This window comes from Neobacillus niacini, from assembly GCF_031456445.1.
Taxonomy (GTDB): Bacteria; Bacillota; Bacilli; order Bacillales; family Cytobacillaceae; genus Neobacillus; species Neobacillus niacini_I.
This window is the reverse complement of the sequence record NZ_JAVDUQ010000043.1, coordinates 1-46,900: the sequence shown is the minus strand read 5'-3', so window position 1 is coordinate 46,900 and position 46,900 is coordinate 1. Positions and strand designations below refer to the sequence as shown.

58 protein-coding genes, 1 rRNA gene and 2 other annotated features are annotated in these 46,900 nt (G+C 40.8%); all 59 genes read right to left on the bottom strand.

Going from position 1 to position 46,900, the window contains the following annotated elements; genetic code table 11:
- Positions 1 to 272 precede the first annotated feature (272 nt).
- Complete coding sequence (gene rpsK / locus J2Y67_RS24685) at positions 273 to 662, bottom strand: 30S ribosomal protein S11 (protein WP_024027886.1); 390 nt, start codon at positions 660 to 662, stop codon at positions 273 to 275.
- Positions 663 to 683: 21 nt separating this feature from the next.
- Positions 684 to 1,049 (bottom strand): 30S ribosomal protein S13, encoded by a 366-nt coding sequence (gene rpsM, locus J2Y67_RS24680; RefSeq protein ID WP_026574108.1) that lies wholly within the window; start codon positions 1,047 to 1,049, stop codon positions 684 to 686.
- A gap of 23 nt (positions 1,050 to 1,072) precedes the next feature.
- Positions 1,073 to 1,186, bottom strand: coding sequence for a 50S ribosomal protein L36 (gene rpmJ, locus J2Y67_RS24675; protein ID WP_000868344.1), 114 nt, complete (start codon positions 1,184 to 1,186; stop codon positions 1,073 to 1,075).
- Positions 1,187 to 1,223: 37 nt separating this feature from the next.
- Positions 1,224 to 1,442, bottom strand: a complete 219-nt coding sequence (gene infA / locus J2Y67_RS24670; protein WP_007085268.1) for a translation initiation factor IF-1 — start codon at positions 1,440 to 1,442, stop codon at positions 1,224 to 1,226.
- Between the two features lie 304 nt (positions 1,443 to 1,746).
- Positions 1,747 to 2,397: an adenylate kinase gene (locus J2Y67_RS24665; RefSeq protein ID WP_310178318.1), complete on the bottom strand. Its 651-nt coding sequence runs from the start codon at positions 2,395 to 2,397 to the stop codon at positions 1,747 to 1,749.
- Positions 2,398 to 2,453: 56 nt separating this feature from the next.
- Positions 2,454 to 3,749: a preprotein translocase subunit SecY gene (secY, locus tag J2Y67_RS24660; RefSeq protein ID WP_310178317.1), complete on the bottom strand. Its 1,296-nt coding sequence runs from the start codon at positions 3,747 to 3,749 to the stop codon at positions 2,454 to 2,456.
- Complete coding sequence (gene rplO, locus J2Y67_RS24655) at positions 3,749 to 4,189, bottom strand: 50S ribosomal protein L15 (protein ID WP_026574105.1); 441 nt, start codon at positions 4,187 to 4,189, stop codon at positions 3,749 to 3,751. The genes secY and rplO overlap by 1 nt, the downstream gene beginning before the upstream one ends.
- 32 nt (positions 4,190 to 4,221) lie before the next feature.
- Positions 4,222 to 4,401 carry a 50S ribosomal protein L30 gene (gene rpmD / locus J2Y67_RS24650; RefSeq protein ID WP_310178313.1) on the bottom strand — a complete coding sequence of 60 codons (180 nt, stop codon included), beginning with the start codon at positions 4,399 to 4,401 and terminating at the stop codon, positions 4,222 to 4,224.
- Between the two features lie 13 nt (positions 4,402 to 4,414).
- Entirely contained in the window at positions 4,415 to 4,915 is a 501-nt protein-coding gene (gene rpsE / locus J2Y67_RS24645; RefSeq protein ID WP_026574103.1) for a 30S ribosomal protein S5, read from the bottom strand.
- 24 nt (positions 4,916 to 4,939) lie between these two features.
- Positions 4,940 to 5,302, bottom strand: coding sequence for a 50S ribosomal protein L18 (gene rplR / locus J2Y67_RS24640; protein WP_310178311.1), 363 nt, complete (start codon positions 5,300 to 5,302; stop codon positions 4,940 to 4,942).
- Positions 5,303 to 5,335: 33 nt separating this feature from the next.
- On the bottom strand, positions 5,336 to 5,872 hold the full coding sequence (gene rplF / locus J2Y67_RS24635; protein ID WP_310178309.1) for a 50S ribosomal protein L6: 537 nt from the start codon (positions 5,870 to 5,872) through the stop codon (positions 5,336 to 5,338).
- A 31-nt stretch (positions 5,873 to 5,903) separates the two neighbouring features.
- Positions 5,904 to 6,302: a 30S ribosomal protein S8 gene (gene rpsH, locus J2Y67_RS24630; protein WP_310178307.1), complete on the bottom strand. Its 399-nt coding sequence runs from the start codon at positions 6,300 to 6,302 to the stop codon at positions 5,904 to 5,906.
- A 30-nt stretch (positions 6,303 to 6,332) separates the two neighbouring features.
- Positions 6,333 to 6,518 (bottom strand): 30S ribosomal protein S14, encoded by a 186-nt coding sequence (rpsN, locus tag J2Y67_RS24625; RefSeq protein WP_009499044.1) that lies wholly within the window; start codon positions 6,516 to 6,518, stop codon positions 6,333 to 6,335.
- A 24-nt stretch (positions 6,519 to 6,542) separates the two neighbouring features.
- The gene (gene rplE, locus J2Y67_RS24620; RefSeq protein WP_310178288.1) at positions 6,543 to 7,082 is read right to left on the bottom strand and encodes a 50S ribosomal protein L5; all 540 of its coding nucleotides are present in this window, start codon (positions 7,080 to 7,082) and stop codon (positions 6,543 to 6,545) included.
- A 27-nt stretch (positions 7,083 to 7,109) separates the two neighbouring features.
- The gene (rplX, locus tag J2Y67_RS24615) at positions 7,110 to 7,418 is read right to left on the bottom strand and encodes a 50S ribosomal protein L24 (RefSeq protein ID WP_198313633.1); all 309 of its coding nucleotides are present in this window, start codon (positions 7,416 to 7,418) and stop codon (positions 7,110 to 7,112) included.
- Between the two features lie 36 nt (positions 7,419 to 7,454).
- The gene (gene rplN / locus J2Y67_RS24610; protein WP_026574097.1) at positions 7,455 to 7,823 is read right to left on the bottom strand and encodes a 50S ribosomal protein L14; all 369 of its coding nucleotides are present in this window, start codon (positions 7,821 to 7,823) and stop codon (positions 7,455 to 7,457) included.
- A gap of 39 nt (positions 7,824 to 7,862) precedes the next feature.
- Positions 7,863 to 8,126 carry a 30S ribosomal protein S17 gene (rpsQ, locus tag J2Y67_RS24605; RefSeq protein ID WP_026574096.1) on the bottom strand — a complete coding sequence of 88 codons (264 nt, stop codon included), beginning with the start codon at positions 8,124 to 8,126 and terminating at the stop codon, positions 7,863 to 7,865.
- Positions 8,127 to 8,147: 21 nt separating this feature from the next.
- On the bottom strand, positions 8,148 to 8,348 hold the full coding sequence (gene rpmC / locus J2Y67_RS24600; protein WP_026574095.1) for a 50S ribosomal protein L29: 201 nt from the start codon (positions 8,346 to 8,348) through the stop codon (positions 8,148 to 8,150).
- Positions 8,338 to 8,772 (bottom strand): 50S ribosomal protein L16, encoded by a 435-nt coding sequence (gene rplP, locus J2Y67_RS24595; RefSeq protein ID WP_026574094.1) that lies wholly within the window; start codon positions 8,770 to 8,772, stop codon positions 8,338 to 8,340. Before rplP ends, rpmC begins: the two co-directional genes overlap by 11 nt.
- A gap of 1 nt (position 8,773) precedes the next feature.
- Positions 8,774 to 9,430 (bottom strand): 30S ribosomal protein S3, encoded by a 657-nt coding sequence (rpsC, locus tag J2Y67_RS24590; RefSeq protein ID WP_026574093.1) that lies wholly within the window; start codon positions 9,428 to 9,430, stop codon positions 8,774 to 8,776.
- A gap of 3 nt (positions 9,431 to 9,433) precedes the next feature.
- Positions 9,434 to 9,775, bottom strand: a complete 342-nt coding sequence (gene rplV / locus J2Y67_RS24585) for a 50S ribosomal protein L22 (protein ID WP_310178283.1) — start codon at positions 9,773 to 9,775, stop codon at positions 9,434 to 9,436.
- Between the two features lie 17 nt (positions 9,776 to 9,792).
- The gene (rpsS, locus tag J2Y67_RS24580; protein ID WP_310178281.1) at positions 9,793 to 10,071 is read right to left on the bottom strand and encodes a 30S ribosomal protein S19; all 279 of its coding nucleotides are present in this window, start codon (positions 10,069 to 10,071) and stop codon (positions 9,793 to 9,795) included.
- Positions 10,072 to 10,131: 60 nt separating this feature from the next.
- Complete coding sequence (gene rplB, locus J2Y67_RS24575) at positions 10,132 to 10,962, bottom strand: 50S ribosomal protein L2 (protein WP_310178280.1); 831 nt, start codon at positions 10,960 to 10,962, stop codon at positions 10,132 to 10,134.
- A 29-nt stretch (positions 10,963 to 10,991) separates the two neighbouring features.
- Positions 10,992 to 11,276: a 50S ribosomal protein L23 gene (gene rplW, locus J2Y67_RS24570; protein ID WP_133339218.1), complete on the bottom strand. Its 285-nt coding sequence runs from the start codon at positions 11,274 to 11,276 to the stop codon at positions 10,992 to 10,994.
- Entirely contained in the window at positions 11,276 to 11,899 is a 624-nt protein-coding gene (gene rplD / locus J2Y67_RS24565; RefSeq protein ID WP_310178277.1) for a 50S ribosomal protein L4, read from the bottom strand. Before rplD ends, rplW begins: the two co-directional genes overlap by 1 nt.
- 29 nt (positions 11,900 to 11,928) lie before the next feature.
- The gene (gene rplC, locus J2Y67_RS24560) at positions 11,929 to 12,555 is read right to left on the bottom strand and encodes a 50S ribosomal protein L3 (RefSeq protein WP_310178275.1); all 627 of its coding nucleotides are present in this window, start codon (positions 12,553 to 12,555) and stop codon (positions 11,929 to 11,931) included.
- Positions 12,556 to 12,594: 39 nt separating this feature from the next.
- Positions 12,595 to 12,903, bottom strand: a complete 309-nt coding sequence (gene rpsJ, locus J2Y67_RS24555; protein WP_007085291.1) for a 30S ribosomal protein S10 — start codon at positions 12,901 to 12,903, stop codon at positions 12,595 to 12,597.
- A 438-nt stretch (positions 12,904 to 13,341) separates the two neighbouring features.
- A complete protein-coding gene (gene tuf, locus J2Y67_RS24550) occupies positions 13,342 to 14,529 on the bottom strand; it encodes an elongation factor Tu (RefSeq protein WP_310178269.1) in 1,188 nt (395 codons plus the stop codon).
- A 128-nt stretch (positions 14,530 to 14,657) separates the two neighbouring features.
- Positions 14,658 to 16,739, bottom strand: coding sequence for an elongation factor G (gene fusA / locus J2Y67_RS24545; protein WP_310178267.1), 2,082 nt, complete (start codon positions 16,737 to 16,739; stop codon positions 14,658 to 14,660).
- Between the two features lie 48 nt (positions 16,740 to 16,787).
- Positions 16,788 to 17,258: a 30S ribosomal protein S7 gene (rpsG, locus tag J2Y67_RS24540; RefSeq protein ID WP_026574084.1), complete on the bottom strand. Its 471-nt coding sequence runs from the start codon at positions 17,256 to 17,258 to the stop codon at positions 16,788 to 16,790.
- Positions 17,259 to 17,297: 39 nt separating this feature from the next.
- On the bottom strand, positions 17,298 to 17,720 hold the full coding sequence (gene rpsL / locus J2Y67_RS24535) for a 30S ribosomal protein S12 (RefSeq protein ID WP_310178265.1): 423 nt from the start codon (positions 17,718 to 17,720) through the stop codon (positions 17,298 to 17,300).
- A gap of 104 nt (positions 17,721 to 17,824) precedes the next feature.
- A complete protein-coding gene (locus J2Y67_RS24530) occupies positions 17,825 to 18,073 on the bottom strand; it encodes a 50S ribosomal protein L7ae-like protein (RefSeq protein ID WP_310178263.1) in 249 nt (82 codons plus the stop codon).
- Between the two features lie 146 nt (positions 18,074 to 18,219).
- On the bottom strand, positions 18,220 to 21,819 hold the full coding sequence (gene rpoC, locus J2Y67_RS24525; RefSeq protein WP_310178261.1) for a DNA-directed RNA polymerase subunit beta': 3,600 nt from the start codon (positions 21,817 to 21,819) through the stop codon (positions 18,220 to 18,222).
- A 126-nt stretch (positions 21,820 to 21,945) separates the two neighbouring features.
- On the bottom strand, positions 21,946 to 25,506 hold the full coding sequence (gene rpoB / locus J2Y67_RS24520) for a DNA-directed RNA polymerase subunit beta (protein WP_310178259.1): 3,561 nt from the start codon (positions 25,504 to 25,506) through the stop codon (positions 21,946 to 21,948).
- 254 nt (positions 25,507 to 25,760) lie between these two features.
- The gene (locus J2Y67_RS24515; RefSeq protein WP_310178256.1) at positions 25,761 to 26,360 is read right to left on the bottom strand and encodes a class I SAM-dependent methyltransferase; all 600 of its coding nucleotides are present in this window, start codon (positions 26,358 to 26,360) and stop codon (positions 25,761 to 25,763) included.
- A 99-nt stretch (positions 26,361 to 26,459) separates the two neighbouring features.
- Entirely contained in the window at positions 26,460 to 26,822 is a 363-nt protein-coding gene (gene rplL, locus J2Y67_RS24510) for a 50S ribosomal protein L7/L12 (protein ID WP_310178255.1), read from the bottom strand.
- 55 nt (positions 26,823 to 26,877) lie between these two features.
- Entirely contained in the window at positions 26,878 to 27,378 is a 501-nt protein-coding gene (gene rplJ, locus J2Y67_RS24505) for a 50S ribosomal protein L10 (protein ID WP_310178252.1), read from the bottom strand.
- Between the two features lie 32 nt (positions 27,379 to 27,410).
- Positions 27,411 to 27,553: a sequence feature (ribosomal protein L10 leader region), on the bottom strand.
- 49 nt (positions 27,554 to 27,602) lie between these two features.
- Positions 27,603 to 28,301: a 50S ribosomal protein L1 gene (gene rplA, locus J2Y67_RS24500; RefSeq protein WP_310178249.1), complete on the bottom strand. Its 699-nt coding sequence runs from the start codon at positions 28,299 to 28,301 to the stop codon at positions 27,603 to 27,605.
- Positions 28,302 to 28,414: 113 nt separating this feature from the next.
- Positions 28,415 to 28,840, bottom strand: a complete 426-nt coding sequence (rplK, locus tag J2Y67_RS24495) for a 50S ribosomal protein L11 (RefSeq protein WP_026565509.1) — start codon at positions 28,838 to 28,840, stop codon at positions 28,415 to 28,417.
- 193 nt (positions 28,841 to 29,033) lie between these two features.
- The gene (gene nusG / locus J2Y67_RS24490) at positions 29,034 to 29,567 is read right to left on the bottom strand and encodes a transcription termination/antitermination protein NusG (RefSeq protein WP_310178246.1); all 534 of its coding nucleotides are present in this window, start codon (positions 29,565 to 29,567) and stop codon (positions 29,034 to 29,036) included.
- Between the two features lie 273 nt (positions 29,568 to 29,840).
- Positions 29,841 to 30,023: a preprotein translocase subunit SecE gene (secE, locus tag J2Y67_RS24485; RefSeq protein WP_310178244.1), complete on the bottom strand. Its 183-nt coding sequence runs from the start codon at positions 30,021 to 30,023 to the stop codon at positions 29,841 to 29,843.
- Positions 30,024 to 30,068: 45 nt separating this feature from the next.
- A complete protein-coding gene (rpmG, locus tag J2Y67_RS24480; protein ID WP_310178241.1) occupies positions 30,069 to 30,215 on the bottom strand; it encodes a 50S ribosomal protein L33 in 147 nt (48 codons plus the stop codon).
- Between the two features lie 121 nt (positions 30,216 to 30,336).
- Positions 30,337 to 30,942, bottom strand: a complete 606-nt coding sequence (gene sigH, locus J2Y67_RS24475) for an RNA polymerase sporulation sigma factor SigH (RefSeq protein WP_396954138.1) — start codon at positions 30,940 to 30,942, stop codon at positions 30,337 to 30,339.
- 113 nt (positions 30,943 to 31,055) lie between these two features.
- On the bottom strand, positions 31,056 to 31,565 hold the full coding sequence (locus tag J2Y67_RS24470) for an NYN domain-containing protein (protein WP_310178236.1): 510 nt from the start codon (positions 31,563 to 31,565) through the stop codon (positions 31,056 to 31,058).
- A gap of 2 nt (positions 31,566 to 31,567) precedes the next feature.
- On the bottom strand, positions 31,568 to 32,311 hold the full coding sequence (gene rlmB / locus J2Y67_RS24465; RefSeq protein WP_310178233.1) for a 23S rRNA (guanosine(2251)-2'-O)-methyltransferase RlmB: 744 nt from the start codon (positions 32,309 to 32,311) through the stop codon (positions 31,568 to 31,570).
- Positions 32,308 to 32,733: a Mini-ribonuclease 3 gene (locus tag J2Y67_RS24460; protein WP_310178230.1), complete on the bottom strand. Its 426-nt coding sequence runs from the start codon at positions 32,731 to 32,733 to the stop codon at positions 32,308 to 32,310. Before J2Y67_RS24460 ends, rlmB begins: the two co-directional genes overlap by 4 nt.
- Before the next feature lie 3 nt (positions 32,734 to 32,736).
- Positions 32,737 to 34,134, bottom strand: coding sequence for a cysteine--tRNA ligase (gene cysS / locus J2Y67_RS24455; RefSeq protein ID WP_310178227.1), 1,398 nt, complete (start codon positions 34,132 to 34,134; stop codon positions 32,737 to 32,739).
- Entirely contained in the window at positions 34,115 to 34,783 is a 669-nt protein-coding gene (gene cysE, locus J2Y67_RS24450; RefSeq protein ID WP_310178224.1) for a serine O-acetyltransferase, read from the bottom strand. The genes cysS and cysE overlap by 20 nt, the downstream gene beginning before the upstream one ends.
- Positions 34,784 to 35,014: 231 nt before the next feature.
- Positions 35,015 to 35,242 (bottom strand) — a binding site (T-box leader).
- A 49-nt stretch (positions 35,243 to 35,291) separates the two neighbouring features.
- Positions 35,292 to 36,749, bottom strand: coding sequence for a glutamate--tRNA ligase (gltX, locus tag J2Y67_RS24445; protein ID WP_310178221.1), 1,458 nt, complete (start codon positions 36,747 to 36,749; stop codon positions 35,292 to 35,294).
- A gap of 63 nt (positions 36,750 to 36,812) precedes the next feature.
- Positions 36,813 to 37,295, bottom strand: coding sequence for a 2-C-methyl-D-erythritol 2,4-cyclodiphosphate synthase (gene ispF / locus J2Y67_RS24440; RefSeq protein WP_310178217.1), 483 nt, complete (start codon positions 37,293 to 37,295; stop codon positions 36,813 to 36,815).
- A gap of 2 nt (positions 37,296 to 37,297) precedes the next feature.
- A complete protein-coding gene (gene ispD / locus J2Y67_RS24435; protein ID WP_310178213.1) occupies positions 37,298 to 37,987 on the bottom strand; it encodes a 2-C-methyl-D-erythritol 4-phosphate cytidylyltransferase in 690 nt (229 codons plus the stop codon).
- A gap of 32 nt (positions 37,988 to 38,019) precedes the next feature.
- Positions 38,020 to 39,108: a PIN/TRAM domain-containing protein gene (locus J2Y67_RS24430; RefSeq protein WP_310178212.1), complete on the bottom strand. Its 1,089-nt coding sequence runs from the start codon at positions 39,106 to 39,108 to the stop codon at positions 38,020 to 38,022.
- A 101-nt stretch (positions 39,109 to 39,209) separates the two neighbouring features.
- Positions 39,210 to 40,283: a DNA integrity scanning diadenylate cyclase DisA gene (gene disA / locus J2Y67_RS24425; protein WP_310178210.1), complete on the bottom strand. Its 1,074-nt coding sequence runs from the start codon at positions 40,281 to 40,283 to the stop codon at positions 39,210 to 39,212.
- A gap of 3 nt (positions 40,284 to 40,286) precedes the next feature.
- Positions 40,287 to 41,669 carry a DNA repair protein RadA gene (gene radA, locus J2Y67_RS24420; RefSeq protein ID WP_310178208.1) on the bottom strand — a complete coding sequence of 461 codons (1,383 nt, stop codon included), beginning with the start codon at positions 41,667 to 41,669 and terminating at the stop codon, positions 40,287 to 40,289.
- Positions 41,670 to 41,818: 149 nt separating this feature from the next.
- On the bottom strand, positions 41,819 to 44,260 hold the full coding sequence (gene clpC / locus J2Y67_RS24415) for an ATP-dependent protease ATP-binding subunit ClpC (RefSeq protein ID WP_310178205.1): 2,442 nt from the start codon (positions 44,258 to 44,260) through the stop codon (positions 41,819 to 41,821).
- A gap of 13 nt (positions 44,261 to 44,273) precedes the next feature.
- Positions 44,274 to 45,347, bottom strand: coding sequence for a protein arginine kinase (locus J2Y67_RS24410; RefSeq protein WP_310178203.1), 1,074 nt, complete (start codon positions 45,345 to 45,347; stop codon positions 44,274 to 44,276).
- A 1-nt stretch (position 45,348) separates the two neighbouring features.
- The gene (locus J2Y67_RS24405; RefSeq protein ID WP_310178323.1) at positions 45,349 to 45,897 is read right to left on the bottom strand and encodes a UvrB/UvrC motif-containing protein; all 549 of its coding nucleotides are present in this window, start codon (positions 45,895 to 45,897) and stop codon (positions 45,349 to 45,351) included.
- A gap of 26 nt (positions 45,898 to 45,923) precedes the next feature.
- On the bottom strand, positions 45,924 to 46,385 hold the full coding sequence (locus J2Y67_RS24400) for a CtsR family transcriptional regulator (protein WP_310178201.1): 462 nt from the start codon (positions 46,383 to 46,385) through the stop codon (positions 45,924 to 45,926).
- A 372-nt stretch (positions 46,386 to 46,757) separates the two neighbouring features.
- Positions 46,758 to 46,874, bottom strand: a 5S ribosomal RNA gene (gene rrf / locus J2Y67_RS24395).
- Positions 46,875 to 46,900: the final 26 nt, after the last annotated feature.

Here is a 46,900-nt window from a genome sequence, read left to right as displayed (position 1 = left end):
TAAACACGCTCAAGTGGCTCTACGACGAACTTCCCGTACTAGGCATCATCGTTGATCTCAACCGTTTCGATTTTTGGTTTTTCTATTTCGATCATCAAATAACCCTCCTTCAAAACGTCGAAAACCTCAATTAGCTAAGATGACTAATCGAAATTCCCCCATGTATACGTTCCCGTTTTGTGCACAACAACTGGAATTAATCTTCTGTATGAACGGAAAAATTAGTATCATATCCCATTATAGACAGGGATAGGAAAGTCTATACAGAAAAATTAAACACGACGACGTTTTGGTGGACGGCATCCATTATGAGGAACAGGAGTAACATCTTTAATTGCTGTTACTTCAAGACCAGCAGCCTGAAGAGCACGAATTGCAGCTTCACGTCCTGCACCAGGTCCTTTAACCGTTACTTCTAACGTTTTCATCCCGTGTTCGATAGAAGTTTTGGCTGCTGTTTCAGCTGCCATTTGCGCTGCGAATGGAGTAGATTTACGAGAACCTCTAAATCCAAGTGCACCTGCACTTGACCATGAAATTGCATTACCATGGACATCAGTGATTGTTACAATTGTGTTGTTAAATGTTGAACGGATATGTGCAATACCTGATTCAATATTCTTTTTAACACGACGCTTACGTGTATTCGTTTTACGTGCCATTTAAATAACCTCCTTTGCCGATTACTTCTTCTTGTTCGCAACAGTCTTACGAGGACCTTTGCGTGTACGAGCGTTGTTTTTAGTATTTTGTCCACGAACCGGTAAACCACGACGATGACGTAATCCGCGGTAACAGCCGATTTCCATTAAACGCTTAATGTTAAGAGAAATTTCACGGCGAAGATCACCTTCAACTTTTAATTTGTCGATGATATCACGGATTTTGTTTAATTCGTCTTCAGTTAAATCACGCACACGAGTATCTTCAGAAACACCAGCTTCTGCTAAGATTTTTTGTGCTGTATTTTTACCAATACCATAAATGTAAGTTAATGAGATAACTACACGTTTTTCACGTGGAATATCCACACCAGCAATACGTGCCATTAAGTGCGCACCTCCTTCAAAAATTAACCTTGTTTTTGTTTATGTTTAGGGTTTTCACAGATAACCATGACTTTACCGCGTCTACGGATAACTTTGCACTTTTCGCAGATCGGTTTAACAGATGGTCTTACTTTCATTATCCTAACCTCCTTAGTAGTACGGAGTGCAAGCAGATTATTTAAAGCGGTAAGTAATTCTTCCGCGTGTCAAGTCATATGGAGAAAGCTCAACAGTCACTTTGTCACCCGGAAGGATTCGAATGAAGTGCATTCGAATTTTACCAGAAACATGAGCTAGCACAGTATGACCATTTTCTAATTCTACCTTAAACATTGCATTTGGCAAAGTTTCAATGACTTTACCTTCAATTTCAATAACATCATCTTTGGCCATTGGACACGTCTCCCTTCTCTTTTCAGATTGTCATTTATTTAAAAACTTTTGTAAGTGCAAATCTAAGTCCAACTTTACAATTATAGCACATGACTCGCACCACGTCTGCTAGTAACAATTAGAAATTGCAATTTCTATGCCAGGCTGTAGACGCGGTCTTGTTAACGATTTGTATCATCATGTAAGTTTTGCCAAACACAGAGTCCGGCATACTCATGTACAATTGAAAACCACTTGCATCCACAAAAGTTAGAATCTTATCGGAGATGTTCGAGAGACATTAGCCTGGTTTTGCATTGGATCATTAAATTAAATCCCTTAATAATTGTTCAATGTCAGCAAATACAACATTAATGTCCTGCTGGCCATTGATCGTCCGCAAATATCCCTTTGTTTCATAGAAATCCAATAATGGCTGGGATTGTTTAATATTTACATCTAAACGATTTTGTACGGTTTCTGCATTATCATCTGCTCGTTGGTACAATTCTCCGCCGCAGCGATCGCATTTCCCCTCATGAACTGGCGGGTTAAACACAAGATGATAAGTTGCGCCACAATCTTTACAAATGCGGCGGCCAGTTAAGCGCTCCATTAGGATATTCTTGTCAACATCAATGTTAATGACATAATCAATTGACCTGTTAAGTTCAACAAGAAGAGTTTCCAATGCTTCTGCTTGAGGTACTGTTCTAGGAAAGCCGTCTAGTAAGAATCCTTTTTGACAGTCTTCTTTACTTAATCGCTCACGAACAATTCCGATCGTTACTTCGTCCGGAACAAGCGCACCTTTGTCCATGAAGGATTTAGCTTTTAAACCTAGTTCTGTTCCTTCTTTCATCGCTGCACGGAACATATCTCCAGTAGAGATATGAGGGATGCCGTATTTTTCGACTATTCTTTCGGCCTGTGTGCCTTTACCGGCACCTGGAAGCCCCATTAATACTAAATTCACACGTATTCCCCCTCGTGCTATTGATAGGTTTTAAGGGGACTTAGCCCCCAAACCCTTTACTTAATAAAGCCTTTATAATGACGTTTAACCAATTGAGCTTCAAGCTGTTTCATCGTATCAAGGGCAACCCCGACAACGATCAGTAAGCTTGTTCCTCCTATTTGAGCTGATTGCGGTAGATTCCCTATCTTAATAAAGATAACAGGTAGTACCGAAATCGCTGCTAAGAAGAGTGCACCAACAAATGTTAAACGATATAATACGCGCGTCAAGTATTCTTGTGTGCTTTTTCCAGGACGAATACCTGGAATATAGCCACTTTGCTTTTGTAAGTTTTCCGCAGCTTGTTCAGGGTTCACTTGGATAAAAGCATAGAAATAAGTAAACGCAATAATTAATGCGGCATATATGATCATCCCAATTGGATGAGAATAATCAAATATTTTATTAACCCAAATGGTTACGTTATTTTGTGGGAAGAAAGAAGCAACCGTCCTCGGCGTTACAATAAAGGAAATCGCAAAGATAACAGGGATAACCCCTGCAGCGTTAACCTTTAATGGCATATGAGTGGATTGTCCTCCTACAGGATTTCGGCCTGCCACAACACGTTTAGCATACTGGATTGGAATTTTACGATTTGCTTGTTGAATAAAAATAACACCTACAACAATAGCAATGACCGCAATCGCAATAATTACAACAGTAACAATTCGTAAAAATAACGCTTCTCCGGCATTTTCAAACTGTTGTACAAAAATTTGTTTAACCGTAGTTGGGATCCCAGCAACAATTCCTGCAAAGATGATGATGGAAATTCCATTTCCAACACCTTTTTCAGTAATTTGCTCACCAAGCCACATTAGGAATGATGTACCAGCAGTTAGAACAACCGCAATTAATAGATACGTACCAATTCCCGGGTTTTCAATCAATTGGCCACTTGCAAGGTTATTGAAACCGTAGGACATACCTAATGCTTGGATAAATCCAAGCACAACAGTAAAGTAGCGGGTAAACTGAGCAGTTTTCCGCCGTCCGGCTTCTCCCTGTTTAGACCATTCCGTGAATTTTGGTACAACATCCATTTGTAAAAGCTGGATTATAATTGATGCAGTGATATACGGCATAATACCCATTGCAAAGATGGAGAATTGTTTTAATGCTCCACCTCCAAAAGTATTTAAAACACCGAATACACTAAGTTTATCCTGGGCACTAAGTACATCAGCATTTACATTAGGCACAGGAATAAATGTACCTAGACGAAAGACTATTAACATTAAAAGGGTAAATAGAATCTTTCGTCTTATATCACCAACGCGCATAAAATTGGAGATTGTTCGGAACATTAGATCACCTCAACGCTTCCACCGGCAGCTTCAATTGCTTCTTTGGCGGCAGAGGAGAATTTATGAGCTTTAACAGTCAATTTTTTCTCTACGTTCCCTTTAGCAAGAATTTTAATTCCTGCTCTTTCGTTCTTAACTACGCCTGATTCGATAAGAAGTTCTGGAGTAACTTCAGTACCTTCTTCAAAGCGATTAAGAGCATCAAGGTTCACAACTGCAAATTCTTTACGGCTGAAATTCGTAAAACCACGTTTTGGTAAACGACGGAATAATGGTGTTTGACCACCTTCGAATCCTAGACGAACACCGCCGCCGGAACGAGCATTTTGTCCTTTATGACCTTTACCAGCAGTTTTACCTTGACCAGAACCGATACCACGTCCAAGACGCTTACGTTCTTTACGGGAACCTTCCGCAGGTTTTAATTCATGAAGTTTCATATTGGCACCTCCTTATGAAAGAAAACAATCTCTTATTGTTCTTTTACTGTTACAAGGTGAGCAACTTTGGTAATCATGCCGCGAATAGCAGCGTTATCTTGATGCTCAACTGTTTGATTTAATTTACGTAATCCAAGCGCAGTAACTGTCGCACGTTGGTCTTCAGGGCGACCAATCAGGCTACGGTTGAGGGTAATTAATAGTTTCGCCATTTGAATTCCCCCCTTATCCTAACAGTTCTTCTACTGATTTACCACGTAACTTTGCTACGTCCTCAGCACGTTTTAATTGTTTTAAACCATCTACAGTTGCACGAACCATATTAATTGGTGTATTTGTTCCTAAAGATTTTGAAAGGATATCAGCAACACCAGCTAATTCAAGAACCGCACGAACTGGTCCACCAGCGATAACTCCTGTACCTTCAGAAGCAGGTTTTAAAAGGATTTCGCCAGCACCGAAACGACCAATTACTTGGTGAGGAACAGTAGTTCCAACCATAGGTACTTCGACTAAGTTTTTCTTCGCATCTTCGATAGCTTTACGAATCGCATCCGGTACCTCTTGAGCTTTACCAGTACCGAATCCGACATGACCGTTTTTATCTCCAACTACTACAAGAGCAGTGAAACGGAAACGACGTCCACCTTTAACAACTTTCGCAACACGGTTAACCGTAACTACGCGTTCTTCTAGTTCAAGTTTGTTTGGATCAATACGACGCATCTTTTTGTGTCCCTCCTTTGTCTATTAAAATTGTAAGCCGTTTTCGCGAGCAGCATCAGCTAATGCTTGAATACGTCCATGATAAAGGTATCCTCCACGGTCAAAGACAACATTTGAAATACCTTTTTCAGCTGCACGTTTCGCAACTAATTCTCCGACCTTTTGTGCAGCACCAACATTGCTTGAAGACTCAAGATTTAATTCTTTATCTAAAGTTGAAGCACTTGCTAAAGTAACTCCATTCATGTCATCGATAATTTGAGCATAAATATGTTTATTAGAACGAAACACATTTAGACGTGGACGAGCTGAAGTTCCGCTAAGTTTCGCACGGACACGAGCGTGTCTTTTACGGCGAACAGCGTTTTTATCAAGCTTCGTAATCATTTACGTCACTCCTTTCGTTTACCCATAAGGCTATTACTTACCTGTTTTACCTTCTTTACGACGGACGAATTCACCTTCGTAACGAATACCTTTGCCTTTATAAGGCTCCGGTGGACGAACGTCACGGATGTTAGCAGCTAGTGCGCCAACGCGCTCCTTGCTAGTACCTTTAACGATAATTTTTGTGTTTGCAGGGACTTCAATTTCGATACCTGCTTCAGGTTCGATTTCAACTGGATGAGAATAACCTACGTTTAAAACAAGCTTGTTACCTTGTTTTTGCGCACGGTATCCAACACCGATAAGTTCAAGTCCTCTTTCAAATCCTTTAGATACACCCTCTACCATGTTTGAAAGCAACGCACGAGTAGTTCCGTGCAATGCGCGGTGTTCTTTTGAATCAGACGGACGAGACACATTGATAATATTCTCTTCAATTTTAATTTCAATATCAGGATTAAAAGAGCGAGATAATTCGCCTTTAGGTCCTTTCACAGTAACAGCATTATTGTTTAAAGTAACTGTAACTCCAGTTGGAATTTCAATTGGTTTTTTTCCTACGCGAGACATTTAGTGCACCTCCATTCTTTCAGAAACTCTATTACCAAACGTAAGCTAATACTTCTCCGCCAACTTGTTTTGCACGAGCTTCTTTATCAGTAATAACACCTGTTGATGTTGAAACTAGTGCAATACCAAGACCATTAAGTACGCGAGGTACCTCATTGGATTTAGCGTAAACGCGAAGACCAGGCTTACTAATACGTTTAAGACCAGTAATAACACGTTCGTTATTTGTACCGTACTTAAGGAAGATACGGATAATACCTTGTTTGTTGTCATCGATAAATTCAACGTCACGTACGAAACCTTCGCGCTTTAGAATTTCAGCGATTTCTTTTTTGATATTAGAAGCAGGTACTTCTAACTTTTCGTGACGTACCATATTCGCATTTCGAATGCGAGTAAGCATATCAGCAATTGGATCTGTCATGACCATTATTTTTACCTCCTTCCCAAACCTTTAGTTTTACCAGCTGGCTTTTTTAACACCAGGAATTTGTCCTTTGTATGCTAATTCACGGAAACAAATACGGCAAAGCTTAAATTTACGATATACAGAGTGTGGACGTCCGCAACGTTCGCAACGTGTGTACTCTTGTACTTTGTATTTAGGCGTGCGCTTTTGTTTCGCAATCATTGACTTTTTAGCCACGTTTTCGCCTCCCTTATTTAGCGATTACTTTTGGAATGGCATTCCAACTTGAGTTAACAACTCACGAGCTTCTTCATCGGTGTTAGCAGTGGTAACGATAACGATATCCATACCACGAACCTTACTTACTTTATCGTAATCAATTTCTGGGAAGATTAATTGTTCCTTAATACCCAAAGTATAGTTACCACGACCATCGAATGCCTTCTTAGAAACACCACGGAAGTCACGTACACGAGGTAATGATACAGAAACTAATTTATCCATGAATTGGTACATGCGCTCTCCACGAAGAGTAACCTTTGCACCGATTGGCATACCTTCACGAAGGCGGAAACCAGCGATTGATTTTTTCGCACGAGTTACGACAGGCTTTTGACCAGTAATTGTAGCAAGTTCTTCTACAGCATTATCAAGTGCTTTAGCATTTTGAACTGCGTCACCAACACCCATGTTAATAACGATCTTCTCAATTTTTGGTACTTGCATTACTGATTTATAATTAAATTTGCTCATTAGAGCAGGAGAAATTTCTTTTACAAATTTATCTTTTAGGCGGTTCACTTATTGTACCTCCCTTCTTAATTTAAACTATTTATCTAAAACTTCACCGGATTTTGCTACGCGTACTTTTTTGCCATCAACCGTTTTGTAACCTACACGAGTTGGGTTACCTGATTTAGGATCGATAGGCATAACGTTTGATACATGAATTGGAGCTTCTTGGCTGATGATTCCACCTTGTGGATTCACTTGAGAAGGCTTAGTGTGTTTTTTCACGATGTTTACACCTTCTACAAGCACACGGGCTTCTTTAGGGTAAGCAGCTAGAATCACACCAGTTTTGCCTTTATCCTTACCAGAGAGAACTCTTACTTTGTCACCTTTTTTCACATGCATCATTAAGCACCTCCTTAAAGGCATATTAATTTAAAATTATAATACTTCTGGAGCTAAAGAAACGATTTTCATGAAGTTGTTTTCGCGAAGTTCGCGGGCAACTGGTCCGAAGATACGCGTACCGCGTGGGCTCTTATCATCTTTGATAATTACACATGCGTTTTCGTCGAATTTAATGTAGGTACCATCAGTGCGACGTGCACCGCTTTTTGTACGTACAATAACAGCTTTAACCACATCACCTTTTTTAACAACGCCACCTGGTGTTGCTTGTTTAACTGTACATACGATAACATCGCCGATACCAGCAGTTTTGCGACCAGAACCACCGAGAACTTTAATAGTAAGTACTTCACGAGCACCAGAGTTGTCAGCAACTTTTAAACGTGATTCTTGTTGAATCATGCGTGTAACCTCCCTTCGGAATGAACATAATCCGAACAATTAAATAATAACTGCTTTTTCTACTACTTCTACTAGACGGAAGCGCTTTGTAGCTGAAAGCGGGCGAGTTTCCATGATACGTACGATGTCGCCAACTTTTGCCTGATTTTGCTCATCATGAGCTTTATACTTTTTAGAGTACTTAACGCGTTTACCGTATAATGGATGCTTTTTGTATGTTTCGACTAAAACAGTAATAGTTTTATCCATTTTGTCAGAAACAACGCGTCCAGTGTAAACTTTGCGTTGGTTACGTTCACTCATTGTGTGAACCTCCTCTCACTATTACTTGTTTACGCTGATTTCTCTTTCACGAATCACTGTCTTCATGCGAGCAATCGCTTTGCGTACTTCACGGATACGAGCCGTATTTTCAAGTTGTCCTGTCGCCAATTGAAAGCGAAGGTTGAAAAGCTCTTCTTTTAATGATTTAACTTTTTGTTCAATTTCAGCAGTGGTAAGGTCACGAAGTTCATTAGCTTTCATTTGATTCACCACCAATTTCTTCACGTTTTACAAACTTACATTTTACTGGAAGTTTGTGCATTGCAAGACGAAGTGCTTCACGAGCGATTTCTTCTGAAACGCCAGCGATTTCAAACATAATTTTTCCTGGTTTAACAACGGCTACCCATCCTTCAGGCGCCCCTTTACCAGAACCCATCCGCACCTCTAGAGGCTTAGCAGTATAAGGTTTGTGTGGGAAAATTTTAATCCAAACTTTACCGCCACGTTTCATGTAACGAGTCATTGCAATACGAGCCGCTTCGATTTGACGGTTTGTGATCCAAGATGCTTCTAATGCTTGAAGACCGTATTCACCGAAAGTTACTTCAGTGCCGCCTTTTGCGTTTCCACGCATTTTTCCGCGGTGTTGACGGCGATATTTTACGCGTTTTGGCAATAACATATTATTTGCCTCCTTCCTCAGTTTTCTTCTTAGTAGGAAGGACTTCTCCACGATAGATCCATACTTTTACGCCAAGCTTACCATAAGTAGTGTCTGCTTCAGCTGTTGCATAGTCGATGTCGGCGCGAAGTGTATGAAGTGGAACTGTTCCTTCGCTGTAGTGTTCTGAACGAGCAATATCTGCACCGCCTAAACGACCGGATACCATTGTTTTAATACCTTTCGCTCCAGCACGCATAGCACGTTGGATTGCTTGCTTTTGTGCACGACGGAAAGATACACGGTTTTCTAATTGACGAGCAATATTTTCAGCAACTAATTTAGCGTCAACATCTGCTTTCTTGATTTCAAGAATGTTGATGTGTACACGTTTGCCAGTTAATGCATTTAATGCTTTACGAAGTGCTTCAACTTCTGTACCGCCTTTACCGATAACCATACCTGGCTTTGCAGTATGAACAGTTACGTTTACACGGTTTGCAGCACGTTCGATTTCTACTTTAGAAACAGAAGCATCTTTTAAACGTTTCGTGATGTACTCACGAACCTTAAGGTCTTCGTGTAAAAGATCAGCAAAGTCTTTACCTGCGTACCACTTAGATTCCCAATCACGGATGATCCCGATACGCAAACCGACTGGATTTACTTTTTGACCCACTGATTATCCCTCCTTCTTTTCTGATAGAACGATTGTAATATGGCTAGTACGTTTGTTAATTTGGCTTGCACGACCCATTGCGCGAGGACGGAAACGTTTTAAAGTTGGTCCTTCGTCAACAAATGCTTGTGCAACTACCAAGTTATTTACGTCCATTTCATAGTTGTGCTCGGCATTTGCCATAGCAGATTTTAAAACTTTCTCAACGATTGGAGAAGCAGCCTTAGGAGTGAGATTTAAAATCGCCACCGCTTCACCAACTTGCTTACCTCGAATTAAATCGACGACTAAACGTGCTTTACGAGGAGCAATACGAACTGTTCTTGCAACAGCTTTAGATTGCATTTGGATGCCCTCCTCTCTTAACGTCTGGTTTTCTTATCATCATTACCATGGCCTTTGTAAGCACGAGTTGGAGCGAATTCTCCAAGCTTGTGTCCAACCATGTCTTCAGTTACATATACAGGCACATGTTTGCGACCATCATAAACTGCGATCGTGTGACCGATAAATTGTGGGAAGATCGTAGAACGGCGTGACCAAGTTTTAATAACTTGTTTACCTTCAGTTTCATTTAACTTTTCGATCTTAACCATTAAATGATCATCAACGAATGGTCCTTTTTTTAAGCTGCGACCCATGAATGAACCTCCCTTCGTGACAGTTCTACGGTTCTTCCTTTGAACCGTAGGCGCGTCACGTTATTTTTTACGACGACGAACGATAAATTTGTCCGATTTATTTTTCTTCTTACGAGTTTTGTATCCAAGAGTTGGTTTGCCCCATGGAGTCATTGGTGATTTACGTCCGATAGGAGCGCGACCTTCACCACCACCGTGTGGGTGATCGTTAGGGTTCATAACAGATCCACGAACAGTTGGGCGCTTGCCTAACCAGCGAGAACGTCCAGCTTTACCAATGTTAATTAGTTCGTGCTGTTCGTTTCCGACTTGACCGATTGACGCGCGGCATTCAGAAAGAATCATACGAACTTCACCGGAATTTAAACGTACTAGTACGTATTTTCCTTCTTTACCAAGTACTTGTGCGGATGTTCCGGCAGCACGTACCAATTGTCCACCTTTACCTGGTTTTAATTCAATGTTGTGTACCACAGTACCAACTGGAACGTTAGCTAATGGAAGAGCATTACCTACTTTAATATCTGCCTCAGGACCAGACATTACTTCCATGCCAACTTGTAGGTTTTTAGGAGCCAAGATATAACGCTTTTCTCCATCTACATAGTTGATTAATGCAATATTTGCAGAACGGTTTGGATCATACTCAATTGTGGCAACGCGTCCAGGAATGCCATCTTTTGTACGTTTAAAGTCAATTAAACGATATTGACGCTTATGGCCGCCACCTTGATGACGAACAGTTAACTTACCTTGGTTATTACGGCCGCCTTTTCTCTTTAACGGAGCTAATAGAGATTTTTCTGGTGTGCTAGTTGTGATTTCTGCGAAATCAGAAGTAGTCATACCGCGACGACCATTGGAGGTAGGTTTGTACTTTTTAATCGCCATTTTGTTTCCCTCCTCTTCTTGATAGATTCTTAAGCTTCAAAGAATTCGATTTCTTTGCTGTCAGCTGTTAATTTAACAATTGCCTTACGACGTTTATTTGTGTAACCACCGAATTTACCCATACGCTTGAATTTACCTTTGTAGTTCATGATGTTTACTTTTTCAACATCAACGCCAAAGATTGTTTCAACAGCATCTTTAACTTGAGTTTTATTCGCTCTAACATCAACTTCAAATGTATATTTCTTTTCAGCCATTAAGTCAGTAGAACGTTCAGTGATAACGGGGCGCTTAATGATATCGCGTGCATCCATTATGCAAGCACCTCCTCTACTTTTTCAACCGCTGCTTTAGTCATGATCAACTTATCATGATTTACAACGTCTAGTACGTTGATTCCATCAGCTGTTACAACCGTTACACCAGGGATGTTTCGAGCAGATAATGCTACGTTCTCATCTAGGTCAGCAGTAACGATAAGTGCTTTCTTCTCAACAGAAAGACCACCTAATACTGATTTGAAATCTTTTGTTTTTGGTGCATCGAAAGCTAAACTTTCAAGAACCAAGATGTTTTCTTCTACCACTTTAGATGAAAGTGCAGATTTGATCGCTAAGCGACGCACTTTTTTAGGTAATTTATAGCTATAGCTGCGTGGTGTTGGACCGAATACAGTACCACCTCCGCGCCATTGTGGAGAACGGATAGACCCTTGACGAGCACGACCAGTTCCTTTTTGACGCCATGGTTTACGTCCACCACCGCGTACTTCAGAACGACCTTTTACTTTATGAGTTCCTTGACGTAAAGAAGCGCGCTGCATAACAAGTGCTTCAAATAATACGTGTTGGTTTGGCTCAATACCAAATACTGATTCATTAAGTTCGATTTCACCAACTTGAGATCCAGTTTGGTTTAATAATGCTACTTTAGGCATGCTTTTGTTCCTCCTTTCTTATGAAGTAATTATGCTTTTACCGCACGTTGAATTTTTAGTAATGATTTTTTAGCTCCTGGAACATTACCTTTGATCAATAATAAGTTACGCTCAGCATCAACTTTTACAATCTCAAGGTTTTGTACTGTAACTTGTTCTCCACCCATACGTCCAGGTAATGCTTTACCTTTAAATACACGGTTTGGAGCAACAGGTCCCATTGAACCAGGACGACGATGATAACGGGAACCGTGAGCCATAGGGCCGCGGGATTGTCCATGGCGTTTAATTGAACCTTGGAAACCTTTACCTTTTGAAATTCCTGTTACATCTACAGTTTCACCTGCAGCGAAAATATCAACCTTGACTTCTTGACCAACTTCATACCCTGCTACATCAACTCCGCGAATTTCGCGAACGAAGCGCTTAGGAGCAGTATTTGCTTTCGCAACGTGGCCCTTTTCTGGTTTATTAGCTAATTTTTCACGTTTATCATCAAAACCGATTTGAATTGCTTCATATCCATCAGTTTCAACTGATTTCTTTTGAAGAACAACGTTTGCAGCAGCTTCAACAACAGTAACTGGGATTAAATTGCCGTTTTCAGCGAATACTTGAGTCATACCAATCTTTCTTCCTAAGATTCCTTTGGTCATTTAGTCACACCTCCTATAATTTATGTTCATTTATTTTTATTAAAGTTTAATTTCGATATCAACACCAGATGGTAAATCTAAACGCATTAATGCATCAACTGTTTGTGGAGTCGGATTAACGATGTCGATTAGACGCTTATGTGTCCGCATTTCGAATTGCTCACGAGAATCTTTGTACTTATGAACCGCACGAAGAATTGTGTAAACAGATTTTTCAGTTGGTAATGGAATCGGACCAGATACTGCCGCACCAGAACGTTTTGCTGTTTCTACGATTTTCTCTGCAGATTGATCAAGAATTCTGTGATCATACGCTTTTAAACGGATACGAATTTTTTGTTTTGCCATTATTTTCCCTCCTTTATCGCCTATTTTATAAATAGACATACTCAGTGAAAATTTCCCACACACTCGCCATGGCAAAGCGGCCGGGTGTGTCAGCAACCTTTCACTTCATCGCAGTCAAAGACCAACATTGTCTATTATACATAAAACATAATTCAAACGCAACAATTATTACGATTTTCTTTTATGTTTCTTGTGCCTAGCACACTTTTACTATTATAACGGCACATATAGTCAATTTCAATAGTAAAGATTAATCTCCAAAAATATCCTAATAGAAATTTAGGTTATTTCAGAAGACGCAAAATTCTAAAAAGAAATGACATAAGATAATAGAAGAAACTCGTTTTTTAAATAAAAATTGCTTAACGGAGCTCCATCTCTTTTTTTCACAAAAAAAAGCAGATGGATCGTCACCCATCTGCTTTTACTATTATTTTATTACGCTTGAATTGAAGTAATAGTACCAGATCCTACAGTACGTCCGCCTTCACGGATAGAGAATTTAGTTCCTTCTTCAACCGCAACTGGAGCGATAAGTTCAACAGTCATTTCGATGTGGTCCCCAGGCATAACCATTTCTGTTCCTTCTGGAAGATTACAAATACCAGTAATATCAGAAGTACGGAAATAGAATTGTGGACGGTAGTTTGTGAAGAATGGAGTATGACGTCCACCTTCTTCTTTTGTTAAAACATAAACTTGAGCAGTAAATTTAGTGTGTGGAGTGATTGACTTTGGTTTAGCCAATACTTGTCCACGTTCGATTTCTTCACGTGCTACACCACGAAGAAGAGCACCGATGTTGTCTCCAGCTTCTGCGAAGTCAAGAAGCTTACGGAACATTTCTACACCTGTTACAGTAGTAGATTTTGGTTCTTCAGTGAAACCAACGATTTCAACTACATCACCAACTTTTACTACACCACGCTCAACACGTCCTGTAGCAACAGTACCACGACCAGTGATTGAGAATACATCCTCAACTGGCATCATGAATGGCTTATCAGTATCACGAGTTGGAGTTGGGATGAACTCATCAACAGCGTTCATAAGTTCAAAGATTTTTTCTTCCCATGCAGCATCGCCTTCTAATGCTTTAAGAGCAGAACCTTTGATAACTGGAGTGTCATCGCCAGGGAAATCGTATTCAGAAAGAAGATCACGAATTTCCATTTCTACTAATTCAAGAAGTTCTTCGTCGTCAACCATGTCACACTTGTTCATGAAAACAACAAGGTAAGGTACACCGACCTGACGAGATAATAGAATGTGCTCACGAGTTTGTGGCATTGGACCATCAGTTGCAGATACAACTAGGATACCGCCGTCCATTTGTGCAGCGCCAGTGATCATGTTTTTAACATAGTCAGCGTGTCCTGGGCAGTCAACGTGTGCGTAGTGACGAGCATCAGTTTCATACTCAACGTGTGCAGTAGAGATTGTGATTCCACGTTCTTTTTCTTCAGGAGCACCATCGATTTGATCATATGCACGTGCTTCTGCTTTACCGGACTTAGCAAGAACAGAAGTGATTGCAGCAGTTAAAGTAGTTTTACCATGGTCAACGTGTCCGATTGTACCAATGTTAACGTGTGGCTTTGAACGGTCGAATTTAGCTTTTGCCATTTGGAAAATCCTCCTTTGGATTATAAAAGTTTAAGTATATTTGAGCGGAAACTGTAAACGGGTTGTCCCAAAAATACAGTTTCCAATCTTCCATAAATAGTTATACTTTAAAGAATGGTGAAAATCAATTATTCACCTTTATTTTTTTTGATGATTTCTTCAGAAACTGATTTTGGTACTTCTTCATAGTGATCAAAGTGCATAGAGAATACTCCACGACCTTGTGTACTAGAACGAAGTGCTGTTGCATATCCAAACATTTCAGAAAGTGGAACCATTGAACGAACCACTTGCGCATTACCGCGTGCTTCCATACCTTCAACACGACCGCGACGAGCAGTGATTTGACCCATGATATCTCCTAAATATTCTTCAGGAATTACCACTTCTACTCTCATCATAGGTTCAAGGATGACTGGGCTACATTTGGATGCAGCATTCTTAAGTGCCATAGATGCAGCAATTTTAAACGCCATTTCAGAAGAGTCAACATCATGGTATGAACCATCGAACAATCTTGCTTTAATATCAACTAAAGGATAGCCAGCAAGAACGCCTCGATTAAGTGAATCTTCAAGTCCAGCTTGAACAGCAGGGATGTATTCACGAGGAACAACACCACCGACAATACCGTTTACAAACTCGAAACCTTTACCTTCATCATTTGGTGAGAACTCAATCCAAACGTGACCGTATTGTCCACGTCCACCAGATTGACGAGCGAATTTACCTTCAACTTGTGCAGAAGCACGGAAAGTTTCACGATAGGCAACCTGAGGAGCACCTACATTTGCTTCAACCTTAAATTCACGACGCATACGGTCTACTAGAATATCAAGGTGAAGTTCACCCATACCAGCAATGATAACTTGACCAGTTTCCTGATCAGTATGTGCACGGAATGTTGGGTCTTCTTCTTGAAGCTTTTGTAAAGCAGTGGTCATTTTGTCTTGGTCTGCTTTTGATTTAGGTTCAACAGAAAGTTGGATTACTGGTTCAGGGAATTGCATAGACTCTAGGATAACAAGGTTTTTATCGTCACATAGAGTGTCCCCAGTTGTTGTATCCTTAAGTCCAACTGCAGCAGCAATATCACCGGCATAAACCTTAGAGATTTCTTGACGGCTATTGGCATGCATTTGAAGAATACGTCCTACACGTTCACGCTTACCTTTAGTAGAGTTCTGTACATAGGACCCGGAATCTAAAGTACCAGAATAAACGCGGAAGAATGTCAATTTACCAACATAAGGGTCGGTCATAACTTTAAACGCTAGAGCAGAGAATGGCTCTTCATCGCTTGAGTGACGTTCAACGATTTCCTCTTCATCATCAATTGCATGACCTTTAATTGCAGGTACATCTAACGGTGATGGAAGATAGTCGATAACAGCATCCAACATCAGTTGGACACCTTTGTTTTTGAAAGCTGATCCACAGATTACAGGATAGAATTCAACATTAACGGTACCTTTACGAATTCCAGCTTTAAGCTCTTCTTTGGTGATTTCTTCGCCACCGAGGTATTTTTCCATTAATTCTTCATCTAGTTCTGCTACTGCTTCAACTAATTTTTCATGATACTCTTCAGCTTGAGCACGGTATTCTTCAGGGATTTCACGAACTTCAATATCAGTTCCTAAATCGTTCCCGTAGAATACAGCATTCATTTCCACAAGGTCAATAATTGCCTCAAACTGATCTTCAGCACCGATTGGTAACTGAATTGGATGTGCGTTCGCTTGTAAGCGGTCATGGATTGTTCCTACAGAATATAGGAAGTCAGCTCCGATTTTGTCCATCTTATTAACGAATACTACACGTGGTACTCCGTAGGTTGTTGCTTGACGCCAAACTGTTTCGGTTTGCGGTTCAACACCTGATTGTGCATCAAGGACGGCTACTGCACCATCAAGTACACGAAGAGAACGTTCAACTTCAACAGTGAAGTCTACGTGTCCTGGTGTGTCAATGATGTTTACGCGGTGACCGTGCCATTGCGCAGTTGTTGCAGCGGATGTTATAGTAATTCCGCGCTCCTGTTCTTGCTCCATCCAGTCCATCTGTGACGCGCCTTCATGTGTTTCACCAATTTTATGAATCTTACCAGTGTAATAAAGTACACGCTCAGTGGTGGTTGTTTTACCGGCATCGATGTGAGCCATGATGCCGATATTGCGAGTGTTTTCTAAGGAGAACTCTCTTGCCATTGGGTCTTTCTCCTTCCTAGTATGAAAGTTTTTATATTGAAGGTTAAATTACCAACGATAGTGAGCAAACGCTTTGTTTGCTTCAGCCATTTTGTGTGTATCTTCACGCTTCTTAACAGATGCACCAGTGTTGTTAGCTGCATCCATGATTTCGTTAGCTAAACGCTCTTCCATCGTTTTTTCACCGCGAAGACGTGAATAGTTAACTAACCAACGAAGACCTAAAGTTGTACGGCGATCAGGGCGCACCTCAACTGGTACTTGGTAGTTCGCACCACCTACACGGCGTGCTCTAACTTCAAGTACAGGCATGATGTTTTTCATCGCTGCATCGAAAATTTCCATTGGTTCCTTACCAGTACGTTCACGAATCGTATCAAACGCAGAGTAAAGAATTTCTTGGGATTTACCTCTTTTACCGTCAACCATCATTTTGTTGATTAGACGAGTAACTAATTTAGAATTGTAAAGTGGATCTGGTAACACGTCTCTTTTTGCTACAGGACCTTTACGTGGCATTTTATTTCCTCCTTTCGAAGAAGCTGTTATTTAATGTGATTATTTTTTAGCTGCTTTTGGTCTCTTAGTACCATATTTAGAACGACTTTGCATACGGTTGTTTACACCAGCAGTATCAAGCGCTCCACGTACGATGTGATAACGTACCCCTGGTAAGTCTTTTACACGTCCTCCACGGATAAGAACAACGCTGTGTTCTTGAAGGTTGTGACCAATACCAGGAATGTATGCAGTCACCTCAATACCGTTTGTCAAGCGTACACGAGCATATTTACGTAACGCTGAGTTCGGTTTCTTTGGAGTCATTGTACCAACACGAGTACATACTCCGCGTTTTTGTGGTGAAGATACATTTGTTTGTGATTTTTTGAAGCTATTGTAACCTTTGTTTAGCGCAGGAGATTTTGACTTCTCAGTAATAGCCTGACGTGGCTTGCGCACTAATTGGTTAATAGTAGGCATGTTATGTTTCCTCCCTTCATTATTTGTAAGCCCACACATCCAGGTGGTTCATTTTTTTGCAAAAACAAAGTTTTTGCAGACTACTCTATCTACAAAAACAGTTTTTAACGGATAATTGCAACAGCTGAGGCCCCCACTTCAACCCTGCATGCTTTTCCCAGCTTTTTAGCTGAATCAACATAAAGAATTGGTACGTTCATTTGCAAGGCTTGATTAACAACAGATTGCGTTACTCTTGGGTCAGCATCCTGTGCTATAACCAGTTCTTGTACTTGATCGTTTTTAAGTGCTTTCGCTGTTTGTTTTGTTCCTATAACAATTTTGTTAGCACGTAATACTTTTTCATAAGACATTTCCATATCCTCCAAAGTACTAGGTGAATAGGAGCACCTTTGATATAATAACATCTTCATAATGGGATGTCAACAAATCTTCTAAAAAAGTATTTTTCTTTAAAATGCGGTACCTGCATTTAGCAAGTACCGCGAACAAACTTAGGTTAATCAATTGCAACGGTTTCGTCAGCGTCTGTTTCCGTAAATACTGGTTCTGCCTTGCGGTATCGCTGCATTCCTGTACCAGCAGGAACAAGCTTACCAATGATAACATTCTCTTTAAGACCCAGTAACTCATCGCGCTTGCCTTTAATAGCAGCATCTGTAAGAACTCTTGTTGTTTCTTGGAAAGATGCAGCGGACAAGAATGAATCTGTTTCAAGAGATGCCTTCGTAATACCAAGTAATACAGGTCGTCCAGTCGCAGGTAATTTACCTGATAACAAGGCCTTTTCATTAGCATCAGTAAACTGATGAATATCGAGTAATGTGCCTGGGAGTACTTCTGTTTCACCGGCATCTACTACGCGAACCTTGCGAAGCATTTGTCGAACCATTACTTCAACGTGTTTATCACCGATTTCTACCCCTTGCATACGGTAAACCTTCTGAACCTCACGCAATAAGTATTCTTGAACAGCGTTCACGTCTTTTACTTTGATTAATTCTTTAGGATCGATTGAACCTTCGGTTAATTCTTCACCACGTTCTACACGATCATCGATTGCAACCTTTAAGCGGGCAGTATACGGTGCATTGTAGGTACGTGATTCAACTTCACCTTGAACAACAATTTCATGTTGACGGTCTCGTCCCTCATTAATGCCGACAACAACACCATCAATTTCCGAAATAACGGCTTGACCTTTAGGGTTACGTGCTTCAAAAATCTCTTGAATACGTGGAAGACCCTGTGTGATATCGTCTCCGGCAACGCCGCCTGTATGGAATGTACGCATGGTTAACTGTGTACCCGGCTCACCAATGGATTGGGCTGCGATAATACCAACTGCTTCACCCACTTCCACTTCCTGGCCTGTAGCCAAGTTACGGCCATAACACTTTTTACATACACCGTGGCGGGTATTACATGTAAATACAGAACGAATTTTTACTTCTTCAACACCTGCACCGACAATTGTCTCTGCAAGGTCTTCAGTAATCAGTCCGTTTTCAGGAACTAGAACTTCCTTCGTTTCTGGATGTTTAATTGGGTTGCGGGCATAACGGCCAATTAGACGTTCTTCTAATGACTCAATGGTTTCATTTCCGTCTTTTAATGCACGAATGAGCAATCCACGGTCCGTTCCACAATCATCATCACGAACGATAACATCCTGTGCAACGTCAACAAGACGACGTGTTAAATAACCAGAGTCCGCTGTTTTAAGCGCCGTATCCGCAAGACCTTTACGGGCACCGTGTGTGGAGATAAAGTATTCCAATACGGTTAAACCTTCACGGAAACTTGATTTAATCGGTAATTCAATGATCCGTCCAGCCGGGTTAGCCATCAATCCGCGCATACCAGCAAGCTGTGTAAAGTTCGATGCGTTACCACGCGCTCCGGAATCAGACATCATGAAGATTGGATTGGTTTTATTCAAGGATTTCATCAGTTTACCTTGAATCGTATCTTTAGCCGCACTCCAAATCGCAATGACACGATCATAACGCTCATCTTCCGTAATTAAACCACGTCTAAATTGCTTCATAACATTATCAACTTTTTCCTGTGCTTCGTGAAGGATTTGCTGTTTCTCACCTAATACGACGATATCAGCAACACCAACCGTAATACCAGCCTTCGTTGAATGCTTAAATCCTAGATCCTTCATGCGGTCAAGCATTTTTGAGGTTTCAGTAATTTTGAAACGTTTGAATACTTCCGCAATGATATTTCCAAGGATTTTCTTTTTAAATGGATCGACAATCGGCATTTCTTTGATTCTTGCGCGGACATCATCGCCTTTTTCAACAAAATATTTCTCAGGGGTTTTAACCTCTAAGTTATCTCTTGTTGGTTCATTTATATAAGGGAATGATTTCGGCAAAATTTCGTTAAAAATTAATTTACCTACTGTTGAAATCAACAGCATATTGTTTTGTTCTTCAGTAAAGGTTTCATTGCGTAGTGAACCTGCATGAACAGCCACACGAGTATGGTAATGAACAAAGCCATTTTGATAAGCAAGCAGCGCCTCATTGGTGTCTTTGAAAATCATTCCTTCTCCGACTGTACCTTCTCTTTCTAGTGTTAAGTAATAGTTACCAAGCACCATGTCCTGAGAAGGTGTAACAACAGGCTTACCATCTTTTGGATTCAAAATGTTTTGTGCTGCAAGCATTAACAGTCTTGCTTCTGCTTGTGCTTCTGAAGAAAGCGGAACGTGAACAGCCATTTGGTCCCCGTCAAAGTCAGCGTTATAGGCTGTACATACAAGCGGGTGCAAACGAATTGCCCGGCCTTCAACAAGGGTAGGTTCAAATGCCTGAATTCCCAGTCTGTGTAACGTAGGGGCGCGGTTTAATAAAACCGGATGCTCTCTAATTACATCTTCTAAGACATCCCAAACTTCAGGAGAAACTCGTTCAATTTTCCGTTTTGCAGATTTAATGTTATGTGCTAAACCTTTTTCAACAAGCTCTTTCATAACAAATGGCTTGAACAATTCAAGTGCCATTTCTTTTGGAAGACCACATTGATACATTTTTAAATTCGGACCTACAACGATAACGGAACGTCCAGAATAGTCCACACGCTTTCCAAGCAAGTTTTGACGGAAACGGCCCTGTTTCCCTTTTAACATGTGGGAAAGTGATTTTAATGGACGATTTCCCGGTCCAGTTACCGGACGGCCGCGACGGCCGTTATCGATTAGTGCATCAACCGCTTCTTGCAGCATACGCTTTTCGTTTTGCACGATAATACTTGGTGCTCCAAGGTCCAATAAACGCTTTAAGCGGTTATTACGGTTAATAACACGGCGATATAAGTCATTTAAATCAGAAGTGGCAAATCTTCCTCCATCTAATTGCACCATTGGACGCAATTCAGGAGGAATAACAGGAAGAACGTCAAGAATCATCCAAGATGGTTCATTACCTGAACCACGGAAGGCTTCTAACACTTCAAGGCGCTTGATTGCACGTGTACGGCGCTGGCCTTGTGCAGTTTTCAACTCTTCCTTTAAGCCATCTACTTCTTTATTTAAATCAATATCTGAGAGTAACTTCTTAATGGCTTCAGCACCCATGGCAGCTTGAAACTTATTGCCAAACTTTTCACGGTATGCACGGTATTCTTTTTCAGATAAAAGCTGCTTCTTATCAAGCGCAGTATCACCAGAATCTGTTACAACATAAGAGGCAAAATAAATAACTTCCTCCAATGCACGTGGAGACATATCTAAAACAAGTCCCATTCTGCTTGGAATCCCTTTAAAATACCAAATATGTGAAACAGGTGCCGCAAGCTCAATATGTCCCATTCTTTCACGGCGAACCTTCGCACGGGTTACTTCAACACCGCATCGATCACAAACCACACCTTTATAACGGACACGCTTATACTTTCCGCAATGACATTCCCAGTCCTTAGTTGGACCAAAAATTCGTTCACAGAACAAGCCGTCCTTTTCAGGTTTTAATGTACGATAGTTAATGGTTTCTGGCTTCTTCACTTCTCCGAATGACCATGAACGGATCTTATCCGGTGAAGCAAGGCCGATTTTCATATACTCAAAATTATTAACGTCCAGCAAGGGGCCTACCTCCCTTTTGATCTCCAGGTTTTACCCTAATTGCTCAGAAAAACTAAAAGCTTAGTGAGGAACAAGTTTGACTTGTTCCTATTTTGCGTTTAAATGCCCGTGCGCTTTAGCTGCTAATTACTCTTTTGAACCAACCTTTTCAGATTCAAGGTTCTGGGCTTCAGGAACTATATTTAATGTATCGACCTGCTGTAGGTCGTCCTCGTCTTCCAAATCACGCATTTCGATTTCTTCTTCATCACCGGAAAGGATTTTCACATCCATACCGAGACTTTGAAGCTCTTTAATTAAAACTTTGAATGATTCTGGAACGCCAGGTTCCGGAACATTTTCACCTTTTACAATTGCTTCATATGTTTTCACACGACCGACAACGTCGTCTGATTTAACAGTCAGAATTTCCTGAAGCGTATAAGCAGCACCATAAGCTTCAAGTGCCCAAACCTCCATCTCACCGAAACGCTGTCCGCCAAATTGCGCTTTACCGCCAAGTGGCTGTTGGGTAACAAGTGAGTATGGCCCTGTTGAACGAGCATGCAATTTATCGTCAACCATGTGGGCAAGTTTAATCATATACATGACACCAACGGAAACTCGGTTGTCAAATGGTTCACCTGTACGGCCATCGTAAAGAACGGTTTTCGCATCCCGTGCCATTCCTGCCTCTTCAATCGTTGACCATACATCTTCTTCACGCGCTCCGTCAAATACTGGAGTTGCAACATGAATATTTAAATATCTAGCAGCCATTCCTAAATGGAGTTCAAGCACCTGTCCGATATTCATACGGGATGGAACCCCTAATGGGTTTAACATGATATCAACCGGTGTACCATCTGGTAAATACGGCATATCTTCTTCAGGTAAAATCCTTGAGATAACCCCTTTATTTCCGTGGCGTCCCGCCATTTTATCACCTTGGTGAATTTTACGCTTCTGAACGATATAAACACGGACTAACTGGTTTACTCCCGGAGGAAGTTCATCTCCGTCTTCACGATTGAAGACTTTTACATCATGAACGATTCCACCGCCGCCATGTGGTACCCTAAGTGAAGTATCACGGACTTCGCGGGCTTTTTCACCAAAAATAGCATGTAAAAGTCGTTCTTCTGCCGTTAATTCAGTAACCCCTTTCGGTGTAACTTTACCAACTAGAAGATCACCATCTTTTACTTCTGCACCTGTACGGATAATACCGCGTTCATCCAAATTACGAAGGGCATCTTCCCCAACATTTGGAATATCACGGGTAATTTCCTCTGGTCCAAGCTTAGTGTCACGAGATTCAGATTCATATTCTTCAATATGAATAGACGTATACACGTCATCTTTTACAAGACGTTCACTCATGATAATCGCATCTTCATAGTTATAGCCATCCCATGTCATAAACGCTACGAGCACGTTACGTCCAAGAGCTAACTCCCCTAACTCCATGGAAGGACCGTCAGCAAGAATTTCTCCTTTTTTCACACGGTTACCCACTGCAACGATTGGACGTTGGTTATAGCAAGTACCTTGGTTAGAACGTATGAATTTTAAAAGCCGGTATTTTTTAAGATCGCCTTTTACCTCTTGACCATCTACTTCTTTTATTTCACGAACCCAAACTTCACGGGCTTCTACATGTTCAACAATACCATCCTGCTTACAAATAACCGCTGCACCTGAGTCTTTTCCTGATACATATTCCATACCAGTTCCAACACGAGGAGCTTCCGGCTGCATAAGCGGTACTGCTTGACGCTGCATGTTCGCACCCATTAATGCACGGTTTGAGTCATCATTTTCAAGGAACGGGATACATGCAGTCGCTGCAGATACAACCTGTTTTGGTGATACATCCATATAATCAATACGGTCACGGTTTACAACCGTGTTTTCACCACGGAAACGGGCTACGATATCCGTATCAAGGAATGAACCATCCTCACCTAAACGTGAATTCGCTTGTGCCACTACATAGTTATCTTCTTCATCTGCAGTAAGATAATCAATTCGGCTTGTTACCTTTCCTGTATCAGGGTCGACACGACGGTAAGGTGTTTCAATAAAGCCGAAACGGTTCACTTTTGCATAAGATGATAGTGAGTTAATCAAACCAATGTTCGGACCCTCTGGTGTTTCAATCGGACACATACGGCCATAGTGGGAATAGTGAACGTCACGCACTTCCATTCCAGCACGTTCACGCGTTAATCCACCAGGTCCTAATGCTGATAAACGGCGTTTATGTGTCAACTCTGCCAGCGGGTTTGTTTGATCCATGAATTGCGATAATTGCGAGCTTCCAAAGAACTCTTTAATGGACGCAATAACAGGACGAATATTTATGAGCTGCTGCGGTGTAATCGTAGCCGTATCTTGAATGGACATTCTCTCACGCACAACACGTTCCATCCTGGATAAACCAATACGGAATTGGTTTTGCAATAATTCACCAACAGAGCGAAGTCGTCTGTTACCTAAATGGTCAATATCATCAGTATCTCCTACACCATGCAGCAAATTAAAGAAATAGCTAATCGATGCAATAATATCTGCAGGAGTGATATTTTTTATTGGTTCCGCAACATAGGCATTACCCAATACGTTGATGACTTTTTCATTTTCATCATTAGGGGCATAAATTTTAATCCCTTGAAGAATGATGTCATCCACCACTACGCCACCTGTTGGATTATAACCGTTAAAGTTAATATTTTTTTCAAGCGCAGGAATAATCCGATCAAGATTTCTGCGATCAAGTAACGTACCTTTTTCAGCAATAATTTCACCAGTTTCAGGATCTACAAGAGATTCTGCTAGACGTTGATTGAATAAGCGGTTTTTAATATGAAGCTTTTTATTGATCTTATAACGACCAACATTCGCAAGGTCATATCGCTTAGGGTCAAAGAAACGGGAAACTAATAAACTTTTTGCATTTTCAACTGTCGGTGGTTCACCTGGACGCAGACGTTCGTAAATCTCTAGAAGGGCTTTATCAACACCCTCGGTATTGTCCTTCTCCAGTGTATTGCGAATATACTCGTTGTCCCCAATCAATTCAATGATTTCTTGATCAGAGCCGAAGCCAAGTGCACGCAAAAGAACCGTAACGGGCAGTTTCCGAGTACGATCTATTCTTACATATACGACATCTTTGGCATCTGTTTCATACTCAAGCCAAGCGCCGCGGTTCGGAATTACCGTCGCTGTAAATCCTCTTTTTCCGTTTTTATCAACTTTCCCACTGAAATATACGCTCGGTGAACGTACTAACTGAGAAACAATAACCCGTTCAGCACCATTGATGACAAACGTACCTGTTTCCGTCATGAGCGGGAAATCGCCCATAAAAACATCTTGGTCCTTTACTTCGCCTGTTTCTTTGTTCACAAGACGTACTTTTACACGTAATGGTGCTGAATATGTAACGTCCCGTTCTTTTGATTCTTCAACAGAATACTTTGGATCACCAAGGCTGTAATCAATAAATTCTAGAGATAGGTTACCAGTAAAGTCTTCAATCGGTGAAATATCCTGGAACATTTCACGCAATCCCTCATCAAGAAACCATTGATATGAAGAGGTTTGGATTTCAATAAGATTTGGTAATTCTAAAACTTCACTGATTCGCGCATAACTCCTCCGCTTCCGGTGTCGTCCATACTGAACTAGTTGACCTGTCAACTGATTCACCCCTCAAATCAAGCGTTATAATAAAAATGTATTAGCGTCTTTTAAGAAGAAGTTAGCTCCCTCTCATAAGACAAAAAGAAAAAGGGTTTTTCATAAAAACCACATTTTCACATTTTGACTATTATTTTGTCATCATTTCCGTCTTCATCCATTTTTATACAGTAATTTCAACTGTTTTCAGGAATAATTCGGAAAATATTATGATGGCATTTTATAATGCTATCATAGCGGCATTTTAGAGTCAACTATTTTTTAGCCTTTATGACGAAATAACCTTTTGATTTGTCAACCGTCTCTACTTCAGAAAATAATTCCTTTAATTTTTCAATCGCAGACGGTGCGCCTTGCTTCTTTTGTATCACTACCCAGAGCTCACCGCTAGGTGCAAGGCGCCCATGGCTCTGTTCAAAAATGTCGTGAACAACCTGTTTTCCAGCCCGAATCGGCGGATTCGTTAAAACAGCAGCAAAATTACTTGCCTTAACTCCCGTTAACCGATCACTTTCATAAATTTCAACATTTTCAATACCATTAAGCACGGCATTTTCTTTTGCTAATTCAATTGCCCGCTGATTTACATCAACCATATGAACCATTCGCTCAGGGTAAGTTAGTGCCAAAGAGAGACCAATCGGACCATAGCCACAGCCAACATCTAGAGTGGAGCCTTCGACATCAGGCATTTCAAACACCTCAATTAATATACGTGAGCCAAAGTCCACTTCCCGCTTTGAAAAAACACCATTATCCGTTTTAAAGCGAAATGGATGATTTCTTAATGTATAATCCCAGTATTTCGGATCACTTTCAACTTTTTGGGTACGAGAATAGTAGTGCTCAGACAAAAACATTTCCTCCCTGGAGAATGATATTGAAGAGAAACGAGGATTTTTAAAAATAAGCCAAAAAAAGCCCGCTATACAGCGAGCTTTTTTATAGAAAAATTACTTAACTTCAACGTTCGCTCCAACTTCATCAAGCTTAGCTTTGATTGCTTCAGCATCTTCTTTAGATACGCCTTCTTTAACTGCCTTTGGAGTGTTATCAACAAGGTCTTTTGCTTCTTTAAGACCAAGACCAGTGATTTCACGAACAACTTTAATAACTTTGATTTTTTGATCGCCAGCGCTAGCTAGGATTACATCAAATTCAGTTTTTTCTTCAACAGCAGCAGCACCAGCTCCGCCAACCATTGCTACAGGAGCAGCAGCAGTTACGCCGAATTCTTCTTCAATTGCTTTTACTAGATCGTTAAGTTCTAAAACAGTCATAGATTTAACTGCTTCAATGATTTGTTCTTTAGTCATTTTAAATTTCCTCCTTAAATTTCATTCCATTTATTAGTCACGCTTTTAGTTTAACTTACGCGCCTTGTTCTTCTTTTTGATCTGCAACTGCTTTTGCAGCAAGAGCAAGATTGCGGATTGGAGCTTGTAGTACAGAAAGTAGCATAGAAAGTAAGCCTTCGCGTGAAGGTAGTTCTGCAAGAGCTTTAACCTCTTCAACTGTAGCGATGCTTCCTTCGATTACACCTGCTTTAATTTCAAGAGCCTCATGTTTTTTCGCAAAATCATTAAGGATTTTAGCAGGAGCTACAACATCTTCGTTACTGAACGCAATTGCGTTTGGACCTGTTAGAGCTTCGTTTAAACCTGAAAGCTCAACAGTATCAGCCGCACGGCGAGTCATTGAGTTTTTGTAAACTTTGAAATCGACACCAGCTTCACGAAGTTGCTTACGAAGTTCAGTTACTTCAGCAACAGTAAGACCACGGTAGTCAACAACAATCGTAGATTTGCTGGCTTTTAATTTATCAGCGATTTCATCAACGATTAATTTCTTTGATTCGATTGCACTGCTCATCTTTACACCTCCTGTAGTTATCTACATTTATACCAGGCAGATAAAAACCTCCATATCAAACGAAGACATGGAGGCAGCATAAAGCTGAAGCGTTTCAGCTAATTTATCGCATTACCTCGGCAGGATCATTAAGCTTTTAAGCCCCTGCTGTCTACAGTACAAATGTTTTTATTTTAAACAACAAAATATATTATATTAAAGCTATAACCGTTTGTCAACAAAAATTATTTTACTGCAACGGATGAAGGATCAACTTTCACACCAGGTCCCATTGTTGAAGTAACAGTTACGTTCTTCATGTAAGTACCTTTTGCAGCAGCAGGCTTAACTTTCACCATTGTATCGAAAATAGTTTTGAAGTTTTCAACAAGCTTTTCATCTTCAAAAGATGCTTTACCGATTGGCACATGGATATTTCCAGCTTTATCAACACGGTATTCAACTTTACCTGCTTTAATTTCATTGATTGCTCTTGTTACGTCAAATGTAACAGTACCAGTTTTAGGGTTTGGCATTAAACCTTTTGGTCCTAATACACGACCAAGTTTACCAACTTCACCCATCATGTCTGGAGTTGCAACGATTACATCAAATTCAAACCAACCTTGTTGGATTTTGTTGATGTATTCTGAATCGCCAACATAATCAGCACCAGCTGCTTCTGCCTCTTTCACTTTTTCACCCTTCGCGAATACTAAAACGCGTTGAGTTTTACCAGTACCGTTTGGAAGTACAACTGCACCACGGATCTGTTGGTCAGCTTTCTTAGGATCAACGCCTAAGCGGAATGCAACTTCAAGAGTTGCATCAAATTTTGCAAAGTTTGTTTTCTTTGCAAGTTCAATTGCTTCTGCAACCGGATATGCTTTTGTGCTATCTACAAGCTTTGCAGCTTCTAGATACTTTTTACCTTTTTTAGCCATTTTGGTTTTCCTCCTAAATTGTGGTTTTAGCGTTTAGTAACTCCCACGAAAAAGGTTGCGAATATTTTAGAACTTCGCAACCCTCTCATTACATCATCAACAGTTTACATGGATTAATCTTCAATAACGATTCCCATGCTGCGTGCAGTACCTTCAACCATGCGCATTGCTGCTTCAACGCTAGCTGCGTTAAGGTCAGGCATTTTCTGTTCCGCAATCTCGCGCACTGTGTTACGCTTAACTGTTGCTACTTTATTACGGTTAGGTTCACCAGAACCAGACTGAATTCCAGCTGCTACTTTTAAAAGAACGGCAGCAGGAGGAGTTTTCGTAATAAATGTAAATGAACGGTCTTCAAATACCGTAATTTCAACAGGAATAATTAATCCAGCTTGATCAGCTGTACGAGCGTTAAATTCCTTACAGAATCCCATGATATTAACACCGGCTTGACCTAGTGCAGGACCAACTGGTGGTGCAGGATTTGCTTTACCAGCAGGGATTTGCAATTTAACAACTTTAATTACTTTTTTAGCCACGAGACACACCTCCTTAAAGTCCGTGATGTGGTAATAGGGTTTTCACCCTCCCACTCAAGGCATCTGTCTTTATATAAAGATAAAGAACTTGACAAAGTCTTGTCTCAAAATCCGAGACATACTGACCTATGAAATATTAACATTTTTTTTAATTGATTTCAAGTTTTTTTACAATGAGACTCGATTTTTCTTTTTAAAGCTTATCAATTTGCGTAAAATCTAACTCTACCGGGGTATCCCGACCAAACATATTAACTAGTACTTTAAGCTTAGCTTTATCCTTATCCATTTCTTCAACAGTCCCGGTAAAGTTAGCAAATGGGCCTTCTTTCACACGAACTGTTTCACCAATTTCAAAGTCCACATCCACACGTTTTTCTTCTACTCCCATGCGTTTCAGTAATCCTGTAACTTCTTCCGGAAGAAGTGGGGTTGGCTTAGATCCTGAACCAGCAGAGCCAACGAAACCAGTAACACCAGGAGTATTCCGTACCACATACCAGGAGTCATCCGTCATAACAATTTCGACTAACACATATCCAGGGAAAACTTTCCGTTTTACGACTTTCTTTTTACCATTTTTGATTTCCGTTTCTTCTTCCTCAGGCACAACTACTCGAAAAATTTTATCTGCCATTCCCATTGATTCAACGCGTTTTTCCAGATTGGCTTTTACTTTATTTTCATAACCTGAGTAAGTATGCACAACATACCAATTTTTTTCCATTTAAAAGGACTAGTGTCCGTCCCTCCCTGTATTTTTTTAAGAAAAGCGCAAGCGCCTTGGTCAGCCCCGACAGCTGCTTGCGGGCCCAGACGGTGAAGTCGTTTTTTTGACTTCATCGGCTGGACCGAAGCGACCTCGAGGGGCTAGGCGCTGGAGCTGGACATTTCTCAAAGCAATTTATAAATTCTTATAGTACAAAATAAAAAACCCGTTAAACGGGCTTTACATAAAAATTCCTGTATTAATCACCATTATACCATGAAATAACATCTATTATTCAAGAATTAAACGAATCATTTTTGAAATTCCTAAATCGATTACTTCAAAGAAAAGAGCAACAAACACAACGGTAGATAAAACAGTAACTGTATATTTTGTTAATTCACCGCGCTTCGGCCAGCTGACCTTTCTCATTTCGCGGACAACATCACTGAAGAATTTCTTTATGCGCTGCATTCTGTAACCTCCAAAATCGGGATTGCTGTACTAACTATATTAAAATTACTTTGTTTCACGGTGTAATGTATGCGAATTACAAGTTTTGCAGAATTTTTTCAATTCTAATCTCTCGGATTTTTCCTGCTTGCCAATCGTCGAATAATTTCTCGAACCACAATCAACGCAGGCAAGAATGGTCTTTTTGCTCATTTTTGACACCCTCAATTGTCCTACTCTTATATCCATAAAAATGTAACATGGCACATACTATATGTCAATAACAAGTGGGAACGTATTCACATAAATTCCATAATTATACCAGTTTAAAATATTACAAGGAAAACTCCCGGATTTCAAGGTATCTTTCAAGCTTTCGCTTTACGCGCTGCAGCGCATTATCAATTGATTTAACATGGCGGTTTAGTTCCTCTGAAATCTCCTGATAAGATTGTCCATCAAGGTAGAGCGCCAGGACCTTCCTTTCTAAATCACTCAATAATTCGGTCATTTTGACTTCAATATGATCGAATTCTTCTTGATTAATGATTAGTTCCTCAGGGTCCAGCACTTTTGTCCCAGATAAAATATCCATTAAGGTCCGGTCTGATTCTTCATCATAAATGGGCTTGTCCAATGATACATAGGAATTTAACGGAATATGCTTTTGCCTTGTTGCTGTTTTGATTGCCGTAATAATTTGGCGGGTAATACATAGCTCTGCAAACGCTTTAAATGAAGTGAGCTTGTCCTCCCGAAAATCACGGATCGCCTTATACAGCCCGATCATACCCTCTTGGACAATATCTTCCTTATCTGCCCCAATTAAAAAGTAGGATCTTGCTTTTGCCCGTACAAAATTTCGATACTTATGGATTAAATAATCCAATGCCGCGCTTTCACCTTGGTGCACTAGATCCACAATTTCCTCGTCTTCCATTGAAAAAAATTGTTCGTTGATTTTTAACCCGAAGTCTGTACTCACTAGATCCCCTCCACCGAACAAGCATAGATACTCTAAGTATACATGATGGCTTTTTTGAGCGTCAATTCTTACTTTTCTCCCCTGCGCCACTTTTCAAATATTTCTGCCATTTCATCGCTAATCTGGATTTTGGCAGCAGGTCTTTTTTCTTGAATTTTCTTTACCCTTTTTTCTATGCCTTTTTCAATTGAAGACATTTCAATCAGTAATTCCCGAGCAGATTTCCTTAGGGCTCCTTGTCCAAAAATCGCCCATTGCTCTGTAAAGTCGGATGTGGCTACGTGAATTTGCGTTTTTCGATTATTGAGGCTGATCGCTAATTTCTCAATCCGCTCATCAGCCGTTTCATTTTTCTTTGTAAAAATCACTTCGACTTTATGATTTTTATGCTTTTTCTCGGTTCCGTGAACATACTGGGCATCAAAAACCACAATCACACGATATCCGGAATAGGCCTGGTATTCTGCCATTTTTTCCACCAAACGATCGCGTGCGGCAGGTAGATCACGTTCTTTTAATTCCCTTAAATCCGGCCAGGCACCGATAATGTTATAGCCATCGACAAGCAGGATATCCATTTCTATCCCTCAAGCGGATGTCTTTTTCGGTATACCTCATACATAAGCAATGACGCTGCAACGGAAGCATTCAAGGATGTTACCTTTCCAGCCATTGGCAAATGAATTAAAAAATCACATTTATCGCGCACAAGCCTGCCCATTCCTTTTCCCTCACTGCCAATTACGAGACCGAGCGGAAGCGTCCCATCAAATTGGCGGTAATCCTGTTTCCCTTTGGCGTCCGTACCGGCAATCCATACGCCTCGTTCCTTTAACTCTTCAATCGTACGGGCCATATTGGTTACACGGACTACAGGGATATATTCAATCGCACCCGTCGAGGCTTTTGCGACGGTTGCCGTTAGTCCCACAGCTCTTCGTTTTGGAATAATAATGCCATGTGCGCCAACCGCATCAGCGGTCCTCATGATAGAACCAAGGTTATGCGGGTCTTCAATTTCGTCTAATAGCAAAAAGAAAGGAGGTTCGTTTTTCTTTTCTGCAGCAGCAAATAAATCATCCATCTCTGCATATTGATAGGCCGCAATATATGCAAGGACCCCTTGGTGATTTTGATCGGTAATTTGATCAATTTTTTTCTTTGGAACAAATTGAACGAGTACGTTTCCTTCTTTTGCGAGCTGAGTAATTTGCTGCATTTGCCCTCGCTGCGAACCCTCTGCAATGAGAATTTTATTGATTTCTCGATTGGATTTAAGTGCTTCAATGATTGGATTTTTTCCGATGATATATTCTTGGGTCATCCTGTTGTTCCTCCTTCCTTTTCGTCTACATAAGAAAATGCCTTTTGAATAAGCTCCTCTAGCCGATTCATTTCCCCTGTTAAATATAAATATCCCATTAATGCTTCAAATGCTGTGCTGTAACGATACGTTTGGACATCCGTATTTTTGGGAACCGTTCCTGACTTTGCGTTTCGCCCCCGCATGATCACAGATGTTTCTTCCTCTGTAAGAATCTGTTCATCCATCAACTGGAACAGAATTTGGCATTGAGCTTTTGCCGAAACATATTTCGTTCCCGTTCGATGTAACTGGTTAGGCCTTACTTTTCCGCTTTGCAGCAGGTGACGCCTTACATAAACTTCAAATACTGCGTCACCCATATAAGCAAGTGCCAAGCTATTTAATTGTTTTGCATCCACATGGTTCTCATAATCAAGCATGAATTATCCTCTTTTCCAGCGTGTACCCTGAGGTGTATCTTCTAAAACAATATTCATCGCTTTTAGCTGATCCCGGATTTGGTCTGCTAATTGGAAATTACGATCCTTGCGGGCTTGAATTCGTTTTTCAAGTAAGGCATCAATTTCTTCGTCCAACATTTCTTCTTTTCCAATCGTTAAACCTAAAACGTGAAACAATTGCTCAAACTCGCTCATGAATTCGTCGATCACAATCTTGGCTGTATTTTTTTCAAGCAAATAATAATTTGCCAACTTTGATAGCTCGAAAAGAACCGATATTGCATTGGCTGTATTGAAATCATCATCCATTTCCTTAATAAACTGCCCGCGTAATTCAGCGATTTTTTCAAGCCATTCTTGATTATTATTCGTTAAGTCGGTACTTGCCTCTTTACGATGCTTTAAATTTTGGTAAGAGGTAGTTAACCGTTCAAATGCAGCCTTCGTACTTTCCAATAATTCTTCACTATAATTGATTGGATTGCGGTAGTGAACAGACAGCATAAAGAATCGTAGTACCTGCGGGTTATGCTTTTTAATAATGTCATGAACCAGGACAAAGTTCCCAAGTGATTTTGACATTTTTTCATTATCAATATTAATATAGCCATTATGCATCCAGTAATTTGCAAATGTTTTTCCAGAAAGTGCTTCTGATTGGGCAATTTCATTTTCATGATGCGGGAAGGTTAAATCCTGTCCTCCGGCATGGATATCAATGGTTTCTCCCAGATACTTTTTCGCCATTGCCGAGCACTCAATATGCCAGCCCGGTCTTCCAATTCCCCATGGACTTTCCCAAAAGATTTCCCCTTCCTTTGCAGCTTTCCAAAGTGCAAAGTCAAGATCATCTTGCTTCTTTTCACCGACTTCAATTCTTGCCCCAACCCGAAGTTCATCAATCGATTGATGTGACAATTTTCCATATTCATCAAACTTTCTTGTACGGAAGTAGACATCTCCCTCCGACTCATAGGCATAGTCTTTTTCAATTAACTCACGGATAAAGTCGATAATGATATCCATATTTTCCATAACACGCGGATGGACGTCGGCTTTTTGGCAGCCCAATTCAGAAACATCCTCAAAGTAGGCATTGATGAAGCGATTGGCAATCGTCGGAACATCTTCCCCTAATTGATTAGCGGCTCGAATCAGCTTATCATCCACATCGGTAAAGTTTGAAACATATTTCACCTCAAAGCCTCTGTATTCTAAATAACGGCGGACGGTATCAAATACAATAGCCGGTCGTGCATTGCCTATATGAATATAATTATAGACCGTTGGACCGCAGACATACATTTTTACCTTTCCTTCTTCTAACGGTACAAACGTTTCCTTTTTTCTTGTTAATGTATTATATAACTGAATGGTCATTAGTTTTACTCCTTTCATCTTCTAGCTCATCTAGATGGTGCTGTAACCGATTAATCTCGTTTTGCATTTCCGATAACCGATCCGCAATTGGATCTGGCAAATCACAGTGATTTAGGTCCCGATTAATTCGTTTTCCATTTTGGATGACTACCCTGCCCGGAACACCCACGACCGTGGAGTTCGGCGGAACCTCTTTTAAAACAACAGAGCCGGCACCAATTTTTGAATTTTCCCCAATTGTAATCGATCCGAGTACTTTTGCCCCTGTGGCAATCAATGCATTATCCTTAATGGTTGGATGACGTTTCCCTTTTTCTTTTCCTGTTCCGCCAAGTGTTACCCCTTGGAAAACCGTTACATTATCCCCTATTTCACAGGTTTCCCCAATGACGACGCCCATGCCATGGTCAATAAAAAATCTTCTGCCTATTTTTGCCCCCGGGTGAATTTCAATTCCGGTAAAAAAACGGCTGGCCTGCGAAATCACCCTCGCAATAAAATAAAATTTTCGCTTATAGAAGGCATGGGCAATTCGATGTGCCCAAATAGCATGTAAACCGGAATACGTTAACACCACCTCAAAATAGCTTCGTGCCGCAGGATCCTGTTCAAAAACAACCTCAACGTCCTCTTTAAATGTTTTAAACAATTTGTTCCCCCCTTTTGTAAAGGCTATTTTCGCATAGATTGTTGTTTTTCGTATAAGTTCATCGACCCGTATAACTATATGCTTCGTGGCATCTTTTCGTATGAATATTTGCGAAAATTGCCTACAAACTTAGTAAATGGACCTTATTATGCTCCAAAAGTAACAAAGTTTACGAAAAGAGCCTTTGTAAAAAAGCAAATTTATCTAATAAAAAAACGCCTCTGTCTGTACGACAGAGACGCTTTAGCGCGGTTCCACTCTGATTAGACCGAAGCTTACGTTTGGTCTCACTCTTCCTGTTAACGGAAAGGTTCCGCCCATATCTACTCTGGATAAATCCCTTTCGAACTGGGGCTCAGAGGTGCATTTCAAAAAATGAGCGGTCTGAACCACTTTCAGCCGGTGATGGTTCTCTCTTTAAAACATCATTTTTTTACTTATCCTCTTCTACACTTTAATGCATATGGAATTTCTTTAATTTTACTATATTATTTTTTTATTTCAATTGTTAACTGATAATTTTATTAATTCTTGCTTGAACTTTTTCTTTTCCTAAAAGTTCAATGGCCTGCGGCAAATCTGGTCCATGTGTTTGACCCGTTACAGCCGCACGAATCGGCATAAAAAGATTTTTACCTTTTTGCCCTGTTGATTTTTGAACAGCCTTCATTGCCGCTTTGATTCCATCTGCTTCAAAGCTTGGGAGCTGGTCCAGTTCATGGGAGAATGCCTTTAACACTTCTGGAACCTGTTCACCAGAAAGAATTTCTCTTGCATCTTCTTCATATTCTGCCGCGTCCTTGAAAAATAACTCGGTTAGCTCGACGATTTCTGCGCCAAAGCTCATTTTTTCCTGGAAAAGAGCAACTAGACTTTTAGCCCATTCCTGCTCGTCTTCTGTCATTTTTTCAGGCAAACGTCCTGCCTTGATTAAATGTGGAACAGCAAGTTGATAAACGCGGTCAATTTCCACCTTTTTCATGTACTGATTGTTCATCCAAGCAAGTTTTTGCTTATCAAATAATGCCGGTGATTTGGAAAGTCGGTCCGCATCAAACAGTTCAATAAATTCTGCTTGCGAATAAATTTCCTCTTCTCCTGCCGGTGACCATCCTAGCAGAGTAATAAAATTAAATAATGCCTCCGGCAGATACCCTAAATCTTCATATTGCTCAATAAATTGAATAATCGATTCATCGCGTTTACTTAATTTTCTTCTGCTCTCATTGACAATTAACGTCATATGTCCGAAAATTGGCGGCTCCCAGCCTAATGCTTCATAAACCACGAGCTGTTTCGGGGTATTTGAAATATGGTCATCTCCGCGTAAAACATGGGAAATTTCCATTAAATAATCATCTACCGCAACGGCAAAGTTATAGGTTGGAGTTCCGTCCTTTTTCACAATTACGTAGTCGCTTATCCCTTCGGATTCGAAGGAAACAACCCCTTTTACCATATCATCAAATGTATAGGTTTTTCCTTGGGGAACCGCAATACGGATGCTTGGCTGACGGCCTTCGCTTTCAAGCTGGCTGCGCTGTTCCGCTGTTAAATGACGGCATTTTCCTGAATATAGAGGGTTTTCTCCTCTAGCGATCTGTGCTTCACGTTCAGCCTCTAACTCTTCTTCCGTGCAATAGCATTTATAAGCTTTACCGCTTTCTAATAATTGCTTGTAATAGGTTTCGTAGATATCATTTCGTTCTGATTGACGGTATGGACCATATTCGCCGCCGATATCGACACTTTCGTCCCAATCCATTCCGAGCCATTTTAAATATTTTAATTGGCTTTCTTCTCCACCGGCAATGTTCCGCTTTTTATCGGTATCCTCAATCCGGATAATAAATTTCCCGCCCTTATTGCGTGCAAACAAATAATTAAATAACGCAGTACGAGCATTTCCAATATGTAAATGTCCGGTTGGACTTGGCGCATACCTTACACGAACTTCATTTGACATGATAATGCCTCCCGTAATCTTCTGTTTTCACTTGATATATTTTACCACTGTGAAGTATAAAGATTAAGCATTTATTTTCTTTAATAACACAACGGCCTGTGCGGCAATTCCTTCTTCTCTTCCGGTAAAGCCAAGTTTTTCTGTTGTGGTAGCTTTTACATTGATCTGGTCAGGCGCAGCCTCCAGTAATTCAGCAATTCTCCCTTTCATCTGCGCAATGTAAGGAGCCATTTTCGGCTTTTGGGCAATGATGGTGCAATCAGCATTCACGAGCTCATAGCCCTTTTCTTTCACAAGTTTCCATACATGCTCCATCAGCTTAGCAGAATCAGCATCCTTAAAATTTGGATCCGTATCAGGAAAGTGCCTGCCGATGTCTCCTTCCCCAATTGCGCCAAGACAGGCATCCGAGACGGTATGTAATAATACATCGGCATCAGAATGACCCAAAAGCCCTTTTTCGTAAGGGATTTTTATGCCGCCGATTATGAGCGGACGTCCTTCCGTTAATTGGTGAACGTCAAAGCCTTGTCCAATTCGAAACATCTTTAAAAACTCCCTTTTCTTTTTTTCAATATTGCTTCGGCAAAAAATAAATCCTCCGGTGTTGTCAGCTTAATATTGTCATAATCTCCTTCCACCATTGTTACGGGGTGGGGGATTCGCTCTACTAAGCTTGCGTCATCTGTCCCTAAAAAGTTTTCACTTTCTGCTTTTTCATAGGCTTCAAGCAAAATGGGCATGCGAAAAGCTTGTGGGGTTTGTACAGCCCACAAGCTAGATCGTTCGACCGTTCCCAGCACCTTTTGATTGCGTACTGTTTTCATCGTATCTTTCGCCGGTACACCAATAATCGCCGCACCTGTTTCTTCCGCTGCCTTGATCAGGCGGTGAATATGTTCTTTTCTGATAAAGGGACGGGCTGCATCATGAACAAGAATAATCCCACCGTCTTTTACAGTTTTCAACGCATGATGGATGCTGTGCTGACGCTCTTTTCCACCCGGTACCAGGCTTTTCACTTTATTAATCTGATATTGTTCCAGCAAGACATTAAAATCAGCTTCATCCTGAGGATGAATCGCTAAAATCATGCCATCACATTGTTCATCCTTTTCGAACACTCTTAGTGTATGGATCAACACAGGTATACCGTTCAGCTCAATTAAAAGCTTATTTTTTCCTGCACCCATTCTTTTTCCCTGACCCGCTGCCGGGAGAATAACCTGGTAGCCCATCATAAAACCCCAATTCTATCTCTCTACGCTTATCATAGTGCTTTTTCCAATAATTTCGGTTTCGCAAAAATCATTCTGCCTGCAGATGTTTGCAGAACACTGGTAACGAGAACCTCAATTCTTTTTCCGATATACTCTCTACCTTCTTCGACAACAATCATCGTTCCGTCATCAAGGTAAGCAACACCCTGATGATACTCTTTCCCATCCTTGATGACCTGCACGGTCAATTCTTCGCCCGGTAGAACCACTGGTTTGACGGCATTGGCTAAATCATTGATGTTTAATACGGTTACGTTCTGTAATTCACAAACTTTATTTAAATTAAAATCATTGGTCACAAGGATGCCGTTTGTCAGTTTAGCAAGCTTGACCAATTTACTGTCCACCTCTTGAATTTCTTCAAAGTCTCCCTCGTAGATCTCAACTTTTATCGCAAGCTCTTTTTGAATACGATTCAAGATATCTAAACCTCTCCGGCCGCGATTTCGTTTTAAAACATCGGATGAATCAGCAATATGCTGCAGTTCCTCCAGTACAAATTGCGGAATGACAATAGTTCCTTCTAAAAATCCCGTCTGGCAAATATCAGCAACCCGTCCATCAATAATGACGCTTGTATCGAGAATTTTCAACTTCTGGATGGCTGCTTTTTCCTGATCCTCTTCACCTGACTTTTTCTTCCCTATCCGGTTTGTAAAGAGATTTAATAACTCATCTCTTTTCTTAAACCCAACCTGAAAACCGAGATAACCGAATAATAAAGTGAGTAGAATAGGAGCAACCGCATTCAAGATTGGCACCTTCACCGCATTAAGCGCAAAACCGATTAAAAAGGCAACTAATAATCCAAAAATTAACCCAATACTACCAAAAAGAACATCCGTTACCGGGATCTTAATTAAAGAGTCCTCCGTCCATTTAATAAATTCATGGACATAATCAACTGCCCAAAAGGTAATAAGATAAAAAATAATTGCACCTATAATAGCAGTGACATATGAGTTACTGACAATCGGAATGTCATTCATATTGATTAATTTAAGTAATTCAGGGATTAATAAGATTCCAAGCGTACCTCCGGTAATGAGGAAGCAAGCTTGAACAATTCGTTTTAACATTCCTTCACCTCCTCTATTTCATTATAAACATATTCATCAATTTGAAACCTTTGTTTCATGATTATTTTTCCAAATTGTAACCATCTTGAAATATATTCCTTTTAAAGTTGTCTTTCTGTGTACAAGCGTTCTTTTAACAATCTAAGGCCCTCTTTAATTTTTCTGGCACGTACTTCTCCTATTCCCTCTACATCATCGAGCTCTTCTACAGTAGCAGTAATAATTTTAGGGAGAGTGCCAAAACGTGTAACAAGATTTTCAACAATCACCGATGGCAGCCGTGGAATTTTATTTAGAATCCGGTATCCCCTTGGGTTTTTATTTTCATCGAGATGTACATATCCTTGATAGCCCATCATTTTCAATAATACCATATCTTCCATGGTTTCATTATTGGCCAAGACTTGCAATCGGCTGAGGACCTCCTGCACTTTCATTTCCCGCTCAAACGCATAATCCTTAAGGATTAACATCATTTCCTCTTCCAGCTCCGGCAAAATTTCATTGATTTGCAGACGGATTAGCCTTCCTTCTGTACCGAGTTCGTTTAAATAAGTCAGTAATTCATTTTTTATTTTTAACACCATTTCAAACCGATGAAGGACTAGTAAAAAATCGGTATAGGTGACAGACTCCTCAAATTCTAAAATACTTAAGTTCGTAATACTTTCTTGTAAGACAGCCTTATATTTTTCAAGTGTTTGCACTGCTTGGTTGGCCTTCGTTAAAATCACACCGATATCCCTAAGTGCATAGCGGAAGTTCCCCTGATAGAGGGTAATAACATTTCTTCTTTGGGAAATCGCAATAACGAGGGCTTTTGTTTGTTTGGCTACCCGTTCTGCAGTACGGTGGCGCATCCCCGTTTCTGAGGAGGGCACAGTCGGATCCGGTGCAAGATGGGCATTGGCAAAGAGGATTTTTGTGCCTAATTCATTGAGAATAATCGCTCCATCCATTTTAGCAAGCTCATATAAAAAGCTTGGTGAAAAGGTGCAGTTCACCTGAAAACCGCCGTCCACAAGACTTTTCACCTTATCATTGTACCCAACCACTATCAGTCCCCCGGTGTTGGCCCGAAGTACGTTATCGATTCCTTCACGAATGGGTGTTCCTGGTGCAATAAATTGCAATACTTCACTTACAGATTGCTCACCAAGCCTTTTAATTTCCATCGCCTACCCTCCCAGTGCTGCTTTAAGGGCTTCACTTACAGATGAAACCCCGATTAATTGGATTTCTTTTGGTCCTGTCCATCCGCTTAAATTATTAGCAGGTAAAATCACGCGCTCAAATCCAAGCTTTGCTGCCTCTTGAACGCGCTGCTCAATTCTAGATACCCTTCTAACTTCACCCGTTAACCCTACTTCCCCAATAATACAGTCCGTTGGCCTTGTCGGCTGATCGCGAAAGCTTGAGGCAATGCTGACTGCAATTGCCAGGTCAATGGCCGGCTCATCCAGCTTTACTCCGCCAGCTACCTTTAAATAGGCATCTTGATTGGCGAGCAGCATGCCGACACGCTTTTCCAAAACAGCCATTAAAAGCGGAACTCGGTTATGGTCGATTCCTGTAGCCATTCTTCTTGGGTTCCCGAAGCTTGTAGGGGAGATAAGTGCTTGAATTTCAACTAATACCGGTCGTGTCCCTTCCATCGAAGCAACAACTGTCGATCCGGCTGCACCTCTTGAACGCTCCTCTAGAAAAATTTCCGAAGGGTTCGCCACTTCTTCGAGACCAGCCTCTTTCATTTCAAAAATCCCCATTTCATTTGTGGAGCCAAAGCGGTTTTTCACGGCACGTATAATCCGATACGTATGATGCCGTTCTCCTTCGAAATATAAGACAGTATCAACCATATGCTCTAATAATCTTGGACCTGCAATCGAGCCCTCTTTGGTTACATGCCCGACAATGAAAATAGCAATTCCCTTTGTCTTTCCAATCCTCATTAATTCAGCCGTACACTCCCGGACCTGCGAAACGCTTCCCGGGGCTGAAGTAACATCAGGATGGTAGATTGTCTGAATCGAATCAATGATGACGAAGGCTGGATTCGCAGCTTCGATGGTACGGTTAATTTCCTCCAGGCTGGTTTCCGAATACACAAATAAATTTTCGGAGGATATCTCTAAGCGCTCAGCACGAAGTTTGGTCTGCTTTAGTGATTCTTCTCCGGATATGTATAAAACCTTATTTCCATTATGGGCAAGCTGTGAAGATACTTGTAAAAGAAGTGTTGATTTACCAATTCCCGGGTCACCGCCAATTAGGACCAATGATCCCCGGACAATTCCACCGCCAAGCACTCGGTTAAGCTCGGTCAAATTGGTTAAAATTCTTGGCTCACTGCTAGTTTCAATTGACGTAATCGACATGGGCTTCGAAGGGATCGCCGCACCGCCCCCAGCATGTGCAAATGCTCCTCTTCGATTTCCGCCCGTTACTTCTACTTCTTCGACCATCTTATTCCACTGCCCGCATCCCGGGCATTTCCCCATCCATTTTGGGGATTCATATCCGCATTCCTGACACATAAATTTGGTTTTTCGCTTTACCATAACTTTTACCTCTTTTGCCTTAAATGATCCATATTTTTATTGTACAACAAACTAACGCTTGGATAAATATGTAAAAATAAAGAGGCACACGATCAACGATATTCACGTGTACCTCTTCTTGTGTTTTTACGATTGTACCCTTTATGAATTTATTTTGCCAGGCTTGTTTTTTCCGCCGTTCTTACAATAAATTCACCATTATTCACATCAATTATAACACTCTGGCCTGTTAATACTGTACCTTTAAGCAGCTCCTCAGATAAGCGATCTTCAATATGTTTCTGAATGGCGCGGCGTAGTGGTCTTGCCCCATATTCCGGATCATATCCTTCTAGGCATATCTTATCCTTCGCAGCATCCGTTAACTCTAGCTCAATATTTTGTTCTTTTAAGCGTTTTGTCAACTGCTCAGACAATAATGTAACAATTTCTTGAAGGTGCTTCCGCTCTAAAGCATGGAAGACAATGATTTCATCAATCCGGTTTAAGAATTCTGGACGGAAGGCCTTTTTCAATTCTTCCATCACTTTCCCCTTCATGTCTTTATAATCCTGCTCACCATCCTGGATATTAAAGCCGACATATTTATTGCGTTTCAATGCCTCGGCCCCCACGTTGGATGTCATAATCAAGACGGTATTACGGAAATCAACCGTTCTTCCTTTTGAGTCAGTTAAGCGGCCATCCTCAAGAACCTGCAAGAGGATATTGAAAACATCCGGATGAGCCTTTTCAATTTCATCTAGCAAAATAACCGAATAAGGTTTTCTTCTTACTTTTTCCGTCAATTGACCGCCTTCCTCATAGCCGACATATCCCGGAGGGGAACCGACAAGACGGGAAGTGGAGTGTTTCTCCATGTATTCAGACATATCAATCCGAATCATTGACTCTTCATCACCAAACATCGCTTCTGCAAGTGCACGTGCCAGCTCTGTTTTCCCGACACCGGTAGGTCCTAGGAAGACAAATGAGCCGATTGGGCGTTTGGGATCCTTTAATCCTGCCCGTGCACGGCGGACCGCTTTCGAAACCGCCTTAACCGCTTCCTCTTGGCCAATGACACGAGAATGTAGAATTTCCTCTAAATTAAGGAGCTTTTCTGTTTCAGTTTGAGCTAATCTTGAGACCGGAACTCCAGTCCAGCTAGAAACGACATTCGCGATATCTTCAACCGTAACCTCGTTATTTTCTTTGCCTTGTTTTTCTTTCCATGTTTTCTTGGTTTCCTCAAGCTGTTCGCGCAGGCGTTGCTCTGTATCCCTTAAGGATGCTGCTTTTTCAAATTCCTGGCTTTGTACTGCAGCATCTTTTTCCTTCCGGACATCCTCAAGCTTTACTTCTAGTTCCTTTAAATTTGGAGGAGTCGTATAAGAACGTAAGCGTACTTTCGAACCGGCTTCATCGATCAAGTCAATCGCTTTATCCGGCAGGAACCGGTCAGAAATATAGCGATCGGATAATTTAACAGCTGCTTCAATCGCTTCATCTGTAATCGATACACGATGATGTGCCTCATAGCGGTCACGCAATCCTTGTAAAATTTGAACCGATTCTTCTGCAGTTGGTTCATCCACGCGAATTGGCTGAAAACGCCGCTCTAACGCAGCATCCTTTTCAATATATTTACGATACTCATCAAGAGTGGTGGCGCCGATACACTGAAGCTCACCTCGTGCAAGGGAAGGTTTTAGAATATTAGAGGCGTCAATGGCACCTTCAGCACCGCCGGCTCCGATTAATGTGTGTAATTCATCAATAAACAGAATAATATTGCCTGCTTGACGGATTTCATCCATTACCTTTTTTAAACGGTCCTCAAATTCACCGCGATATTTTGTACCCGCAACAACCGTTCCCATGTCTAACGTCATAACTCTTTTATCACGAAGAATCTCAGGAACTTCATTATTTACAATTTGCTGTGCAAGCCCTTCTGCTATTGCGGTTTTACCGACACCAGGTTCCCCGATTAAAACAGGGTTATTTTTTGTCCGGCGGCTTAATACCTCAATAACACGCTGGATTTCTTTACTGCGGCCGATCACAGGGTCAAGGCTTCCTTCCCTTGCGATTGCTGTTAAATCTCTCGCAAGGCTGTCAAGTGTTGGGGTATTGGCGCTGACAGAAGCACCGCCCTGATGTCCGCCCGACTCATTGCTGCCAAGTAATTGCAGAACCTGTTGGCGCGCCTTATTCAAGCTTACACCTAGATTGTTAAGAACCCGTGCTGCAACTCCTTCCCCTTCACGAATAAGACCAAGGAGAATATGTTCCGTTCCGACGTATGAATGGCCAAGCTTTCTTGCTTCATCCATCGATAGTTCAATTACTTTTTTTGCTCTTGGTGTATAGTGAATCGTTTGCGGAACTTCCTGCCCTTTTCCAATTAAGTTTTCAACTTCTTTTTGGATTTTATCAGAACCTAAACCTAGTCCATACAGTGCTTTTGCGGCAATTCCTTCCCCTTCACGAACCAGCCCTAATAAAATATGTTCTGTACCAATATTATTATGGCCAAGACGGATGGCTTCCTCTTGCGCTAACGCTAATACCTTTTGAGCTCTTTCTGTAAATCGTCCGAACATCATATTCTCTTCCTCCTCACCTATTATCGGTTTCCATTTTTATTCGTTCCCTGATTAAAGCTGCACGCCTTATATCTCTTTCATGCGGCCGCAACGGTCCGCCTGCATACTGCTGTAAGAATCCCGGTTGTGCTGAGATCATTAATTCAGTTAACATATTTTGAGGCATATTCGTGATATATCCCATATCAATTCCAAGCTGTACGTCAGATAAACATTTAGCAGCTTCCTTCGATTCGATAATTCGGCTATTGGATAATACTCCGAAGGATCTGAATACCCTGTCTTCTAATTGTATGTTTGAAGTTTTGCGTAATGCTTCACGAGCAGACCTTTCCTGTGAAATTAACTGACTAACAACCCCCTTTAAATCACGGCAGATATCTTCTTCTGATTTCCCAAGAGTAATTTGATTGGATATTTGAAAAATATTTCCTAATGCTTCACTGCCCTCTCCATAAATCCCTCTGACTACAAGTCCTAATTGATTAATGGCCGGGATAATCCGATTCATTTGCTGCGTTAAGATTAACCCCGGTAAATGCATCATGACGGAGGCACGAAGACCGGTTCCAACATTTGTAGGACAGCTAGTTAAATAGCCGTGTTTTTCATCAAATGCATATTGAATACGGCTTTCAAGCCAGTCATCAATTTCATTTGCAGCTTCAAGTGCTTCTTTTAGCTGCAAACCGGGAAACAAACATTGAATACGGATATGATCCTCTTCATTAACCATAATACTAACTTCTTCATTTTCGGTTAAAAGAACAGCTCCATATGGTGAATCTTCTGCAAGAAGAGGACTGATTAAATGTTTTTCAACTAAAACTAATTTTTGAAGAGGCTGGAGGTCATTGACCTTTATTAATTCCATTTGCCCAAACTTCGTGATAATTTCCTTATTTAAAACTTCCTCCATATTGGCAATAATCTCTTTCGCTTCTTCATGCGAAAATAATGTTGGAAATTTATAATCTTCAAAGTTTCGGGCTAAGCGAATTCGTGAACTAAGGACAATATCTGAATCAGGTCCATCCTGCCTCATCCACGAACTAAGGGCTTGATTAATAAATCGTTCAAGCGGCATGTTATTCCCCTCCCCCTTGACTCTCCATTAACTGTTTTTCAAGCGTACGAATCTCATCCCGTACTTCAGCTGCCTGTTCAAACTCTTCATGGGTAATTAAATCCCTTAAATCATTTTTTAATTCGTCAATTTGCTTTCGAAGATGAATGCCGCCACCGATTCTTTTTGGTATCTTTCCGCTATGGGACCAGTTTCCGCTGTGGAGCCGTTTTAAAACAGGTTTTAGCTGGTCCTTAAAGGTTTCATAACAATGTGCACAACCAAAGCGCCCAATTTTTAAGAACTGAGGAAACGTCATCGAGCAATGGCTGCATTGAAGAATTTCCTCCTGATGAAAAGGACTCTTTTCCTGCTTTTGAAAGGAAGGATCAATATTCAGCAGTCCGGCCAATAAATTATTGAAGGCAAAACTCGAGCCTCCATTTAACATAAACATATTTCCTTTTTCCTGTGCACACTTCTCACAAAGATGAACCTCTGTTTTTTCGCCATTAACAATTTTTGTAAAATGGAGTGCTGCAGGCCTTTGATTACATTCCTGGCATATCATACTCATCACCCCTCCAGCTGACATCATTATTTATATTTTAAGGAAGTTAACATTGCCTTTAACATTCTTGCCCGTAATTCGTCACGGTACGGAAGTTCAATATATAAAACGGAACGGTCAATAACACTTAACATAATTTTTGCTTCCCGTTTTGTAATAATTTCTTCATGTACAAGCCTGAGAATGACATCTTCAGCACTTGTCTGACTGATTCGGTCCTCTATAAGTGAAATTAAGTGATGGATTAAATCGGCAAATTCATGTGATTGTACCTTCATAATTCGTATATACCCACCACCGCCACGTTTACTTTCCACAATATATCCTCTTTCAATGGTAAAACGGGTATTGATTACGTAATTAATTTGTGATGGCACACATTGAAATTTATCTGCAATCTCACTTCGTTTAATTTCAACGAGGTCCTGTTCGCTTTTTTCTAACACTGCTTTTAAATAATTTTCAATAATGTCGGAGATGTTTCTCATCTTCCTAACTGGCTCCAGGCTTATTTGATTTTATTTCAATATCTATGCCGCAGCCAGGATTCACCTCCTTTTTCTTGATTTATAAATTATTGTTTAGCTTGTGTTTCTGACTTTGACTATATTTGACATTAATTATACTGAAAAGCGTTTGAAGTTTCAACAATCAGATACTAATGATTTTCTCCAAATCTCGTCATTGTGAAACGTGGGGGTGGGTAAAATGTTTGGGAATATTTGTATGCAGTTAGGTATAGGGGGGTTGGGGCGAGTTTTTGACTAGGATTCAGTTCACCCTCCCATCCCCCTCAAAGATAGTAATTAAATCCTTAAAACATAAAAAAGAACAACCCATATCAGGTTGTTCTTCATTTTGCCTGGCAACGTCCTACTCTCACAGGGGGACAGCCCCCAACTACCATCGGCGCTGAGAAGCTTAACTTCCGTGTTCGGTATGGGAACGGGTGTGACCTTCTCGCCATTATTGCCAGACTATTTATTTGAGGTATCATTCCCTC

Bases quoted from the DNA above. Each gene is read 5' to 3' on its own strand.
- rpsM (WP_026574108.1), bottom strand. From the start codon at position 1,049: ATGGCACGTATTGCTGGTGTGGATATTCCACGTGAAAAACGTGTAGTT.
- J2Y67_RS24400 (WP_310178201.1), bottom strand. From the start codon at position 46,385: ATGAGAAACATCTCCGACATTATTGAAAATTATTTAAAAGCAGTGTTA.
- rpmG (WP_310178241.1), bottom strand. From the start codon at position 30,215: ATGAGCAAAAAGACCATTCTTGCCTGCGTTGATTGTGGTTCGAGAAAT.
- rplA (WP_310178249.1), bottom strand. From the start codon at position 28,301: ATGGCTAAAAAAGGTAAAAAGTATCTAGAAGCTGCAAAGCTTGTAGAT.
- rpsL (WP_310178265.1), bottom strand. From the start codon at position 17,720: ATGCCTACTATTAACCAATTAGTGCGCAAGCCACGTCAGGCTATTACT.
- infA (WP_007085268.1), bottom strand. From the start codon at position 1,442: ATGGCCAAAGATGATGTTATTGAAATTGAAGGTAAAGTCATTGAAACT.
- rplB (WP_310178280.1), bottom strand. From the start codon at position 10,962: ATGGCGATTAAAAAGTACAAACCTACCTCCAATGGTCGTCGCGGTATG.
- J2Y67_RS24430 (WP_310178212.1), bottom strand. From the start codon at position 39,108: ATGTTAAAACGAATTGTTCAAGCTTGCTTCCTCATTACCGGAGGTACG.
- rpsQ (WP_026574096.1), bottom strand. From the start codon at position 8,126: ATGAGTGAACGTAACCAACGCAAAGTTTACACTGGACGCGTTGTTTCT.
- rpsS (WP_310178281.1), bottom strand. From the start codon at position 10,071: ATGGGTCGCAGCTTAAAAAAAGGACCATTCGTTGATGATCATTTAATG.
- rpsG (WP_026574084.1), bottom strand. From the start codon at position 17,258: ATGCCACGTAAAGGTCCTGTAGCAAAAAGAGACGTGTTACCAGATCCA.
- secE (WP_310178244.1), bottom strand. From the start codon at position 30,023: ATGCAGCGCATAAAGAAATTCTTCAGTGATGTTGTCCGCGAAATGAGA.
- radA (WP_310178208.1), bottom strand. From the start codon at position 41,669: ATGGTAAAGCGAAAAACCAAATTTATGTGTCAGGAATGCGGATATGAA.
- rpsH (WP_310178307.1), bottom strand. From the start codon at position 6,302: ATGGTCATGACAGATCCAATTGCTGATATGCTTACTCGCATTCGAAAT.
- rplO (WP_026574105.1), bottom strand. From the start codon at position 4,189: ATGAAACTTCATGAATTAAAACCTGCGGAAGGTTCCCGTAAAGAACGT.
- secY (WP_310178317.1), bottom strand. From the start codon at position 3,749: ATGTTCCGAACAATCTCCAATTTTATGCGCGTTGGTGATATAAGACGA.
- J2Y67_RS24460 (WP_310178230.1), bottom strand. From the start codon at position 32,733: ATGCTTGATTATGAGAACCATGTGGATGCAAAACAATTAAATAGCTTG.
- J2Y67_RS24530 (WP_310178263.1), bottom strand. From the start codon at position 18,073: ATGTCTTATGAAAAAGTATTACGTGCTAACAAAATTGTTATAGGAACA.
- clpC (WP_310178205.1), bottom strand. From the start codon at position 44,260: ATGATGTTCGGACGATTTACAGAAAGAGCTCAAAAGGTATTAGCGTTA.
- sigH (WP_396954138.1), bottom strand. From the start codon at position 30,942: ATGGAAGACGAGGAAATTGTGGATCTAGTGCACCAAGGTGAAAGCGCG.
- rplP (WP_026574094.1), bottom strand. From the start codon at position 8,772: ATGTTATTGCCAAAACGCGTAAAATATCGCCGTCAACACCGCGGAAAA.
- rpsE (WP_026574103.1), bottom strand. From the start codon at position 4,915: ATGCGTCGTATTGATCCAAACAAACTTGAACTAGAAGAACGCGTAGTT.
- rplC (WP_310178275.1), bottom strand. From the start codon at position 12,555: ATGACCAAAGGAATCTTAGGAAGAAAGATTGGTATGACTCAAGTATTC.
- J2Y67_RS24405 (WP_310178323.1), bottom strand. From the start codon at position 45,897: ATGATATGCCAGGAATGTAATCAAAGGCCTGCAGCACTCCATTTTACA.
- rplF (WP_310178309.1), bottom strand. From the start codon at position 5,872: ATGTCTCGCGTAGGAAAAAAACCAATTGAAATTCCAACTGGAGTTACA.
- rpmC (WP_026574095.1), bottom strand. From the start codon at position 8,348: ATGAAAGCTAATGAACTTCGTGACCTTACCACTGCTGAAATTGAACAA.
- rpmD (WP_310178313.1), bottom strand. From the start codon at position 4,401: ATGGCGAAACTATTAATTACCCTCAACCGTAGCCTGATTGGTCGCCCT.
- rlmB (WP_310178233.1), bottom strand. From the start codon at position 32,311: ATGACCCAAGAATATATCATCGGAAAAAATCCAATCATTGAAGCACTT.
- rplR (WP_310178311.1), bottom strand. From the start codon at position 5,302: ATGATTACGAAGCTTGATAAAAACGCTGTTCGCCGTAAAAGACACGCT.
- ispD (WP_310178213.1), bottom strand. From the start codon at position 37,987: ATGGGCTACCAGGTTATTCTCCCGGCAGCGGGTCAGGGAAAAAGAATG.
- rplN (WP_026574097.1), bottom strand. From the start codon at position 7,823: ATGATTCAACAAGAATCACGTTTAAAAGTTGCTGACAACTCTGGTGCT.
- disA (WP_310178210.1), bottom strand. From the start codon at position 40,283: ATGGAAATTAAAAGGCTTGGTGAGCAATCTGTAAGTGAAGTATTGCAA.
- rpmJ (WP_000868344.1), bottom strand. From the start codon at position 1,186: ATGAAAGTAAGACCATCTGTTAAACCGATCTGCGAAAAGTGCAAAGTT.
- tuf (WP_310178269.1), bottom strand. From the start codon at position 14,529: ATGGCAAAAGCTAAATTCGACCGTTCAAAGCCACACGTTAACATTGGT.
- rpsJ (WP_007085291.1), bottom strand. From the start codon at position 12,903: ATGGCAAAACAAAAAATTCGTATCCGTTTAAAAGCGTATGATCACAGA.
- cysS (WP_310178227.1), bottom strand. From the start codon at position 34,134: ATGACCATTCAGTTATATAATACATTAACAAGAAAAAAGGAAACGTTT.
- gltX (WP_310178221.1), bottom strand. From the start codon at position 36,749: ATGTCAAATGAAGTTCGTGTAAGGTATGCGCCAAGTCCAACCGGACAT.
- rplX (WP_198313633.1), bottom strand. From the start codon at position 7,418: ATGCATGTGAAAAAAGGTGACAAAGTAAGAGTTCTCTCTGGTAAGGAT.
- fusA (WP_310178267.1), bottom strand. From the start codon at position 16,739: ATGGCAAGAGAGTTCTCCTTAGAAAACACTCGCAATATCGGCATCATG.
- rplV (WP_310178283.1), bottom strand. From the start codon at position 9,775: ATGCAATCTAAAGCTGTTGCAAGAACAGTTCGTATTGCTCCTCGTAAA.
- rpsK (WP_024027886.1), bottom strand. From the start codon at position 662: ATGGCACGTAAAACGAATACACGTAAGCGTCGTGTTAAAAAGAATATT.
- J2Y67_RS24410 (WP_310178203.1), bottom strand. From the start codon at position 45,347: ATGCCGCTTGAACGATTTATTAATCAAGCCCTTAGTTCGTGGATGAGG.
- ispF (WP_310178217.1), bottom strand. From the start codon at position 37,295: ATGTTTCGAATTGGACAAGGCTTTGACGTTCACCAATTAACGGAAGGA.
- nusG (WP_310178246.1), bottom strand. From the start codon at position 29,567: ATGGAAAAAAATTGGTATGTTGTGCATACTTACTCAGGTTATGAAAAT.
- rplL (WP_310178255.1), bottom strand. From the start codon at position 26,822: ATGACTAAAGAACAAATCATTGAAGCAGTTAAATCTATGACTGTTTTA.
- rplW (WP_133339218.1), bottom strand. From the start codon at position 11,276: ATGGATGCACGCGATATCATTAAGCGCCCCGTTATCACTGAACGTTCT.
- J2Y67_RS24470 (WP_310178236.1), bottom strand. From the start codon at position 31,565: ATGGATATCCTGCTTGTCGATGGCTATAACATTATCGGTGCCTGGCCG.
- rplJ (WP_310178252.1), bottom strand. From the start codon at position 27,378: ATGAGCAGTGCAATCGAATCAAAGAAATTAATCGTTGATGAAATCGCT.
- rplD (WP_310178277.1), bottom strand. From the start codon at position 11,899: ATGCCTAAAGTAGCATTATTAAACCAAACTGGATCTCAAGTTGGTGAA.